At 68.6% G+C, this 57,671-nt stretch carries 22 protein-coding genes and 1 pseudogene; 16 read left to right on the top strand and 7 right to left on the bottom strand.

Annotation, left to right across the window (positions count from 1 at the left end):
* Positions 1–525 precede the first annotated feature (525 nt).
* Positions 526–4,494 carry a type VII secretion protein EccCa gene (eccCa, locus tag AB0M65_RS11060; RefSeq protein ID WP_364024905.1) on the bottom strand — a complete coding sequence of 1,323 codons (3,969 nt, stop codon included), beginning with the start codon at positions 4,492–4,494 and terminating at the stop codon, positions 526–528.
* Between the two features lie 32 nt (positions 4,495–4,526).
* Between eccCa and eccD the strand changes: the two genes are divergently transcribed.
* From eccD to AB0M65_RS10995, 13 genes are all read left to right on the top strand, one after another.
* Entirely contained in the window at positions 4,527–5,990 is a 1,464-nt protein-coding gene (gene eccD / locus AB0M65_RS11055; protein WP_364024902.1) for a type VII secretion integral membrane protein EccD, read from the top strand.
* A gap of 3 nt (positions 5,991–5,993) precedes the next feature.
* Positions 5,994–7,400, top strand: coding sequence for a type VII secretion protein EccB (gene eccB / locus AB0M65_RS11050; protein ID WP_364024899.1), 1,407 nt, complete (start codon positions 5,994–5,996; stop codon positions 7,398–7,400).
* A 133-nt stretch (positions 7,401–7,533) separates the two neighbouring features.
* A complete protein-coding gene (locus AB0M65_RS11045; RefSeq protein WP_364024896.1) occupies positions 7,534–7,872 on the top strand; it encodes a WXG100 family type VII secretion target in 339 nt (112 codons plus the stop codon).
* A 34-nt stretch (positions 7,873–7,906) separates the two neighbouring features.
* A complete protein-coding gene (locus AB0M65_RS11040) occupies positions 7,907–8,206 on the top strand; it encodes a WXG100 family type VII secretion target (protein ID WP_364024893.1) in 300 nt (99 codons plus the stop codon).
* Positions 8,207–8,239: 33 nt separating this feature from the next.
* Entirely contained in the window at positions 8,240–8,677 is a 438-nt protein-coding gene (locus AB0M65_RS11035; protein ID WP_364024890.1) for a hypothetical protein, read from the top strand.
* Positions 8,678–8,682: 5 nt separating this feature from the next.
* Positions 8,683–10,806 (top strand): hypothetical protein, encoded by a 2,124-nt coding sequence (locus tag AB0M65_RS11030; protein ID WP_364024887.1) that lies wholly within the window; start codon positions 8,683–8,685, stop codon positions 10,804–10,806.
* The gene (locus AB0M65_RS11025) at positions 10,745–11,155 is read left to right on the top strand and encodes a YbaB/EbfC family nucleoid-associated protein (RefSeq protein ID WP_364024884.1); all 411 of its coding nucleotides are present in this window, start codon (positions 10,745–10,747) and stop codon (positions 11,153–11,155) included. The genes AB0M65_RS11030 and AB0M65_RS11025 overlap by 62 nt, the downstream gene beginning before the upstream one ends.
* Before the next feature lie 6 nt (positions 11,156–11,161).
* Positions 11,162–13,138: a hypothetical protein gene (locus tag AB0M65_RS11020; protein ID WP_364024881.1), complete on the top strand. Its 1,977-nt coding sequence runs from the start codon at positions 11,162–11,164 to the stop codon at positions 13,136–13,138.
* Positions 13,139–13,148: 10 nt separating this feature from the next.
* Positions 13,149–13,466: a hypothetical protein gene (locus tag AB0M65_RS11015; protein WP_364024878.1), complete on the top strand. Its 318-nt coding sequence runs from the start codon at positions 13,149–13,151 to the stop codon at positions 13,464–13,466.
* A 22-nt stretch (positions 13,467–13,488) separates the two neighbouring features.
* Positions 13,489–14,589, top strand: coding sequence for a hypothetical protein (locus AB0M65_RS11010; RefSeq protein ID WP_364024875.1), 1,101 nt, complete (start codon positions 13,489–13,491; stop codon positions 14,587–14,589).
* A gap of 471 nt (positions 14,590–15,060) precedes the next feature.
* The gene (locus AB0M65_RS11005) at positions 15,061–47,385 is read left to right on the top strand and encodes a hypothetical protein (protein WP_364024872.1); all 32,325 of its coding nucleotides are present in this window, start codon (positions 15,061–15,063) and stop codon (positions 47,383–47,385) included.
* Between the two features lie 305 nt (positions 47,386–47,690).
* Positions 47,691–48,107: a hypothetical protein gene (locus tag AB0M65_RS11000; protein WP_364024869.1), complete on the top strand. Its 417-nt coding sequence runs from the start codon at positions 47,691–47,693 to the stop codon at positions 48,105–48,107.
* A gap of 123 nt (positions 48,108–48,230) precedes the next feature.
* Positions 48,231–48,485, top strand: a complete 255-nt coding sequence (locus AB0M65_RS10995) for a hypothetical protein (protein WP_364024866.1) — start codon at positions 48,231–48,233, stop codon at positions 48,483–48,485.
* A 10-nt stretch (positions 48,486–48,495) separates the two neighbouring features.
* On the opposite strand, the gene AB0M65_RS10990 is transcribed toward AB0M65_RS10995, so the two are convergent.
* Both AB0M65_RS10990 and AB0M65_RS10985 read right to left on the bottom strand, forming a co-directional pair.
* A complete protein-coding gene (locus AB0M65_RS10990) occupies positions 48,496–50,934 on the bottom strand; it encodes an NB-ARC domain-containing protein (protein ID WP_364024863.1) in 2,439 nt (812 codons plus the stop codon).
* A 31-nt stretch (positions 50,935–50,965) separates the two neighbouring features.
* Positions 50,966–51,466, bottom strand: a complete 501-nt coding sequence (locus AB0M65_RS10985; protein WP_364024861.1) for a M15 family metallopeptidase — start codon at positions 51,464–51,466, stop codon at positions 50,966–50,968.
* An 87-nt stretch (positions 51,467–51,553) separates the two neighbouring features.
* On the opposite strand from AB0M65_RS10985, the gene AB0M65_RS10980 reads away from it, so the two are divergent.
* Entirely contained in the window at positions 51,554–52,228 is a 675-nt protein-coding gene (locus AB0M65_RS10980; RefSeq protein ID WP_364024859.1) for a response regulator transcription factor, read from the top strand.
* On the top strand, positions 52,221–53,312 hold the full coding sequence (locus AB0M65_RS10975; protein ID WP_364024856.1) for a HAMP domain-containing sensor histidine kinase: 1,092 nt from the start codon (positions 52,221–52,223) through the stop codon (positions 53,310–53,312). Before AB0M65_RS10980 ends, AB0M65_RS10975 begins: the two co-directional genes overlap by 8 nt.
* Here AB0M65_RS10975 and AB0M65_RS10970 read toward each other — a convergent pair.
* From AB0M65_RS10970 to vanH, 4 genes are read right to left on the bottom strand one after another with little or no spacing between them, the layout of a single operon-like run.
* On the bottom strand, positions 53,245–54,375 hold the full coding sequence (locus tag AB0M65_RS10970; RefSeq protein ID WP_364024853.1) for a UDP-N-acetylglucosamine--N-acetylmuramyl-(pentapeptide) pyrophosphoryl-undecaprenol N-acetylglucosamine transferase: 1,131 nt from the start codon (positions 54,373–54,375) through the stop codon (positions 53,245–53,247). The genes AB0M65_RS10975 and AB0M65_RS10970 overlap by 68 nt on opposite strands.
* The gene (gene vanX, locus AB0M65_RS10965; protein ID WP_364024850.1) at positions 54,372–54,998 is read right to left on the bottom strand and encodes a D-Ala-D-Ala dipeptidase VanX; all 627 of its coding nucleotides are present in this window, start codon (positions 54,996–54,998) and stop codon (positions 54,372–54,374) included. Before vanX ends, AB0M65_RS10970 begins: the two co-directional genes overlap by 4 nt.
* Positions 54,995–56,035: a D-alanine--(R)-lactate ligase gene (gene vanA / locus AB0M65_RS10960; protein WP_364024847.1), complete on the bottom strand. Its 1,041-nt coding sequence runs from the start codon at positions 56,033–56,035 to the stop codon at positions 54,995–54,997. The genes vanX and vanA overlap by 4 nt, the downstream gene beginning before the upstream one ends.
* A complete protein-coding gene (vanH, locus tag AB0M65_RS10955) occupies positions 56,023–56,985 on the bottom strand; it encodes a D-lactate dehydrogenase VanH (RefSeq protein ID WP_364024948.1) in 963 nt (320 codons plus the stop codon). The genes vanA and vanH overlap by 13 nt, the downstream gene beginning before the upstream one ends.
* Positions 56,986–57,571: 586 nt before the next feature.
* Here vanH and AB0M65_RS10950 point away from each other — a divergent pair.
* Positions 57,572–57,671, top strand: a pseudogene (locus tag AB0M65_RS10950) (DNA-binding response regulator); the annotation flags it as partial.

The raw sequence follows: 57,671 nt of genomic DNA, 5'->3' as shown, positions 1-57,671 counted from the left end.
CGAGCAGTTGCAGGTGGGGTGGGTCGTGGGCGGTCGGTGACCGTGTGGGTTTTGGCGCGTTGGATGAGCCGGAATCCACACGGTCCGGTACGGCAGTCCCTGTCACGGGCGGTCGGGTAAGGGCCGCGCCCGGTGTCACGAAGGGACCCTTTGGGACGGTGAACGTCTCAAGGGGTCCCTTCAGGACATCCGCCCGGGCGCGTACGCGCCAGGACACCAGCCCGGGCGTGACCGCAACTAGAGGACTAAACGCGGCGGGTCACTTCGTGAAGCAGTTGCAGGTGGGGTGGGTCGTGGGCGGTCGGTGACCGTGTGGGTTTTGGCGCGTTGGATGAGCCGGAATGCACACGGTCCGGTACGGCAGTCCCTGTCACGGGCGGTCGGGTAGGGGCCTGCCGGTGTCCCAAAGGGACCCTTTGGGACGGTGAACGTCTCAAGGGGTCCCTTCAGGACATCCGCCCGGTTGCGTACGCGCCAGGACACCCGCCCGGGCGCGTACGCAACTAGAGGACTAAACGCGGCGGGTCACTTCGCGACGAGCTCCGCTTCGTGGGCCGAGAGAGCCGTCTGCACCACGGTTGTTCCGCGCCGCGTGGCGTATTGCGCGCGTCCGGGGATGAGGACGCGCGGCCGCACCTCGCCGAATACGATGCCTTCCGACAGCGGGCAGGACAGCAGCATCATCGGGGTGTTGACCTCGACGAGCCGCCGCAGCAGCGGATCGTTCGCGCCGCGCCCGATTCCGTTGGCACCGCGGGCGACGACCAGGTGCAGGCCCAGCGCGTTGCCTTGGGCCAGCGGGTCGAACAGCTGCTGGAAGAGGGCGTTCGACGACGACGCCACCATGTCGTAGTCGTCGATCACCACGAACACCTGCGGGCCGGTCCACCAGTCGCGTAGCCGCAGACGCGCCGGCGTGATGTCGGGGCCGGGGATCCGGGTCTGTACCGCCCGCGCGACACCGTCGATCATGTCGTGCACCGAGTCCCCGGACACCGCGTAGCCCAGCTGGTATTCCTGCGGGACGGCGTCGTACAGGCCACGGCGGTAGTCGACCGTGATGATCCGGGCCTCCTGCGGGGTGTACCGCTTCGTGATGCCGTCGATGACCAGCCGCAGCAGGTTCGTCTTCCCGGATTCGACGTCGCCGACGACCATCAGGTGCGGGTTGTCCTCGAAGTCGTGCCACAACGGTTCGAGGCGCTGGTCGTCGAGGCCCAGTGCCAGCCGCATGTCCGCGTCCGGCGGCGGCAGCTCGGCCCGGTCCAGTACCGGCGGCAGCATCCGGACCGGGGGAGCGGGCGGGCCGTGCCACGCCGAGGTGATCCGCTCCACCAGTGCTTCGACATGCTCGACGACGTCACGGTCCACCCCGTCGATGGACGGCAGCGCGGTGAGGAAGTGCAGCTCCTTGTCGGTGAGGCCGCGGCCGGGGAGTTTCGGCACGGTCGCCGCCGCACGCATGTTGATCACCGAATCGACCGGATCGCCGAGCCGGAGTTCGAGTTGCGTGCCGACGAGGTCGCGGACGGCGCTGATGATCTCGCTCCACCGGCTCGACGCCAGCATCAGGTGGATGCCGTAGTTGAGGCCGCGGGAGGCCAGTTCGATGAACGTCGGCAGCAGGTCCATGAAATCCTGCCGGATCGTGGACCAGCCGTCCACCACGAGGAAGACGTCGCCGTGCCGTTGGTCGGCGAAGTCCCCCGCCGCCCGTTTGCGCCGGTAGGTGGCCATCGAATCGATGTCGTTGTCGGTGAAGAACCGCTCACGCCGGGTCAGCAGTGCGGTCACCTCGCCGATGGTGCGATGGATGCGTTCGACGTCCAGCCGTCCGGTCACACCCCCGACATGCGGGAGTTTCCGGAGGCTGGTCAGGGTTCCGCCGCCGAAGTCGAGGCAGTAGAACTGGACCTCGGCAGGGGTGTGGGTCAGCGCCAGCGCGGTGATGAGGGTGCGCAGGGCTGTGCTCTTGCCGCTCTGCGGCCCGCCGACGACCGCGACATGCCCTTCGCTGCCTGCCAGGTCGACGAGCAGCGGATCCCTGGTTTGGTCGAACGGCCGGTCGATCAGGCCGACCGGGACGGTCAGCCCGCCGCGTCCGTGCCATTCCGGCGCGGTGAGCCCGTATTCGGGGGTTTCGACCAGTGGCGGCAGCAGTTCGTCGAGGGAGCTGGGCTCGTCCAGTGGCGGCAGCCAGACCTGGTGGGCGGGTGGACCGGCGTCGCGGAGCCGGTCGACGGCCAGTTCCAGCAGGCTCGGCACCGAACCTTCGGGTTCGGGTTCGGCCGGTTCGGGTTCGGGCACCGGTTCGGCGCGGGCCGCGAACTTCGACGTGAACGGCACGATTTGTTGCGCCACCACGGCTTGCTCGACGTTGCGGCGCACCACCCGGTGCGGACCGGAGACGTAGGCCGCCTTGAACCGGTCCAGTGCCGCGGTGCCGCTTTTGAGGAAGCCGTTCCCCGGATCCGACGGCAGCTGGTAGGCGTCCGGCACGCCGAGCACACCACGGCTTTCCATCGCCGAGAAGGTGCGCAGGCCGATCCGGTACGACAGATGTGATTCCAGCTGGTGGATCCGGCTTTCGTCGAGCCGTTGCGAAGCGAGCAGCAGGTGGACGCCCAGCGACCGGCCGAGCCTGCCGATCATGATGAACAGGTCCATGAAGTCGCGGTGTGCCGAAAGCAGCTCGCTGAATTCGTCCACCACCAGGAAAAGGGTGGGCAGCGGAGCGAGCGGGGTCCCGTTCGCCCGCGCCCGTTCGTAGTCCAGCGCGGAACTGTAGTTACCCGCCTTGCGCAGGAGTTCCTGGCGCCGCATCAGTTCCCCGTTGAGTGCTTCCCGCATCCGGCCGACGAGCGCGGCCTCGTCGGCGAGGTTCGTGATCACCGCCGAGGTGTGCGGCAGCCCGTCAAGGCCGAGGAAAGTCGCACCACCCTTGAAGTCCACCAGTACGAAGTTCAGGACTTCCGACGAATGCGTGAGTGCGAGCGCCAGCACCAGGGTGCGCAGCAGCTCCGACTTCCCGGAACCGGTCGCGCCGATCAGCATCCCGTGCGGGCCCATCCCCGACTGGGCGGATTCCTTGATGTCCAGATCGACGGACTGGCCGCCGGGGCCGACCCCGAGCGGTACCCGGAGCCTGCCGCCGGGCCGTTTCGCCGCCCAGCCTGCCGCGACGTCGTAGGTCTGGATGTCGGTGATGCCCAGCATGGCCGTCAGGTCGAAGTTGGCGGCCATCGGTTCGGCCGACTTCCGCCGCGCGCCGACCCGGTAGGGTGCCAGCCGCATCGCCAGCGCGGCCGCGGTGTTGAGGCCGATCCCGTCCGGACGGCCGAGGTCGCCCGCGACCTCCTTGTTGTGCTGATCGACGGTGATCAGCTTCAGCATCCGGTCTTCGATTCGGAGCCGCAAGGTCAGTTGATCGTCCTGTGTGGACAATGCGGAGGACAGGTCGACGACCGTGGTGTTGCGGTAGCCGTCACCGGCGAGCCGGGACGTGGGGGGCACGGTGACCCCGTCCACGAACAGCATCACGCAGGGTTCGTGGCTGTCGGGCAGTGCGTCCGGGTCGAAACCGGGCCTGGTGGCGAATTCGTCACCCATCGCGTTCTCCAGCTCGGCGATGGACTCCACCACCAGCCGGGCTTCCCCGGCGCCGTCGGTTTCACTGGGATGGAGGTTGTGCGGCAGCCATTTCGCCCATTCCCAGCCGGCCCGTCGTTCCGGCGCGGCGAGGATGACGATGCGCAGCTCCTCGGGAGAATGGAAGACCGCGAGATGCGCCATCATCGACCGGGCGAGCGCCCGGATCCGGTCGCCTTCGTCACCGGCGGCCTGTACCAGGATCCGGGCGAACGACGGCAGGAATACCGCGACCGGTTGATCCGTCACGGTGCCGTAGGCGTGGATGAACCGGCGGAGCGCGTGCGCCGAAAGCGGCTCCAGGTCGTCGACGGGCTTGGTGGACAACGGGTTCAGCCGCCACGCGAGCCGCTGCGGGCCCCGTGCGACGCGGATCTCCCCGAAGTCGTCGTCCTGCGCGTCCCGTTCCCACATCCGTGACGTGCCGGGCAGTGACCACAGCGACGTCGGATCGGGGTGTCGCCAAGCCAGTGCTTCCCGTTGGCGCGTCACGACTTCCCGGACTTTGCGCCGGGACTGCGCCAGGTAGCGGAGGTAGTCGCGCCTGGCGTCGTTGAGTTTCTGTTTGCGTTCGCCCGCGCTGCGGCCGAGCTGGCCGACCAGCATGGCCATCGACGACACCGTCATCAGCCCGGCGGCGAGGTAGCTGAACGCGCCGTTTTCACCGGGACGGACGAACAGCAGCACCGTCGCCGTCGACGACAGCGCCATCGGCAGATACATCATGACCGCGCCGGCACTGCGCTGGACTTCGGGCAGCGTGGGTGGTTCCTGGATACTCAGCTCGCCCTCGGGCATTTCCGGTCCTGGCCGTCGCGGCCCCTTGCGGAATGTGATTACACTCAAGACCGGATTCCTTCCCTCTCGGACGCGCTGTGGTGGCAGCTCCACAAGAGGTGACGAAATCCGACCACGCGACGGTTCACTTCCGGATCCGCGCGCTGGTCGCCGAAGCGAAGGCGTGTGCCATGGCGACCACTTCAGGACTGTGCAAACTCCGTGTCCGTGCTCCAGCGACCAGTTTCGAGCTGGCCGTCCCGGTGGACATCCCGTTGATCGACCTGATGCCGACGATCCTCGGCCACGCGGGTCAGGACCTGGCGGAAGAGGGGGTGGACCACGACGGCTGGGTACTCCAGCGGCTCGGTGATCCCCCGCTGGACCAGGACTCCACGGTCGACGTACTCGACCTGCGTGACGGCGAGACCCTGCATCTGCGGCCGCGTCGTGAACAGTTGCCGGCTGTTCACTTCGACGACATCATCGACGGACTGTCCACCGAGGCCCGTGCCCGGCCGGACTCCTGGAGCCCGCGGGCGACTCGCTGGACGATGCTCGGCTGTGTGCTGGCCGTCGTGCTGTTCGGGTTCTGGCTGCTGGTGTCCGCATCCGACGGCTGGCCGACGCTGGTGGCCGCCGGGGTCGCGGCTTTCTTCTTGCTGGTGTGCTCCGCCACCGCCGCCCGCGCGCTGGGCGACAGTCCCGCCGCGCTGGCACTGGCGCTGGCCGCGGTCCCGTTCATCGGACTGGCCGGGTCACTCATCCCGCATGGACCCGACGGCCCGGTGCTGACCGGCGCACGGCTGCTGGCCGCCTGCGTCGCCGGTGCCGGTGCGGCAGCGCTCGGGATGGCCGCGGTGGCGGATTTCGCGCCGGTGTTCATCTCGGTCGCCACGTTCGGGCTGCTGTGCGCCGCCGGGGGACTGGTGATGATGCTCGGCGCGGATTCCGCACCGGCGTCGGCGACGATCATCGCGGTGATCGCCGTGCTGCTCGGCGCTTTCGTCCCGAGGATCGCCTTCCGGTTGTCCGGGCTGCGGCTCCCCGGCCTGCCCACCAGCGCGCGGGAACTGCAGGAGGAACTCGATCCGCATCCCGGCGGCGAGGTCGTCGGCAAAGGCCGGGTCGCGGACGCCTTCGTGACCGCGTTGTTCGCCGCGATCGGCATGGCCTGTCTTGTCGCGCTCGAGTTCGTCGTCCGTGACCGGTCATGGCAGGCCGTCACGTTCGCCGCCGTGCTCAGCACGCTGCTACTGGTGCACGGCCGCGCGCTGGGCAGTGTGTGGCAGCGGCTCTCGGTGATTGTGCCCGGGGTGTACGGCGTGCTGCGGCTGCTGCTGGCCTCGCAAGAGGACACGTCGAATCCGGTGCCGATGGTGGCGGGGATGTTCGTGCTGGCCGCGGTGGTGCTGGTGGCGCGCTGGACCGTACCCGGACGGCGGCTGCTGCCGCAGTGGGGCAGGCTCGCGGATCTCGCGGAGACCTTCGCCGCGGTGTCGTTGCTGCCGCTGGCGTTGTGGCTGCTCGGCGTGTTCGCGTTCGTACGCGGGCTCGGGGGCTGAGGGATGAACTCCAAAACCGATCAAGTACAAGCGCACAAGTTCATGCTGGGCCGGTTGACCTCCGCGATGTTGCGGGTGGATCCCGACGCGGCCGAAAGCCCCTTGCAGCGGACCTACCGCGGCAGCGTCATCGGCATGCTGGTCGCCGTTCTCGCCTGCGTCGGCCTGCTGGTTTTCGGGCTCGTGTCCCCTGGCGGGAACAAGTCGTGGCGGGTGGACGGCGCGCTGGTCATCGCCGACGCCTCGGGAGCGCGGTTCCTCTACGCGGGCGGAAAACTGTTGCCGGTGCTGAACTTCGCTTCGGCCAAACTGGTCGCCGGGAACCAGCTCGTGGTGAAGCACGTCTCCGAGGACTCGCTAAAAGAGGTTCCGCGCGGCGAACCGCTGGGGATCATCGGCGCGCCGGACGCGCTCCCCGTCCTCGCCGACGATCCGTGGGAGGTGTGCACCGCCGTCGATCGTGATCAGGCCGGGCCGACCGCCCTGCGTGTCGGCGGTACGTCCGCGAACCCGCTCGATGACGACGCCGCGGTCGTCGCCGTCACCCCGGACGGAGTGACCTTCCTGCTGTGGAAGGGGAAGCGGCATCGGGTGGCGGCCGATCGGGGTGCGCTCGACGCGGTGGACGGCGTGCTCCAGCCCGCCAAGGTGCCGACGGCGTTGCTGGACGCGCTGCCCGCCGGACCCGACTTCGGGCCGCCGGGGATCGACGACCTCGGCGAGGCCGGACCGGCCCTCGGCGGGACGGAAGCCAAGATCGGCAGGCTGTATACCGTCGCGGGCGAACCCACGCAGCGTTACGTGCTCACGAAGGCCGGGTTGACCCCGTTGTCCGAATTGGACGCCCGATTGCTGGCCGCCGACCCCGAGGTCCGCCGGGCGGCGTACGGCGGCGGCGAAGTCGCGGTGGCCCAGTTGCCGGGACGAGTGGTCAGCGAGCACCTGGCCTCGGTCGAGCAGCCGCCGCCGATGAGCCCGCCAAAGGCGCTGACACTCCACAGTGGACAGGGGCTTTGCGCGCTCGTCACCCCGGACGGCGACGCGCCGCGTACCCAGGTGGCGGTGACCGACCGGTTCACCCAGGCAGGACAGGTACCGGCGAGCAGGCCGGGGGTCACGGCGCCTTGTTCCCGGGTCGACCGGATCGCGGTGCGGCCCGGCGGAGGCGCACTGGTCCGCGTTTCGGCCGCGTCGGGACGGGCCGGTGACGCCCTCTTCCTGGTGACCGACACGGGAGTGAAGTACCCGATTCCCCCGGAGGGAGCGAAGGCACTCGGCTTCGAGCCCGCCGTCTCGAACGGGTTGCCCACGCCTCTGCTGAACCTGCTGCCGACCGGGGCCGCACTGGATCCGGCGACGCTGCGTGACGGGGGATCGGTGCTGCCCGCGGCCGGGACTTGCGGTCCCTGACCGGAGGAATCGGCCGCGGGCGACTTCTGCCGGTCGTTCCGCATGGTCCGCGGGGCCGGGACTTGGTGTCCTTGCTGTGGACCGTCATGGCGGATGTGAAGTCCGCGACACCGCGAGGAAGGACGAGCGACCGATGAGCACGAATTTCCAGAAGTCCGACAGTGGGATGAAGGGTGGCCTCGCGGCCATCGAAGAGTGTGAAACGGCGTGCAAGGCCATCCACTCGGGAGTGACCGGGGTCCGGAGCGACCTGCGGGCCGGCTGGCAGGGCGCCGCCTCGCAGACCTTCCTCAACCAGCTGGAGCTGTGGGAGGCGGACTACGTCCAGGTGCTCAAGATGCTCACGGAGATCAAGGAACTGGTCAACGAAAGCGACCAGACCATGAACGTCAACGAGGAAAACGTCAACCTGAGCGCGCTGACGGCGTTCGGTGGCAACGAGGGCAACCGCATCTTCCACGCGCTGTCCTGAACAACCCCTTCGGCGATTGGGAAAGGAAACGATCATGACTACTCCCTACGACGGTTTCGCGGTCAGCGGCAACGTTCCGCATCTTGCCGAGCGGATGGTCGCGCTGAGCAAGCAGATCGACACCGCGCTGGTCGACCTGGAGCAGTCCATCAAGCCGATGACCGACTCCTGGGTCGGTCAGGGCGCCACGGCCTACACGGATCTGCAGCGCCGGTGGCATGCCACCACACAGGCCATGGAGGGCCGGTTCGCCAAGGGGCACCAGACACTGTCCCTGTCCTTCGAGAACTACCAGCGCACCGACACGAACATCGGGGCGAAGTTCCAGATCTGATCCAGGTTCGCTCGAAGGAAAGGGAGCAGGGGCGTGGCGGACAGCGGCGACATCAAGATCACGGTCAGTTTTCTGCAGGACTTCCAGTCCAACGTCCTGCAGAAGATGGTCACCGACCTGGAAGCGAACAAGGACGTCCAGGAGCTGGCACTGGCGGCGAACAACCCCACCGGGAAACGGCGGCTGCTCGCGGGCGCGGAGATCTGGGAACCGGCCAAGCTGCTGATGGAGAAGTACGAGGGGAAGGGCACCGGTACGGCGCCCTCCTTGTGGACGCAGGTCGACCTGATCCAGAAGCGGCTCGTCCAGCTGAACGCCAACATCACCGAGGTGGTGCGGATCGCGAACAGTGGCGAGGACGAGAACATCAAGCTGTCCACCGAACTCAACATGAGTCAGGTCGGCGAGATCCTCGGAGCCAATCCCGCTCCTTCACCGCCTCCTCCCGGTAACAGCACTACGGGAAACTGAGCGCGATGGCCTCCCCGATCCAAGGACAAATCGGCAAGAACAGTTCGCTGACGCCCTGGGAAGAAGTCCTCAACTACTTCGACAGTACGAGGGACGCGGCAAGTTCCAAAAAGGTTCCCAGCCGGGAAACCATCCTCGGTGTCCCGTGGCTCAAATGGGACGTGTGGTCCGCGCTGCAAGGTTGGAAGGATCCTCACGGCTGGGATTTCACCGCGTGCAGTGAGACCAACTGGATGAAGTACTGGGCGGTCGCCAGCGTCAACTATGCGGCGATCGACCCCTTGAACGCCACGTTCTACGGCAACATCAACGAAACCCTCGCTTCCCTGCGAGACGACCCCAACTACAACCCGCTGGGGCAGCCGTGGACGTTCGGGAGGGCTTACGACGCGCTGAACGGGACCAAGACCCAGCTCGCCGCGGTGGCCGCCGATCTGAAGCCCTGGCGGGACAAGACCGGGAAGAAGGGTGACGACTTCCAGGGTTCCGGTGCCGGTGCGTTCCGGGACTATCTGGACGACCTCATTTTCCGGAGCAATGATCTGGTGGCGCAGCTGGGAACGCGGTCCGGCGGACTGAACAGTGCCCGCTCCTTGGACGATCCCGCGACCACGGGCATCAACGAAGCCGAGAACGGCCTGCGGTGGGCCTTCAACAAGCTTCAGCAGGGTTTCGACAATTGGAAGAACGGTGCGAATCCGGGGTATGAGACGGCGCTTTTCGGCAAGGTGACGGCGCCGAGTTCCGAGATCTGCTGGCCGGGTGGCGCGATGAACGCGATCTGGAATTGCCCGGGGTTCAAGGAGGATCTGCAGGCCAACGCGAGTACCACGTCGAATTGGAGTGGGGCCGAGCACTTCCCGAAAAGCGCGAAAATGAACGCGGATGCCAGAAGTGCCGAGTTCTGGGAAGGGCTCATGACCGCCGCGCGGGACCTGTGGACGGATCATCTCGAAGCCACTCTCGATGTCGCGGCCAAAGCCGTCCTCGAGACGCTCCCGACGAGCTACAACGCCGCCAGGCTGCTCCTGCCGACGATCCGGGAGCCGCATCGCCTCAATCTCCACAAGGCACCGACGCCTCCTCCGGGCTCGCAGGGGCCTCCGCCGCCTGGCCCGCCACCCCCGCCTCCGCCTCCGCCTCCGCCGACGGGCCCGCCCAAACCGCCGCCCGGTTCCGGGAAAGGGCCGCCGAAGGTCCCGGATCCCACGAAGAACGACAAGAACGACAAGAACGACAAGGACAAGAAGGGTCCTCCCGGTGGGCCGCCTCCGCCGACCCCGCCGCCGGTTCCGCCGAAGAACGGGGGCAAACCGCCCCCCGCCCCGCCGAAACCGGACGATCCGCTGAAGGTGCCGTCCGGTTCGACCATCGGTCCGGACGGCGTGGTGCTCGGACCCGACAAGAAGCCCTTGCTCGACCCGCTCGGGCGGCAGATCGTCGTGCCACCCGGGTCGAGGGTGGGTCCCGACGGGAACATCATCGGGCCGACGGGCGACAAGCTCGCCGAGAAGGACCGCATGGCCCGGCCGGAGCCGGTCAAGAAGGACCCGTCGCAGCAGACGGAGCTGGACAAGTACCTGAAGTCCTTGCGTGGCGACAACGCCCCGTCGGTGCCGACCTTGCTCACCGGATCGCATGCGCCGTCGTTGTCGCTCTCGTCCGGTAGCCCGCCGAGTCTCCACAATGGACCTTCGAGTGTGAAGTCGCCGGGGTCGATCGGCGCACCAGGGCCGCTCGGTTCGACGAGCGGGCACGAGCCGCCCGTGCCGCCGGGGAAACCGGTGACGACCGAGGGCGGTCCCTCGCTGATCAAAAACCAGCAGGGGAACGGGAATCAGCAGAACGGGATGGGCGGTGTCCCCTTCTACCCGCCGACCGCGGGTGGTGGCGGCGCCGGCGCGGGCGGAGACCAGAACAAGGGCGAACGCGACCGGACCACTTGGCTGACCGAGGACGAGGAGACCTGGGGTACCGACCCGAAACTCCCGCCTTCGGTACTGGGCGGCCGCAGGCGTCGCGGCCGGCCTGCCGGCGGTCAACGCAACTATGGACAGGGAGGAAACGATGGCCGACTGGCTGGAGGAGCACCTTCACCAAACCATGGTCATGCTGAAGGATCAGCGTGACCGGATCGAGTCGGCGAAGGCCGATCTCGCTTCACGGACGTCTTCCGCGACTTCGGCGGATCGCATGGTCACGGTGACCATGGACGCGCAGAACTCCGTGGTGGGTATCAAGTTCAACACCACGAAGTACCGTTCCATGCCGCCGGAGCAGCTGGCCAGGACGTTGCTGGACGTCCTCGAACGGGCCAGGCAGGACATGACGGACACCGTGGTCGAGGTCTTCGGTCCGTTGATGGACCAGCGTGAGGACCTCCGCGCGGCCATGACGGGCAGCACCGACGTCGACAAGATGTTCTCGGACCTGTGGAAAGAGGCGCCTTCGGACGCCTTCGGCAGGGGAAGGGACTGATCCTCCGTGGCGCTGGGCGGGCCGGACCCGAAGACCTGGGTGTGGGAAGAGGCTCTCAACATCTTCACCGTCGACCCCACCTTTCCCGTGGTGCCACAGCGTGCGACCGTCGTCGGCGTGCCATGGCTGACGTGGCGCGTCTACACCCATCTTCGCGGTCCCAGCAACAAGGTGCCGTCGAATATGATCCACGCGGAAGGCATGACGTTCTTCACGTCCTGGTACGCCGTCGCCGACGCGAGCAAGGAAGTGGAGAGTGCGGCGGCGCCGTTCTTCGCCAACGGGGACAAGGTCGTCGACTCCCTGCGTGAGGATCTGAACGACGTCGCCAAGTACTCCACCTTCGAACTGGCGTCGACCACCTTGGGCGGGGTGGCGGCCTGGCTGACCGAGCAGGCCACCCCGCTGGAAACCTGGCGGGACAAGACCGGCCACCGCGGCGACGCCTTCCAGGGCACCGGCGCGGGGGCGTTCTGGAACGTACTGGACGAGCTCGCGCACAAATGCCATGACCTGGTCGCCCAGATGACCAAGGACCTCACGTCATGGAAGATGCTCGAGCTGGCGGGCGGCTTGCTGAAGCGGGCAGGGGAAATGCTCGACGAGGGACGCGCGAAATGGCGGGGTGGCGAAAGCTTCACGTATGACACCAGCCTGGGTTTCTCGGTCACCGCGACGGGATCGGAGCTGTCCACCCCGAGTGGCGTGGTGCGCGCGATCTGGCAGGCTCCCGAACTGGTCGCGGATTTCGCGAGTCATCCTCCCCCCAAGTACGACCGGGAGACGGACGGCTGGCCGAAAAGCACCTACCTCGGTGGAGTGCTGGACGAAGGAAACGTCGCCCCGCGCGAGAAGCTGGAACAAGCGGCGAAAAAGGTCTGGCAGGAACACCTGAAGGTCGCGGACGCCAACGGGTCGGCGGTGGCCTGGTTGCTCGACCTGACCTACCGGCAGTCCCTCCCGTACCTGCCGACGATCCGGACTCCGGTTCGTCTCGACCTTTCCGGCGGCGGCGCCGATGACCCCGGCGCCGGCCCTGGAGGCGACGGCTCCGGTCCCGGCGGAGGAGACGGCTCGACCGGGGACAACGGTCCGGGCACCACCTCCACGTCCTCGGGGCCGCCGCCACCACCGCCGCCGCCGTTCACCAGTATCGGTGGTGACGGCTGGAAAGGCGGGCAGTTCCCGCCGCCACCCGGGGGGCCGAACACGTTTTTGAAGGTGCCCACCGGCTCGTATGTCGGCCGGGACGGCGTCGTCATCGGTCCCGACGGGAAACCCGTGCTGGGGGCCGACGGCAGGCCGATCATCGTCCCGCCGGGCTCCAGGGTGAATGGGAACGGCGAGATCATCGGACCGAGGAACACCGGAAACCTCGAACAGAAAGACCGGCTGCGCAAGGCCTATCCGCCGCCGGGCACCACGGTTTCCGGCCATGCCGGGGAATCGGCCATGGAACGGTATCTCAAGTCGTTGCGGCGTACCCCGCCGCCACTTCCGCCATTGCGCCCGCCCGACACGCTGCCCATCACCATGTCGAAATTCGACCCGCAGTCGAACTTCCACAGTGGACCGGGTGCTCTCGGCGGGAGCCGGATCGGGGTGTCGTCGGATCTGACGTCGTCGGTCGCCCCGCCGTCGGGTGGGAAACCAGCGACGACGTCCACCGCCGGCCCGCCGCTCGGCGGCCCGAAAGGCGCGGCCGGCAGCGGGAACGGGGTGCCGTTCTATCCGCCATCGGCCGGCGGCGCCGGTGGTGCCGGTGGCGCCGGACAGGGGAAGGGCGAACGCGACCGGACGACCTGGCTCGCCGAGGACGAGGAAACCTGGGGCACCGATCCGACGGTCGCGCCGGGTGTGCTCGGCAGACGTAAGAGCCGGACTCGCGGGCCCGGCAGTACCCGGCTGAGCTCGAATATGCAACGCGACTACACCGCCGGACTCGGTGACGGGACTTCCGCCACCGGCAGCAGCGCGGGATGAGGAGCAGACGATGAACGATTTCCGGGCGGATCCCAGGGCCATGCAGATCCTTTCCGAGGCGTATCAGGACATCGGGGCCAAGATGCGGAAGATCAGCGCACTCGGCACGGACCGGCGGGATCTGGTCTTCGAAGCCGCCGGTGACGACGAAATGGGAACGGAGATCAAAGAGAATCTCGGTGACCCGGTGACGAAGATCGAGGGTGCCTTCGTCGCGATCGGCGAGGTCGTCGACAACCAGACCACTGTGACCAAGGGGATGGCGGCGAAGCTCACCATCGCGGAGAACGAAAACATCGTGAACGTCCACAACGGACTCAAGCGTTAGCGATCCAGGAAGCGGGAGAAGCATGCCCTCGGAGGCAGAACAGTCCACCGGCGTCGCGGTCGCCGAGGCGACGACGGCGCCTGCCGTCACCGAAGCGAAGGCGGACAAGGAAACCACGCCCTCTTCGGAGGCCGGGACCGTCGCGGCCGGTGCCGTACCACCGGTCGTGGACGCGGCCACCGGCGTCGCGTCCCCGCCGCCGTCCGGCCGGATGTCCAAACCGGTGATCGTGGCGGCGGCCGTCGCCGGTGTCGTCCTGGTCGCCCTCCCCTTGGCGCTCAGCGGACTGCTGACGGGCGACCAGTCCGGTGAGGAGCCCAACGCGGCGGGCTACGCGAAGGATCTCCCGCCGGACGGCGGTTTCGTGCCGGGGCTGGCCGCCCCGCCCACCGATCTCGGCGGTATGCCCGTCGGCCCGCCCGGTGCCCAGCTGCCGGGCCAGGCGCCCGGCGGCGTTCCGGCGGGCCAGCCGGGTGCGGCGGCCGATCCCGGAACCGCCGGTCTCCCCGGCGTCCCGCCCGCGCCCGCGGGAGGAGGCCCGGCTCCGGCGCCGCAGCACCAGGCCCCGCCACCCCAGCAGCAGCCGCAGGGTCCGCCCGCCCCGGCCGCCAAGACGGTCTCCTACGAAGGCATGGCGGGCAAGGGATGCGGTGGCGGTACCGGCTTCACCGGCGTCGGGGCCTACAGCGACGGCAAAGCGGGCTGGGTGAATCACGGTGGTGGCGGCTGCGGCGCGGCGTTCGTCTCCATCCCCATGTCCGGCGACGCGAACAAGGACGACCCCAGCGCGTACGGCCTGTGGACGTTCAACACCGGCCCGGTGACCACCGGCTCGTGCGCGGTCTCGGTGTTCGTCCCGAACGGCGACGCGACCGTGGCAGGCGGGAGCCCGTCGGTGTACCGCGTATTCGACCGGTTCGCGGTGGACAAGGGCACACCGGTCGGCTCGTTCCAGGTCGACCAGAACGCCAACCACGGCCGGTGGGTCAGCGTCGGCACGTTCCGGATCAACGGCGCGAAACTGGCCGTCCAGCTGCTCAACCGGGGCCGCGACTGGTCAGGTTCCAACAAGACCTACGCGCACCACGGCGCGGCGATGGTCAAGGCCAAATGCCAGGCCTGAGGGTTCTTTGGACCTCGTGTGCTGCGCCCAATGTGGCATTGGGGACGTTGAGCGTCCCCAATGCCACATTGGGAGCCCTCGAGCGGCCTCGCAAGCGGCTCGGGGACAGTGACGTGGAAGTGGCTCGGGTGCGGTCGCGGGCATGTCTTGAAGGCCCCCTTTGAGACGATCAACGTCTCAAAGGGGGCCTTGAGGACATCGCAATCCGGCGGGCAGGTGGGTCGTGAGTGGCGATTCGGGTTCTCTGGAGGGGCAAGGCAAAGGGGACGCCTTCGGGCGAGATGGTGCCCTGGGGTCAGTGCGGCACCGCACTCGCGTGCTTGAAGGGGGGTCTCGCGTGCTTGAAGGGGGGTCTTGCGTGCTTGAAGGGGGAACAACGAGTTACGGGTTCGGGAATCTGGGGGCCCGCGCGGGGTGAACCGTTCGGGTGCCGGACCGCGTTGTCTTCGGTGAACCGGTCAGGAGGTAGGCGTGCCCATCAAGGTCGATCGCGGCGACTTCGGCGATGTGCCGGAGTGGGCACGCACGCTTCTGGAGGTACTCGGCGTCTCCTGGCCCGCCGCGAATCAGCACAAGTTCCGGCGGGCGGGGCAGGAGTACGACACCGTCACGGATTTGCTGAACGAGCTTCCGAACGACATCGCCAGGGTCAAGCGGGCGATCGACGACAAGCTGTCGATGCCCGAGGCGGGTGACGCCTTCGACAAAAGTATGGCCCCGCTCACCAACGGTTCGCCGAACGTGCTGGAGGAACTGGCCGACGGGACGAAGGGGATCGCCGACGGCTGCCGCAAGGTCGCCTTGGACGTCGAGTACGCGAAGTATTCCGCGGTCGGGCAGCTTTTCCTGCTGGCGTACGAGATCGCGATGGAGTACGCCCTCGCCTCCGTCACCGCGGGCGCGTCGCTCGCGAACATCACCTGGCATTACGCCCTCACCCGCGGTTACCTGCTCGCCCTGTTCAAAATGCTCGTGCGGGCGATCGTGTTCGAGGTGTTCATCGGCGTCACGGGCGGGCTGCTCATCGACGTCGCCGTGCAACGGCTTCAGCACGAGCGGACCGAATGGGACAGCGATGCCACCAAGCAGACGGCGATCTCGGGTGCGATCGGTGGTGTGCTCGGCGGCGCCGTCGGCGAACTCGGGGAGAAGCTGGGCCGCAAGATCGGCAGCCTGCTTGGCAAGGACTTCGGCAAGATCGCCACCGACGACCTGCTCAAGCTGGTCAAGGATCTCAAGCTGCCGGGTGGCGAAGCACTCGCCGACAACTGGGTGCGCGACATGGGCCGCACGCTCACCGACCGGGCGGGCAAACAACTCTCCAACCCGGCGACCGCGTTCACCAAACGGGCTGTCGAGGGCTTCAGTGACGAGGTGGCCGACCGGTTCGGCACCGCCTTCGGCAAGACTCTCGGCGACGACGCGGCCCGCCAGCTCGGCAGGGACTACGCGCGCACGTTCGCGGACAACTGGGGCAAACACGGTCTGGACGGCAGCGGGGCGTTCAACGACAGCCTGCGGAACGTGCTCGCGCCACACAGCGACAAACTGGGCAAGGACGCCGTCGACCTGCTCACCGACAAGGTGCCGGACGTCCTGACTCGCAACGTATCCGACAAGCTTGGCGGAAATCTCGTCGCCAGGGCCGCCGAATTCAGCACGACGTTCCTCTTCGAGGGCGTTTCCGGGGTGATGAGCCAGGCCACGATGGCCGCTCTCAACGGCGAAACGGTGTCCGCGCACGAGTATGGAATGGGTTTCGTCGGCGGTGTGGTCGGTGGCGCCGTCAGTCACAAACTCGAGGGGATCGGGGAGCGGGCCCTCGACTCGGCGATCACCTCGATCAAGGAGAAGTTCGGCAGCGGCGGCGGTCTTCCGACGGATCTGTCGCTCGGCACCAAGAGCGGGTCGGAGGTGACGGGTGCGGGGCCGGTGACCACGCCGACCACCACGAGCAGCGGCACCCCCACGCCGAGTACGACCTCCACGTCCGACAGCAAGTCCACTTCGGAAACCAAGACGACCTCGGAAACCAAGCCGACGTCGGACACCAAGGGGACTTCGGACACCAAACCGACGTCGGATGCCAAGACCAAGCCCGCATCGGAGACGAAGACCGTAGCGGACGGCAAGTCCACGCCTGCGGCAAAGTCCACTTCGGACACCAAGACCGCGTCCGCCGCCGTCCGGACCTCGTCCGAAGGCGGGACGGTCGAAGAACAATCCGAGGTGCACGAAGAGCGACCGCAGACCCGGCCCTCGCCGTTGCGCACCACTTCGGAAGAGCAGGCGAGTACTTCGGCCGCGGCGAACGAGATCGTCGCCGCTGAAGAAACCGAAGCCGCCCAAGAGACCCCCGAAAGGGAAGAACCGGCGCCCGCGCTCGAACTGGATCTCGGCAAACCGTTCGCGGAAGACCTCTTCGACGACCTGGGGCTGGACATCACGCCCGCGCCGCAGCCGGAGCACGGTCCCGCCGTCGAAACGACCGAAACGGCCGAGAACACCGAAACGGCCGAGAACACCGAAACGGCCGAGAACACCGAAACGGCCGAGAACACCGAAACGGCCGAGAACACCGAGCAGACCGAGAACACCGTCAAGGACGAGCAGGAGCTCAAGCTCGCGGATCTGCCGCCGTTCCTCGCCGCCGGTCAGGCCCTCGGCTCGGCGCCGGTGCTCACCGTCGAGGGGACCGGCGAACTCCGCGACGAGCTGGCCCGGTTGCTGCCCGATGCCGACCCGGAGCGGCTCGACGCGATCGGTGCCGCCGTCCGCGACGATTTCGAATCGGCGCTCAGCGGCCTGTATTTCCCGCTCCGCACCGGCCAGGGCTGGCGGGAGGTCCGGATCCAGGCCACCCTCGGCGGCGACGTCGTGAGCGAGCCCCGGGAGAAGACCAAGGCGGATCTCACGGTTCAGGGCGGTGTCGCGAACGCGGAGAACCTCGCCGTCCTCCACGCCGGTGACGTCGGGACGGCCGTCACCGTGCAGGCGCCGGTCGCCGGTCCGTATGTCACCGTCGGCGGCAAGGCCGCGCTGGCGGCACCCGGTGCGACGCAGACCGTCGCGATGTCCACTTCGGACCAGCGGGCGATCCGCTCCGGCGAGGGATCCCGGCGGGTGGGCCTGAATGTCGAGTTCACCGTCAGCGTCCACGACCACACCGGTGACGCGGTCGCGCGGGGTGAGGCGGTGCCCGGACAGGTCACCGTGCGCGTGCCCGACGATTTGCTGCGGCTCACCGCGCCTGCCGGGCCTGCCGCGAAGGAGCTGACCGCCGACGTCGGGCGCAAGCTGCGGAATCCGGTGCCCGAGGCGGTCACCGATCTCGACGACGTGTTCACCGGGACCGCCGGATTGCTGCACCGGTCGGTCACCGCGTTCGGCGCACCCGGCCGGGACGCGTTGCGCGCGTTCCTCGGCAACGCCGGTGTCCGCGAGAACTTCGGCGCCATGCTGGAAGGCTGGGTCAGCTCACCGGCCCTGCTCAGCGCGGACGGCGGCAAGGTCGGGGCGGTGCGGATGAAGGCCGTGCTGACCAAGGCCGAACTCGTCGGCCCGACGAAAGAGACGCAGCTGCGGCTGCACGAGTCCGCGACCACCAGTTCCACCGTTTCGGCCTTCACCAAGCGCGGTTTCGACGCCTCCCTCGCGTTCGGCGGCGGAGGCGGCGTCAAGGGGGTGCGTGTCGCGGCCGGAGTCGGCCTCGGCTACTCCGCGCGGACGGTGGACACCGCCGCGTCCGGCCGGACGTCGACGGCGAAATCGGGTGTCCAGCTCAAGGGTGACGTCGGCCTTTACCGGTTCGAGGCCACGATTCTGGTGCAGGCGTTGGACGGCCGGGAAACCACCGCGAGGGCGACGGTGTTCGCGAGGGTGGGGATGGCCGAAGCCGCGGCGCAGGGACTGCCGGTCCCGGACGGCACCGGCGACGGCCTGACACCGCCGTCGACGAAGAAGTTCCCGCCCGCGCATCTGGCGGCGGGCCTCGCGGCGGGCAATGTGCGGGTCGGGGAGTTCGACGGCGCCGAGGCCGTGCTGACGGAGATCCGGGGCAAGTTCCAGGAGAACGACCGGTACGCGGATCTGCTGCCCGGCTGGGACCGGAAGAAAGGTGCCCCGGCGAAAGGCGCGGCGCGGACGCTGGAGATGCTCGCCAACGAGCACCGGCTGCAGACGGCGCTTTCGCCGCTGGCACTGCGCAACCGCATGGACGCGTTGCTGGGTGCCGGGGTGTCGGTGACCCTCAAACGCCAGGGCGCCTTCCGGCAGGACCACGTCACCATCACGGTCCGGCTGGAGTCGAAACGCGTCGAGCATGTCGGGCGCGCGACAGCACGGGTGGTCCGCAACGCCACGACCACCGGTCCGGCGCTGGGCACGTCGTCGGCGACGACCAAGGGCTGGACGGCCGGGCCCGAGGGCAAGGTGACCTTCGGGGCGACGGTGACGGCCTCGGCGAAGTACGGCAGCGGCAGCGGTACCCGGACGGGCGCGGGCCCGGTCGCCGAGTCGACGTACCTCACCATCGGCAGCCCCGATTCGGAAGGTTTCGCGCACGAGGGCCGGTTCGTCGTCTCCATCACCGGTTTCTCCCGTTCACAGGCGATGGTCCGGCAGACGCTGCCCGGATTGCCGGGGACGCAGGTGCCCGCCGTCCGGCAGATCTGGTCGACGCCCGAGGAATCGGGTGACGGCCCCTTCCTGCTCCCGGCGAATTTCACGGTCTGGATGTCGGACAGCCTGACGCTGCCCGCCGATCCGGCGAAGTTCGCGCCAGGCGCGCCCCGGGTGCGCGAGCTCGATCCGCCGCGGTCGATCACCGGTCACTTCGAGGCACTCGCGCCACCCACCGTCGGCGAATGGGTTGGCGTGGAGAGCATCGCCCACACCGGGAACGTCGCTTCGGCGGCGATGGACGCGCTGGTGGAGGCCTCGGACGGTGACCGCGCGCTCGCACTGCCCGGCAGTGACGCGTGGACCAGCGTCCAGGCGATGCTGAGCACCGACAACCTCAAGGCGGCACTGCGTTCGTTCACCCACGGTGTGGTGAGCACCGATCTCGTCCACAGCCGTCGCCTCGCCGACCGGGTCGGCCGGGTCGGTGTCGTCGCCCGGCTGGCCAACCCCACCTTCGTCCAGACGGTCGACGACGCGGCCGCGGAACGGTCCACTTCGGGTGGTTACCGGTTCGACGGCGGCAAGAGCAAGAGCAAGGGGCCCGCGGTCACCGTTGGCGTGTCGGCGACCGGTTCGGTGACCGGCGATCCCACCGGTTCCGCCACCGGTGGCCTGTCCGGCAAGCCATGGGCGAAGACGACCACCAAGGCCGACGGTCTCGACATCTCCGCCACCATCGACCGCAACGTCACCACGGCGGCGGGCACGCAGCGGGTGCTGGCACGGTTCGACATCGCCTTCACCGTGCTCGCCGAAGCACGGCAGCAAACCGCTTTGCTGCGTCCGGACGCGAGGGGTGCGGCCCGCTTCGTCGACCTTCCCGGCGCGGCTTTGGTGTGGCTCACCGAAGACCAGGCCCGCGAATACGGCCTCCTGCCTGCCAAACCGGCGGGTCCGCGTGAGCGGGACGAGCGGCTCGCGGCACCCGTGACGCTGCCGCGGGGGAAGCCGGGTGCGCTGGGCCTCGGCGCTGTCGAGCGGCTGCCCGACCTGTCCGACCTCGTCCCGAAACTGTCCGCGAAGCTGGCCACCGCCAAGGTGCCGTTGCTGCCCGGCGTGTCCTTGAACGACGCGATGAACAACTGGGCGAGGCTCACCGACCTCGTCTCGCCGGACGGCGTGCAGGGGCTGGTGGACAGCGCGCTCGACGGCGGCATCCCACTGCACACCCATCTGCCGAAACTGTTCACCGACAGCGGATACCAGGTGCTGCTGACCGCGAAGACGCTGGGAGATCCGGCCTTCCGGAAGGTGGTCAACGACGGCCGGACCGTCGAGCACAGCACCGTCCGCGCGGTACGGAAGATCCGGGCCGAGGGCACGGCCACGTCGTGGTCGGCCGCGCTGCGGGCGGGTGGGCAGGAGAAGCACCAGAACGGTGACACGACGACGTCGGTCGGGGGCGCGGCCACCAAGGGCATCGGCGCCATCAAGACGACCACCACCACCGAGGTCCTCACCGAACAGGAAACGCAGCTGCGGACCGGAACCGGACCGGCCGCGTTGTTCGACGTCCCGGTCGAGTTCACCCTCGAAGTCCGCCGCGACGGCGAGACCGTCGCGTCCGCCGCCACCGGCGAGCGGACACTCGGAATCCGGCTGCTGGCCGACAACCTGAACGCCGGCGACGAAAAACGGCCGGACACCGGCGAGGATGCCGAGCCGGTCGGGTTGGCACCGGAGGACGCCACGCCCGCCGCGCTGGAGCAGTGGCGACGGGGCACGGTCACCACCCTGCCGGAAATGGCGTCGGTCGAATCCGTGCGTGCCGCCGAGCGGCTGCGGACGGTCGTGCGGGACGCGCTGACCAAGGCCGGGGCGGACAGCGGGATCACCGGCTACGGCACGGGTTCGATCAACGCGCTCTGGTCGAGCCTGAGTCCCCAGCTGCTGCAGGCGTTCCTGCCGGCCATGACGACCGGAAGCCTGCCCGTGCCGACCTTGCGTGAGGCGGCGGTCCTGCGGGGCAAGAAGGCGGACGTCGAGGTGCACGCCCGGCTCGCCGCACCGAGGACGGTCGCGCTGAGCGACGGCGTCAACCTGGAGAATCCGACGAACTCGACGGTGGCCCGTTCGGCGGAGCGAAAGATCGTCGAGGTCGGGGAAACCGGCGTCACCGGGCCGACGGTCACGCCGGTCAACGAACCGGGCACTATCGGCGGTCTGCTCACCGGCGTCGACGCGCGCTGGACCAGTGAGCCCGCCGACGCCACTGTCGACGGTACGACGGTGTCCGCCGTCGCGAACCTCAAACCGGTCGGGCGGACCGCGCTGGTGCGGTTCGACGTGGACTACCGGATCGTGGTCAAGGTCGACGGCCGCACGGAGGTCGTGGACGTTTCGCTGCCCGCGTCGGCGGACGTGCGGATGCCGATCGACAAGCTGGCGGACGTCACCGGCCAGAAGGTGCCACGCGTTCTCAAGGCACGACAGGGAAGAGTCGCCCGGACCGCGAAGGCGTGGCGTGACGCCGAGGTCGGGGCTGAGGGCCACCGCCGCAAGGCCGAGCAGCTGGTCGAGAAGCTCGGTGTCGCCCTCGACTGGAGCGCCACGGTCGACGCGGCACGGGTACGCCGTCCCGGCACGCTGGAGGAGCGGCACCACAAGTTCGCCCGCGAGACCGAGAAAGCGTTGCGGGAAGCGGAAACCGTCGCCGGCGCCGCGAAACTCGAATTCGACCGGGTGGCCGCGGCCGCCGACGCCGCCGAGGTGCGGCTGGCCGAGCTGGCGAGCAGGCAGGACGATCTCGACAACCTCACCCGCGGTGCCCGCGAAGCGACGCGAACCTTCCGGAACCTTTCCTCAGAACTGGCCCGCGAGCGGACGCCGGCCGCCGTGCAGCGGCTGACCAGGGAACGAGCGGACGCGAAGCTTCGCCGCGACCTGTTCCGTGAGGTGCTGGACGAACGGCGGGAGGAGCTGGCCGTCGCCGGCGGCGAGGCCGAGGAGGCACGGGAACAGCGTGTCGCCGCGACCGATCAGCTGATCCGCACCCAGGCCGCGCTACAGGCCGCGTGGCTGGATTTCGTGGACACCAAACAAGATTCCTGGTGGCTGGCGAAAGGCGCGCTCGACGCCGAATTCACCAGGCTCACGGAGCAGCCGGGTTCCCCCGCCGACGAGAAGTGGCGGCACAGCCGGGCCACCGACGCACCGTGGTTCTCGGTGGCGAAACCACTCGACCCGGCGGAATGGGAATCACTGCGGGCGACCACGCCGAGGCGCGCGGTCGCCACCGAGACCGCCGACGTGCTCACCACACTGCTGACGGGTAAGGACAAACGGTACGACGGCGTGATCCGGTACGGCGTCAGCCGGTTCGAGGTCGACGGGCGCGGGGTCACCGAGTTCACCGTGCCGATCAATCTCGTACCCGGTCACGGCGTCACCGGCGAACAGCTCGCCCGGCTGCGGGAGCGTGCCGCGGCCGGTATCGAGAAGCTGATCAACAAACGCCACGGCCTTCCGAACGGCGACCAGCTGCACGTCCGCGTCGAGTTCACCGGCGACCGGCTGACCGACCGGGACGGCAACCCCCGGTACCGCGCGTACGACGTCGTCGCCGGTGACGGCGAACGCACCAGCCAGACCAGCTGGCGAACGGACGCCACCCCGGAGGAACTCGCCCACGAGCTGCTCCACTACCTCGGCGCGGCCGACGAGGAGCACGACAAGGACCGGGTGTTCCTCAGCCGCGAGGACGACGGCACGACCGGTGTCGTCACCGGTGACGATGCCATCATGGGCAAGGGTGTGGTCGAACCCGGCGTGACGCCGAAGCTGCTGCCCCGCCACACCTGGATGATCCAGCAGGTCCTGCAGAGCCAGCTGGGACCGGGATACCGCCTTGCCGACCCCGGCCAGGACGCGCTGCCGGGTACCCCGCCCGCCGCGGCCGCCGGTCCGGCGGAGGCGCAGCCGGGGCTCACCGCCGCGCAGCGGACCACCCTGGCCCGCCTTGGCAAGTCGGTGGAGCCGGTCGAGGGGCCGCCGGTGGCCGGGAACCTGGTGGCCGCGCTCGCCGCCGCTGTCGCCCCCGGATCGCCGTCACGGCAGGCGGAACTGCGGAAGCTGGGTGCGACGCTGCGGGACACGACGGCGGCGAAGATCGCCGAAGCCTTCGGTGTCCGGCTGCATGTGGTGACCGAGAACGGGGACGACCTCGGGTACGGCGCCGCCGGGCGGCGGCCGGTCCGGATCGTCCGGACGGCGGACGGGGAGTTCTTGGCGACCCGCGACCTCGACACGAGGACGCCGTCCAGGCCCGCTCCCGTTATTGAAAGCGCGGTCACCCAAGCCATGGTGGGCGCCGGTGGCAGAACCGTCGGAACCGCGTTCCCCACCAAGAATAACGACGGCCTGATCGCCACCGCGTGGGCGACGACGAGTGCCAGGCGGCCGGTCGTCGAATACAATGTCCTGCTTCCTAAAACGGAAGAGCAGTTGGCGTCGGCTCAGCCGACGGCGGCTCCGTCGGTGCGACGGCCCGCCCCTTGGGTTTCCCCGGACGCCGCCAAACAGCCGATCTTCCTGTTCCTCCACGCCGGTCCGAACATGTTCCGGATCAAGGTGGCCGGACGTCTTTTCCCGAAGCGAATCACCGGTGCCGAATTCGCCGCATTGGTCCTCGAACACGAGGGGTTCCGGCAGGCACTCGAATCGCGCCCGGAAGCACCGATCGTGTTGCTGGCCTGCGAATCCGGCAAACTCAACGAGCCGGGTGGCGGCGGCTACGACTTCCGCCGGGAGTTGAAGGCACGCGGTCAAAGCCGGAAAGTCTACGCACCGACCCAAACCATCAACCTCGTCCAGGCGCTCGCGGCGATCAACGTGGACAACGAAGGCGAATTCGTCGAGATCGCCGACCACCCCGAGGAGGTGGCCGAAGCGGTCACGGAGACGGTCGACACGGTGGTCACCTTCGCCAAGGGTTCGCGTGTCCTTGACGACGATTCCCTTGCCACTGTCGGACGTTTCGCCGCGTGGGTACCGGCGTCAGGGGATTCTTCGCAGCCGTCGCCGTGGATCCAGGTCACGGGCTACGGCAACGCGACGATCGGCCGGACGGAAACCGCGCTCGCCAGGGCGAACGCGGTGGCGGCGGCACTGCGGCCACTGCTGCCCGCTCCGCCGGACGGCAAGGCGCCCTTGGCGATCAGGCCGTCGGCCGCGCACCGGAACAGCCTTCCGCCGCTGGCCTCGGCCGATCCGGCGGAGCGTCGGCGCTCGGTGACACTGGCGCTCGTCCGGACCGACGGCGACCTCCGATCGGAACTCGGTCTCCTGCCGGAGGAGACGGTGACGTCCTGGTTGTCCCGCACGGCGACCAGGCTCGGCGAGGATCCGGGACTCTGGGCCTCGTCGCCGCTGGTCGCGTATCTCGACCAGTACCTGCCGCTGGGCACGGCGAACATCAAGACGATCGCGATGCGGTTGTCGGTCGATCCCGGTGGCCCCGCGCCGCGGCTTTCCGCGCTCGTCGGGGCTCGTGGACACACCTGGATCGAGTTCACGCTGCCGAGTGGCGTCAAGGAAACGATCGGGTTCCACCGGCCTGACGGCGCAAGCCCGGCGGTGCGCCTCGGCGATACCGGGCATACCGCGACCGCGAGCTACGAGGTGTGGGTCTCGGCCGAAGACGCGTTGCGTGCCTTGGATCATTCGCTGCGGCACCTGCGGACCCCGCATCAGGCGTTGTCGTTCAACTCCCTGCATTTCGCGAGCGGGTTGTTCGAACGCGTGACCGGTACGCCCGCCCCGTCGGCCGGCTGGCTGACGACCGGACCCGAAGACCTCGGCCGACGGCTGCGGGAGATGGTCGGCGGTGTCGAAGAGCAGGCCGACGCCGACCTGCTCGACCCGAACGCGAACACGTTCTTCCGTCCCGGCTCGGATGTCGTCGATCTGGTCGCCGTCAGCGGACTGTCGGGGTTCGTCCGTTCACTGGCGGAGGAACTGCGGACGCGGCCACCCGCCGGACGGCGGATCGAGATCGTCGTGAAGCGCGGGCAGGACGGCGACCTGGCGGTCCGGCGGGGGGCGAACCTGGAAGCCGCACTGCGCACCGCCCTGGACTCCGCCGCGGGCGACCACGGCCTTACACTCGACCACCTGCCGATCCGGGTCACCTATCAGCAGGACGACATGAAGGCCGAGTCGGCGACGATCGGTTTCGTGCGGACGGCACCCGCCGACGGCGTCCCGCCGGGGCAGTCGGTCCAGAACTGGCTCAACGAGCAGGTCGCGGACACCCAGGTCGCCCAGCAACGGATGGTCACGCAGTACCTGATGCGGTCCGGTCTCCCGGACGCCCTCGACCGGATGCGGGTTTTGAACGCGGACCGGCCGGTGTTCCGGTTCCAGGTGAAGACCCGGCACCGGGACGTGGCCGCCCAGTCCACCGGCCATGCCTGGATCGAGATCCACGACCCCTTCGGCAACGGGACACTCATCGACTTCGCGCCGGAGACCACACCCTCGCCGCGGTGGGCGACCGTGCCGGGCACGGTCTCCGTGCTGACGGCGAGGGAGAAGCCCACCACCTACAGCGCGGAATACCTGGTGAGCGCGAACGACGTCATCCGGGGGCTGGGGCGGGTGCTCGCCCTCTCCGGCAGGCAGTACAAGGTCACGAGCCACAACTGCACGACCTTCGTGCAGGACGTGTATTCGGCGGTCCGCGGGGCACCCGCCCCCGGCGCGGGCCGCTGGGTACAGGGGCCGACCGACCTGGAGCGCGCGCTCCGGCGAGGCGCGTCGCATATCACGGTCCGGCCGTCCGACGCGTCCTTCCCGACGGGTCCCGTCCCGGTCGCCCCGCCGCGGCGCGCCGAACCGGCGCGGGCAGCGGACATCGTGGCGGGCTATCGCGCGATCACCGCGGATCTCCCGCATTTCCGCTTGTCCGACCGGGATTTCGACACCGCTCTCGCCGAGTTCTCCCGGCTGGCCGGCACCGGTGACCTCCGGCAGGGGCCCGATCTCGACCTTCCCCTGGAGCAGCTGGACAACGCGCTCGGAGAGCTGGAAGAGCGGGCGAAGGCCGCGGAAACCCCCGAGGAGCAGTCACGGCTCCGGCTGCTTTCACGGCAGGTGCGGGCGCTGGCGAACGACACCCTGCTGCTGTCCGCCTTGGCGCCGACCCGCGACACGGTCCTGGAACCTCATGCACAGCAGCGTCTGCGGAGCGCGTTGTCCGAAGTCACGACGATCCTCCACAGTGGACAGGACCCGTTCACCGCCGAGGGCTCGCCGTGGCGAGGGCTCGACTACGACCGGAACGCGCCCTTGCCGCGCAGGCTGGCCGAACTCATGCTGATGGACACGCCGCCGGTCGTGGTCCAGACCCTGCGGGAAGACCCGCTGTTCCAAGACCTGATGCGGAATCCGGAGGCGCTGGCCGACGCGTTGTTCGCCGCTTCCGGCGGTCTTCAACAGGCCTTCACGACGGCCGCCCTCGACGAGAACGGGGTCCCGCCGTCGGTGACACTGGACCGGATGCGCCGTGAGCTCGTCCGGCGGCTCGCGCCGTCCGGGCTGGTCGACGACCTGATGGCGCTCAACGGCTCCGAACGCGGCCTGAACGCCGTCGCGTTGCTGTTCGCCGCGCCGGTACCCGCCGATCCGGAGGTACGCCTCGTGGTCGGCGGGACGCCGCGTTCGGTGACCCGTCCGGCAGGCAAGCCGTGGACGCGTGAAGACGCGACGCGCGTGTGGTGGCAGGCGGCGGATCCGGCGGTGGCCGTGGAGCACCGGGTCGCGAATCCGGTGACCCAGCAGGACATCGGCGCGTCCCACCGGGAGACGCCGCCGGTGAGCGTCCGGTCCGAGGACGGCGGGCTGAACCGGTCGGGACGGCCGTGGCTGGCGACGATCGGCTATGACCTGCGCCGGTTCGAGGTCGACCGCGACGGCCGGGAACCCGTGCGGGTGCGGCTGCACACCGTGCGGGTGCGGCTGGAGACCACCGGACAGTCCGAAGTGGACATCCCGGATTTCGAGAACCGGGTCAAGGCCGCGGTGAACGACCAGTACAACCAGGGTTACCGGCTGCCGGGCGGCGAACAGCTGCTGGTCGAGGTCGAGTTCACCGACCGCGAGGACGCACACGGCACGGTCTTCGTGACCGGCCCCGGTACCCCGGCCGACCAGCGGCACTGGCCGTCGGACGGGACCGGGGTCCAGTTCGCGCACGAGGTCGGGCATTTCCTCGGCCTGCACGACGAGTACTTCCTCGACGAACGGGTGGTCGCCGACGTACCGGTCTTCCAGCACCGGGACGGCGCGGGCCGGGTCGCCACCGGACCGGGCCTGATGACCGCGGCCGCGATCACCGGCGACGTCGTCCTCGAACCGCGGAACCTCCAGCTGATCTCGGACCGGGCCCACGCACTCGTCGGAGACGATCCCCAGCCGGTACCGCCACTTCGGCGCGGCGAACGCGAGCCCGGCTTCCTCGCCACCGAGAAGGACGAGCAAGAATTCCTGGCGCAGCCGGAAATGGCCAGGTATCTCAAGCAGGTTTCCCAGGTACTGAAGGAAAACCCATATCTGGCTTCGACGGGCAAGGCGGAGCTGGCCGCCATCCGCGCGTACACGCATACGCGGTCCGGGCAGATCGACAACTACCTGGCGGACAAGGAAAGCCCGGCGTATGCGGCGCCGCTGACCCGGCTGCTGGCGTCGGCGGTGACCCGCTTCCCGGCTCGTCACACCGGGGTGGTGACCCGGGTCATGGGCCTGCCGATCGCGGCGGCCAAGGAACTGTTCGTCGAGGGCGGGCGGTACACCGACCGCGGCTTCTTCCGCGGCATGCGGGGCGAAGATCGGCTGTACCAAGGCAAAAAGGTGATCGTCACCGCACTGGTCCACGACGGTGCCTGCATTGCCCCGGCGTCCAACCGGCCAAGCGAACGTGAGGTGCTGCTTCCGCCGGGGACCGAATTCGACGTGCTCAAGGTCGCCGAGGTCGGCGACGAATTGCACGTGAAGGTGCGGCAGATCGAAGCCACGCCCACCCGGATCGGCGCGCCGTTCACCGGTTTCCCCGGCGACGGCCCGGCCGCGGACGGCATCGAGGACAGGCTCGCGCTGGCCAAGGTGGTCGGCGAGGCGGACGAGCTGGCGCCGGATCTGGCGAGCCGCGACACCAGGGCGCACCGCGACAAGATCGTGCGTGCCAGGAGGCGGGCCCTGCACGAAGCCGGGGAGCCGAGCCGGATCAGGGTGACCACCTGGCGTTCGGCCGCCGAGCTGGACGCGTTCCGGAAGGGCCGGTTCGTCACCGAACCGACCGTGCTGATCGCCGGGGACGGGCCGGGTAACGTCACGTTCGTCATCGACGACGCCCGCGCCGTGCCGCACGAGAACGGCCCGATCCTGCCGCCGGGTTCGGCTTTCGAGGTCGTCGAGGTCGCCAGGGCGGCCGAATGGGACCAGACGACGGTGATCCACCTGTGTCAGGTCGACCCGGCCGAGGCCGTCGAGCAGCCGAGTCCGGTCGCGCGGGTCCGGACCGTGGATGAGCAGGCGGCGAAGGTCGCCGACGTCCTCCGCCGAGGACTGCGTGACCGGGACGGCGACCTCCACCTGACCGCCGTCGAAGCCCTCGTCGAGCAGCATCCGGAGCCCGATCGGGTATGGCACGCGGCTTTGCGGGCCGTCGTCGGCGATCCGGACCTCGCGCGGCGGGTGCGGACGATCACCTATCAGCGGCGGGAAAACGGCGTGGTCCGGTCGGTCACCTTGCCGGATGCGGTGTGGGATCTGCTGGCGGTGCCGGGTGACTCGCTGGAGCTCGCCGGTGACGAGATCACCGAACCCGTCCGCATCGTGCTGCCTCCGACGGCGGGTGCCCTCCTCGCCGAAGCCTGGCAGCGGGACGCCGCGCGCTGGAGCGAGCTTCTCGACGAGGACGCGAACGGCCAGGCCGGACCGGACCCGGTCACGCCCGGGTCCCCGGCCACGAGGAGCGACGCGTGGGCGAACCTGCTGGGCGCGCGCCACGAGCTGAGCCGTGCGGAAGCAGCGCACGCGGAACTGTTGTCCCGTCTCGCGCCGGGTGGCGCGGGTGGTTCCCGGGACGCCGAGCGCGTCGACGGCTCCGAAGCCGTCCTCGAAGCGGCACGGGACAAGGTCGCGCTGGCGACGGCCGATCTCCGTGCCTGGGGCAACGATCCTGGCCGGCTGGACCGGGCCTATCAGGAGTGGCGCGAGGCTTCGATCGAGGAGCGGCCCCGGTTGCTCGGTGGCGCCGCCGGTGTTCCCGAGAACCACGGGCTCGGCGACACGGACGGCGGCGGCCAGGCCGGGACGACCGAGCTGGACAATCTCGACAATCTCGATAGTCAGGACGAGGTGGAGCCGGTCGCGACGTCGTTCCCCGCGGCGGCGGTGTCCGGTGGCGACGGCCGGTACCTGACCGAGACCGATCTGAAGGTGGCCATCACCGACACCGCGGCCGGGTTGGACCGGGTGACGCGGCGGCTGACCGGCCGGGTGTTCTCGATCCCGGACACGCAGATGCCCGCGGCTCGTACTGTTCTCGGCGAGATCACCCAGGTCACCGAGGAGATCAACGATCTCCGGGACTACCTCGACTCCCGTAAAGCCGAGCTGAAACACCTCAAACGGGCCCTTGTCCGGGCCGAGCACTCCGCACTCGCGGCCGCTGTGGCCGAGCGGATCGCCGCGGGCACCCCCGCCCGGTTCCGGGAGAAGAGCGAAAAGGCCCGCGAGAACGCCGCTCAGGCCCACGCCGAGGTGGCCGACGACATCGCGGAGCTGGAGAACGAACTCGACGCCCTCATCCGGCGCAGGATCGAGTCGCGGACGACGTCGGCCGGTCTCGAAGCCGCCTCACGCCGGGCCGTCGCGGCGTCGATGGAACAGCTGTACCGGCCACCGGCCAGTGCCGGGATCGACGACGTGACCCCGGCGACCGGGTCGGCCGATGACCGGGAACTGGCCGCCGAGTTCGTGCGGCTGAGTGGCAGGCTCGACGCCCTGCGTGCCGAACTTTCGGAGGTGCTCGGCCGCTCGCCGGAGGGCTCGGATACCTGGCACGAGCCGCTTTCCCACCCCGGAACGCCGGATCCCCGGGTCCGGGCCGCCGCTCGGGTGGAGACCGTGCATCTCTCCGGCGGCATGGAGTCGGCCAGGGCACGGGCGGCCAAACGCTGGCAGGCCACCTATGACGAACTGACGGCGCGGGGCTACCCGGCCGCCGAAGCTCGCACCCACGCCACGGAAATCCACCGGCGCACGATGGCCGAGGCCTCGGCCGGGCGCGTGGACGTCCTGGGGCCGAAGGTCGAAGTACGGCGGATGCGCGTGCCGCGGTCCGAGCGGGTCACCGAGGTCACCGTCCACATCGGACTGCTGTCACTGCCGTCGGTGTCGGACGCCGACGTCGACGAGCTCCGGGCACGGCTCCGTGAAGCCCAGTTCCTGCTGAACCGCGGCTATCGGCTGCGGAACGGGTCGCAGCTGTCCATCCGGGTCGTCGAGGATCCGGCCCCGGAGTTCACCTTCACCGTGGGCGACGTCGTGACCGAATGGGAGCCGGACCGGCATCTCACCACCGGGACGACGGGTGACGAGCTCGCCGGGCAGCTGCTCGGCCTGCTCGGGGTGACCGCGGGCGACCCGGCCGGGCTCGACGCCGGGGAGGCCGATCAGCTCGACAGCCTGCTGAACGCACCGGTGAAGTCCGTGTCGCCGACGTTCTTCTCCGGGCTGCCGCGGCGTACCCGGCCTCGACCCGAACTCGAGTTCGACCCGATACCGGACACCATCGACCAAGCACGGCGGGAACAGGCCCGCCTCGACGGGCTCCTGACGGAGCTGGCCCATCACGCCCGGTGGCGGCACGCGAAGAACCGGCCGATGCCCGTCGTCACGCTGGTCATGGACGGCGATCGCGACGGCATGGAGGAAATGCTGCTGGCGGCCGTGCGAGGGAAAACCGGCGTCACCGAACCACTGACCTTCGCCGAGCCCGGTACCACGGAAGTCCCGGCGGACAGCCGGATCCACTTCTTCGTCGACTGGGCCCCGGACGCACCGGCGCCCGCCGAACGGATCCCGCCCGGCCGCCCGGACGAGGACTTCGAGGAAGACCCGGCACTGGGCGGCACGCGGGTGCTGGACGACGAGCGGACCTGGTCGCACAGCCCGGCCACGCATGCGGACGCCGTCGCCGAGTGGACGGCGCTGACCACGCCGGTGCCGTCGTGGGAGTGGTCGAAGCTGCGGGACAACGCGCATTCCGTGACGGTGGACCAGGAAATCCGCTATCCGGCCATGCGGATCACCGAAAGCGACGTCACCGACGGTCCGGTCGACTACATCACTGGCCAGCTCTCCTACGACCTTCGCCGGTTCAAGGTGCGGAACCAGTGGGTGCAGGAGTACACGGTCCGGCTGCGCCTCGAAAGCGACTCGGTCGACGACGACACCCTCGCCCGGCTGCGGCAGCGTGCCCGCCTCGGCGTGGCCTCGTTGTTCAACAACCGGTACCGCCTGCCCAGCGGTGACCAGCTGCATCTGCGGCTCGAATTCCCCGGCGCCGCCTCGGCCGTCCACGCCGTCATCGACGTGCTGCCGACGGACCGGGAGAACCAGCTGGAGTGGTCGGCGGACTCCGACCTCCGCAAACTCGCGCACGAGGTCGGGCATTTCCTGGGTATCCCGGATCAGTACCGGATGGTGCAGGACGACGCCGGTTCGTTCTCCCACCAGGATCGCGATCCCGTACTGCGCCCGCATCAGGTGATCCGGCCCGCCGAGCCGGGACAGACCGGACAGCGGGAAACCGAACCCGTGCTCAACCGGGTCGTCGACGACCGGGGTCTCTATACCGAGCAAGCGGACGAGGCCGGCGTCTACGTCACACCACGCGATTTGTGGAAGATCGAGCGGACGGCAAGCGGATACGCCGCGGTCCAGGACGCGGTCGTGTCCGGCGAGCGGTCCGAGCGGCAGAGCGACTTGATCTCGTCGATCCTGGAGGTCGCCGTCCGGCTCCCCGGGAACTCCGGGATCTGGCTCGCCGACCCGGGCACCGACGTGACCACGTTGGAACTACAGGAAAAGATCGTCCAAGGCCTGGCCGCCGACGACCATTTCTTCACCGTGGTCGCGCATGTCGGCCCGTCCGGGATGCCGGAATTCCTCGGCAGGCCCATTACGCCGGAAGTGATGGCCGATCTGCTGAGCAACCTGCACGCCGCCGGGGCGTGGCCGTCGAACCGGACACTGCGTCTCGTTTCCTGCGGTCTCGGCGCCGAGACGAGTGAGTACGTACCCAACGTCTTGCGCGAACTCGAAGTGGACGTGTCCACCGCCTACGCCGCGACCACCAGGGTGTGGGGAGTGCCCAAGCAGGGCGGGGAGGGCGAGCACACCTACGAACTCGTCGTGGCGGGCCAGGTCGGCTTCGACGCCGCGGGCAATCCGGTCTTCACCGGCGACGGGCAATGGGTACAGATCGACCTCGACGACGAGGGCAACGCCGACGTGGTGGAGCTCGGTAGTCATCTGGTGGCAGGGGAAAACGGCAGGCTGCGGACCCCGGACCTCGAGGGGTACGGGATCGTGGACGACAGCGGGGGTGTCGACCGGCTGATGCCCGGCGCCTTGCCGTTCGGCTCGCTCACCCGGATTCCCGGCACGGACGACTTCGCGGACCGGTACGACACCGTCTTCGACAGTTTGCCGAATCTGGCGACCGGCGACCTCGGTGCCCGCCTGGACCAGCTGTCGCGGCTGGCCGAGGGCGGCCGTCTGGAGAACTACACCGACGCGGTCCTCGGCTCGGCCGAGATTTCGGCCGCCTTGGGCAGGATCGACCGGAACCTGGAAAACCTCGCCGACGCGGGCACGCGGGCGAAGGTGCGGTCGCTGGTGAACGACGCGGTGATGGCGGCGTCGCTGGTGCCGTCGCGGGAGCAGGACGTCCCGGACAACTCCCGGTTCCGCCTGGCGACCGTGCGCGACCGCCGGGTGCTGCAACCGCTGTCGATCGACCGGCTCCAGCAGCTGCTCGGCGACCTCGCCGTGAACGTCGAGGCGGGCCGCGATCCGTTCACCACCGATGGGTCGACCGTGCAAGGGATCGGCTACCGGCACGAGCGGGGACTGCCGCAACGGCTGGCATTGCTGGGACTGACGAACCTCAGTCTCGAAGGACGCACCACCCTTCAGGAAGACACCCTGTTCCGGGCTCTGCTGGACAATCCCGTCGCGTTGACGGAAAGCCTGTTCGCGGCCACCGGGCACGATGAACAGCACTTCATGAACACCTGCGCGGCGGCGGCCACGATCACCGACATCCGCGGTTCCGTGCCGACCATCGCGGGTCTGCTGCTCGTCGGACAGGGTGTGCTCGACGCCGTCGACCGAGAGCTGGAGACCGCGCCTGCGCATCAACTGGCCAAAAAGGATCGTCCGCTGGGCAGGACGATCGGTGACCTCGCCCGCAAACGTGTCGCCGAAGCCACGACGCGGTTCGCCGACCTGAAAGCCCGTGCGCTCGCACTCGCGGCCGGGAACCGGTCGGATCCCGCGGCGCGTGCGGAGTGGGCCCGCCTGACCACCGAGTGGGGGCGTGTCACGCAGAAACTCGCCGGGGTGACCTGGCTCAACCCCGGTGCGGACTCGGCGATTCCGGTGCTGACGAAGAAGGTCGTACCCGGTGCCTGGGAACTGAACTATCCCTTCGTGCTCCCGCTGGTGTTCGACCGGCGCGGCCGTCGGAAAACGGGGATCGAGGACCTCCCGTTCCGGATGGCGATGTCGCGGCACCTCGCGCTCCAGCCACGCGAAGAGACGCGAGGCGAGCTGTGGTCCGAACGCGAGGTGACGGTCTCGCCCCGGCTGCGGTCCGCCGCCCAAATCGCGGATTTCTGGGCGCGGCTCCGGTCCGGTTCCGGCGTCCGGGTGTCCACTGTGGATCGCCAGATGTTCCTCAAGGCGGCCGAAGTCGACGGCGAACCGGTCTTCGTGCTGAGTGACCCGAGCAAGGCACGGTTCGACTACTTGTCGCTGGATGCCTTCGCGGGCTGGGCGAAGACGAACGGCGTCACCGCGGAGCAGAGCACGTTCGAGAACCACATCATCGTGGTGCCGTCCGCCGCCGGTCCGGTCGCCTCGACGGTCGACGTCATGACCCGGTTCGGTGACGACGCCGGGATCCGGCTCGACGACCCGCCACTTCTCCGGCAGGCACCCGGCGCTTCCGACGTCGTGCCAACGGCCGGAGGACATCTGGTCGACCTCCCGCTTCCCGATTCGATGCCGCTCGGGCCGGTCCAGGCGAATCTCGACGAGTTCGCCGGGCTGGTCGCCGCGCAGCCGACGCCCCCGCCGGTGGAGGTGCGGGGACAGCGGGGTGATTCGAGGCTCGCGGCGATCGTCTCGAAGCTGCGGTCGTTCTTCTCCCGGCACGGCGTTGGCGAGGACGTCCGGATGCGGGTGATCACCTCCGGCACGCGACCCGGTGTCCTCGTGTCCACGATCATCCCGGTCTCCGAGGGCAGCACGACGTTCGGCGAACCGGTTGAAGTCAACGCCGACGAACTGCTTGAACACGTTGCCGCACCGGGGAACCGCATTCTCCGGATCAGTACCGGCCCGGAGCGGGCCTGGCGGCTGGACCTCGGTGAGCAGGTCACCGTGCGCCGGGGCGAGGGTGAGCCGGTGCGCCTGCCGAGGCCCGAGTTCGTCGAGCGGCTGGCCATCGTGCTGGAACAGCGACGGCGGGGTGAGCCCGATGTCGCGTTGGAGCGTGCACTGTTCGGCGGCCCGGTGAGCGACGGTGAGCCGGGCGAAGTCTCGTTCAGCCTGGAGATCGCCGCCGAACCGGTGCCGACTCCGAGAGAGATCGCGCGGGAGTACGGAGTCGGTGAGGCCGCGCAGCTTCGTTTCCAGGAGGTGGCCGCTGCCACCGGAACCACGTTCGACGTACGGCCGGTGAACCCGGACGCGCTCCGTCACGCGCTCCAGGGCGCCCGGCCCGCGCCCGAGGGGCTGGCCGCGCATACGGTCACCACCTGGGACGTCCTTCTCGGCATGCCGGAAGAGGCCATTGGCCTGGTCGCCAGGTTCGCGCCACAGCGCCCGGACCTGGCCGACCTGCCACCCGACGTCCGGGTGAGAGTCACTCGCCGCTACTACCAGCGCTGGGACGAGTACAACAACCTGGCGGACACCCTCCCGCCCGGCCACCGCGTCTTCGGTGGTCTCGTGCAGAGCGAGACCCCGGACGGCTGGGTGTCGTTGATCGGGACCGACTCGTACCACCTTCGCCGTCCGGACGGCACCGGTTCGGTGCTGACCGACGACATCGAGCAGGACGTGCCGCTGCTCGGCTCCGCCGTCCACACGACGCCGCTGGGCCGCGCCGGTCTGCCCGCTGGCCTCGATGCCGACACCGCCGCTGAACCGCTGATCCGGTTCGCACCCGGAACGACGCCGCGTCCGGTGTCCTTTGAGGACGGTCGTGACGTGGTGTCCCCGGTGGACCCGTTGGACGTGCGGTTCGACGAGTTGCGCGAGCTCGCTGTCGAACAGTCCGCCGACGGCTTCTGGGACGCGCTGGAGGACCTGACGGAGATCGAGAACGAGCAACCGGCCCCGGCGGAACCGGAAACCCTTGAGTACCGGGTCGAGTCGGATGGTTCCGAGCCGCCGTTCACCTGGGTGGCCGGTGCCGGCAGTGTGGAGGAGACCGAAGAGTTCCCGTTCGTGCTGCCGGTGGTCCACTCGACGGCGGTCGCGGACCCTCTCCTGGAGTTCTCCGCGGACAACACCCTCGCGTTGCCGTGGGCGTCGCACCAGGGACGGTTCCAGGAGTTCTACGCGACGAAGGAAAGGGTCGACGCGGCGAACGCGAGGCTGACCGAGGCCGGTAGCAGGGTCACGCTCGAAATGAACCCCGGCAACAAGGTGCTCGTCGACGGACTGACACTGGTGATGGTCAAACCGAAGTTCCAGGAAGCACCTTCGGCGGTGTGCAGTGAGTTCGCGGGAGCGATCATGGGTGGCCCGCCCCGGCAGGTGGCACTGCGGCCCGCCGACGGATCCCCGGTGCTCGGGCCACTGCGTGACGGTGGATCGCTGCGGTTCCACGGTACCCACGAGATCGCGGACGCACTGGCGAAATCCGCCAAGGGTAAGGGAATCCACGCGGCCATCGACCCCAACGAGGTCGTCGCGGCGATGACGGCCGCGGGACTCGACAGTCCGCAGCCGGGCCGGGAGTACGGAAGGGCGCTCCAGACCGGAACGGAATCGCGTGCCCGGCTCGACCAGGCCGCCGACGCACTGGGGGTCAACCAGTACGCCTGGGCGGCGCCGGGCGAGGCCTACATGGCGCAGTCGATCGCGGTGCCCGGCAAGGACGGGCCGAACTACCGCAACGTCTACACGACGCGAGTGCCGACTTCGGTCGACGTGACCTTCGGCTACCACTTCGGCGCTGTCGTCCTCAACTCCGAGAACGACAAGGCGCAGATCACCGTCGAGATCGAACGGGGTGCGAAAGCCAGGGCGAACCTGCTCGACAGGGCGATCCGGGCGAATCTGGATACCCACGGTCCGGAGCTGGACGCCGAGATCGGGCGGCATGAGCCCGGCACTTTGCGACGGCGGCTCTGCGAAGCGCTGCGGACGATGCGTGACATCGAAGCCGTCCACGGACCCCGTCGTGCCGAGGGGAACCGGGAATGGCGGGACGCGCGGGCGGAGGCGCGGCAGGCACTCGCCGGGGTGGCGGGGGACCGGTTGCCCGCGTTGGGGAAGTCCTGGTGGCTCCGCAAGTATGACCGGGCCGAGGGTGGAACCTTCTTCGACAAATGGGGTGGTGTCGACCGGCAGGGTGGACGTCGCTTGCTCGCGAACCCACTGGTCATGGTCACCACGTCAGTGGTCGCCGGATCGGCCTATCAGGCACCCATGGCGGATGTGCGGAACCTCGATCCCGAGAAGGTCGCCAAGGGCGAACAAAAGCTGCCGCCGCTGGCCGCCGGGCGGCTCAAGTCCTTGGCGAAAGACGTCGTCAAAACCGCGTTGTGGCGGCACCGCAACAAGTTGCCGATGCCGGAGGTGACCCTTGAGGGGTACGGCAACTCGCGGCTCCACGGCAGGCGGACCGGGATGCGGCGTTCCCAGCTCGCGGAGGCCTCCTTCCGGAACGAGCTGACCCGGCTGCTCGAAGAGAAGCAGCAGGACCTCCCCGCCAGGGAAACCCCGCTGACCACCGATCGCATCCGGGTCAGGCCGATCTCTCACGGTCGTGCGACGCCGCCCGGCGCACCTGACGTGCGGGCGGCCCGGCGAGACGTCCGCGCGTCGATGACAGCCGGCGACCCACCGCGTCGTACGGGCCCGGTATCGGACGCGGCGCAGCCGGACGCCGAGGACGAGGACGGTTACTGGTACTCCGGCGTGCCGAGTGATCGCGAAGCACATTTGCTGGACCGGTTGGCCGGGATCGGGTACGGCCCGTTGGAGCTCCCGGCCGACTTGTTCGGGCTGGCCTTGGACATCGACTTGCCTGCCACCACGGACATGTCCATGGACAATTTCGAAGCCGAGGCCGGGCTGGCCGCGTGGCAGGTCGCCGGGTTGCTCGCCGAAACCGGTGGCGAGTTCACTTTGCCGAGACTCGTCGCGATGCGGGCACTGGTCGAGGTGTCCCGCGCCGACCTGCGGCTGTCCGCGCAGGCCACGATCACCGTGGCGCATCTCGAACTCGCCGTGGACCGGCTCGGCTGGTCCGGTGGTCTCACGGAAGTACTCGCCCATATCGAGAACGTCGATGGGCCCGTGACGGCCGATCTACTGCGCAAGTCCATTGTGGACGGCTCGGTGACCGAATCCGTGTTCGACGCGCTGGTGCCGGAGACGAGCCCGGCCGCGGCGAGTGACGTCGTCACCGTCCCGCTCGGCGGAAACCGCGGGATCAGGCTGGCCGACCCACGGCTGGACGGCGTCGTCGGCGGCTATCCGACGGACGACCGGTTCTTCACGTTCCTCGCGCATGGTGACGCGAACGGTGCCCCGGTGCGGGGCGGTCCCGGAACCGGGAGCACACCACTGAGCACACCACTGAGCCCGGCCGAGGTGGCCACACTGTTGGTCCGTGCCAAGGACGACGGGATCTGGGACGGCGAGAAGCCACTGATGTTCGCTTCGTGTGCGGCCGGGAGCGGTGGCTCCCGATCGTTCGCGGCCCGGGTGCTGGCCGAGTTGCGGGCACACGGTATCGACGTCGAGGCCGTCGCTCCGGACGGTCCGGTGTACTTCGTACCCGGTGCGGCCGGAGCCGGTCATCTCGTGGTGACCGGGCACGTGGGGATCGACGCGGCAGGTCATCCGGTCGTCGCGCCGCACGGAAACTGGACGCATCTCACCGGATCCCGGGGCGAGGCACTCCCGATCGGCGCGCATATCGTGGTGGAGGAAACGGCGAACTGGCGCACGGAAAAGGTTCCCCCCGGTTACACCTCTGGCACTTCAGAGTCCGACTTGGACGGTGCGGTGCGGCTCGCCGAAGACGGCCCGACGCGCGAGGAGATCGCCTTCGACGAGGGGAGCAAGACGCTCTCCTCGGACGCACTGCGGAAGGTGAGACAGCTCGCGGGAAAGCTGGCGGAGACCGCGGTACGGCAGCACGCGCGCGGGTTGCCGGTTCCCGTGGTGACCGTCGCGGGGGCGGGCAACGGGGCCCTGCTGGGGATCGGGCAAGCCGCCCGGTCGGGGAACGCGCGAGCCGAAGCGACGGTGACAGCTTTGCGTGCCGCCGTCGACCGTGAGCTGCTGAGGCTGCGGGCCGATCCGGAAGTGCTTCCCGCCGGCAATATCCGGGCCGTCCAAGCCGAGGAGGTGAGCGGGCGGCTTGCCGTGATCACCGTCGATCTCGCTCCGGCTTGGGCCGCGCCGGAGACACCGGTGATCGGCTGGGATCCCGTCGGCGAGCACGACTTCGACTTCGACGCCGCGGTTTCCGCACAGAGCACGTCCGCCGGTCAAGACGCGAACACCGCACCACGGCCCGAACCGTTGATCACGACGGACTACGAGGTGACCACTCCGGCGGGAGCCGCCGCGAGGCCGTTCGAGGCATACCAGTCCACGTACAGCGTGGTGGGCGACGAGTTCCCGATCATGGCGAGCGCGTCGAAGGAAACGTTCGAGCACCCGCCACTGCACGTGTCCGGTGACGTCACCCTCGCGATCAACGGCTCGGTCCCGTTCAACTCGCTCACTCCCATGACCGAGTCGAAAGAGTTCTACGCGACCACGGAGATCATCGAGAACGCCCGGGAAGCGCTGCGCAAGGTGGGCAGCAAGGCCAAACTGGAGATCGTGCCGGACACCGGGCTGACCGTCGACCGGAACGGGACCCCGGTGACCCTGCGGAAGGTCACCGCGTCGTTCATCGAGCAACCCGGTGACGTCTGCCGCGATGTCGCCAACGTGGTGCTCGGCGGGAACCCCGACACCGCGATCTTCAAGAGCCCGTTCGGCCAGAGTGCGACGAGTGAGATCTCCGCCGACCACGGCACCGAGGTCACCGGCACGTACGCCCTCGCCGACAGCATCGCGAACCGGGTCACGAGCAACGAGGACGTGGGAGAACTCGGCCCGGGGTGGGCGGCGGAGCAGGTCGACAAGGACACCCGGACGGTAGGCGGTCTCAACCCCGTCATGCCGGGCGCGCGGTACGGCTCGCTGCTCGACCACGCTCCGGAGAACGAGCCGAGGCGCGGCAAAGCCGACGCGATCGCCCGGCGGCTGGGCATCAACGAACACGCGTGGGCCAAGCCGGGCGAAGGCTATACCGGGGTCTCGGTTCCCTCGGAAGGAGCCGATGGAAAGCCGGCCTTCGAAGTCAATTTCGCCGTCGGTGGTGGCCGTGGTGGCGCATGGGGGTACCACTTCGCGGCCGTCGTCGCCGAGAGTGCCGATGGCACGACACAGATCACGCTGGAGAACTACACGCGCCGCCCGGATTTCGGCCCCAAGATCGCGCTGGCGGTCGAACGCAACCTCAGCCAGTACGCCGGCCGGTTCGACGAACTGGTTTCCGGCCTTTCCGCGAGGTTGGAGGACGCGCGGAGCACGAACGACGGCACCGCGACGACCATCGGGTTGCACCTCGACCTCGCCACGAAGTTGCGTGCGGCCGAGCACCTCGCGAACGCCGAAGCGGCGGCACCCGAGGTCGAGGCCGCCAAACAGGCAGCGGGCAGCGCCATGCTCAAACTCGGTGTGCACACCGGGGCCGTCCCGCGCAGCTCCGACAAATGGCACTTCAAGATGTATTCGAAGCGTCCCGGTGAAACGTTCCACGAGCAGCAGGCCCGGTACTACGCGCCGGAGGTCACCTGGTCGATGTCGAATCCCCTGGCTTTCGTCGTCGCTGGTGGGCAGGGCGACGCCGGGCCACAGAGCATCACCTTCCCGGCGGGCTCCAAGGCCTTCCCGGAAGGCGAGCGGTTCAAGCTGAACTCGCTCGCCCGGCGGCTCGCCAAGACGGCCATCTGGCGCTTCGAGAACGGCCTGCCGATGTCCGCCGTCACGATCACCGGCTACGGCAACGGTGCGACACTCGGCATCAAACAGGCGATCAAGACCGGCCAGGCGCGGGCGGACGCCACCAAACAAGCATTGCGCGACGCCATCGCGGACCAGTTACGCAAGCTGCAAGGCGAAAGCCCGGTCATCGACGTGGACTACGTCGAGATCGTGAGCGAGTCGGGTGGCGGTGAAATCGACCCGCTCGACGACGGGACGACCCTGGAGGAAGCCCGCCGTCGTGCCGTCATCACGCTCGACCTCGACCGTCGCGAGCCGCGGACCGAACCAGTCGCGCCGGCGGATTCTGTTGTTCAGGAGGCCGTTCAGGAGGACGTGGTTTCGGGTCCGATGGTGACCGTCACGGCGGACCCGGAGTCCTCTTCGGACGGATCCCTGGTGCTGGACAGCGGTTCGGCGACGGCCGGGGAGCTGGAGTTCATGGCGTCTCCGGCGGTGGTGGCCGCGGCGAACGCGCGGCTGGCGCTGGTCGGCAGCGCCGTCCGGCTGGCCGCCGGCCCGGTGGGGCCGGACGGGCGTCAGCGGGTCCGGGTGGTCCGCACCGACGGGACCCCGCTGTCCCAGGGTGTGGTGGGTCCCTCGGACGTCGCGAAGGCCGTCATCGGGGGCCAGCCGCGGCAAACGGTGCTGCGTGGCGCCGACGGTGGTTTCGCGACGATACCGGCCTTTGTCTCGAAACGGGTGGACGGGAGCCGCGCGCTCGCGAAGGTTCTGGTGACCACGGCGAAGGAGGGCGGCGTCGAGGATCTTTCGCCGTCGGAAGTCGCCGCCCGGATCACCAAGGCCGAGCTGACGAGTGACGAGCCGCTCGCCGAATACGGCGAAGGCCTGGCCGTTCCGGCTGTCGCGGCGGAGATGGACAAGGCGGCGAAACAGCTGGGTGTAAGCAAACACGCCGTCGCGCGGGTCGGTGAGACCTACCTGCTGGCACCGGTCGGGGACAAGGCCTCTCCGGCCGGGATCAAGCTCGACCAGTATTTCGGGCCCGTCGTGGCGGAGAGCGCCGACGGTCGCGGCAGGCTGATCGTGGAGGCAGACCCGGTTCGGCGGGGAGTACTGCGGCTGCGGTTACTCGGGGACGGTGAGGGCGAGAGTTTCCACGAGACCTACACATCCGGTGCCGACGCGCTCTTCGACGACGCACTGACGATGGTGGCGACCGGACACGAGGTGACCGGCCGGTTCGAGATCGAGTTCGATCAGAAGTCGTCGGTACTGGGGGAGCTGACGACCGGGCATGACGTGCTCCGGACGTTCGAGATCGATGGCGAGCCGGTGGATGTGGCGCGGCTGACCGAGCCCGGCTACTACGCGAAGCTGTTGAACAGCCTGGACGAGGACGACGATCGGGCGGACGCGATCGATCGGCTGGGCAATGTGGTCGCAGCCAGGGGACAGCTCGAATCCCTCGTCGACCGTACCGTCGCGCTCGCGCGCTGGCGGGCCGCCGAAGGGTTCGCTCCGCCGGTGCTGCGGGTCTGGGTTCGTGACGGGAACAACCCGTTCAGCCGGGCGGTGGTGATGGGCGGGCGACGGGGTGAGGCGGTGGTCGCGGCGCTGCGTGAACTGATCGCCGACCGGATCGCGGCGCTGCCCGGTTCGCGGCTTTCGGCGGACGATTTCGAGGTCGTGATCGAGCGGGCGGCCGATTCCGGTCGCCGGAGCCTGCTCGACCTCACGGTCGACGACGGTACGGCCCGCAAACGACGCCGGATCACCGTCACCATGGACACCACCACCGTCAAGCCGCTGTCCACAGTGGACGAGATCGAGGAGGAGCCCGAATCGGTTCCGTCCACTGTGGAGGTCGCCGTCGGGGTGGGGCCGAGTTCACTGCTGAGGCCGTCCCCGTTCCTGCGAAACCTGTCGCAGCTGTCTTCGCAGTCGTCGATCAGCGTCAACTCCGTCGAGATCACCTTTCCGTATCCGGGCAAGGTGCTGAACCGCAATGTCGTGTACTCCGCCCAGCGCGACGTGCTGACCGTGCACGGCCTGGAACCGGTTCTGGTGGAAGGGAACACGCCGCACGACGCGTTCCGTGAGGCACTTGTGGCCAGTCTCCCGTACGGGGCGCTGCGAGAGAACGCACGCATCATCCGGCAGCTCGACACCTTCGCGCTGACTCACCCGGACAACACCGACCTCGAACAAATCGCGGAGGCCGCCGGGGTGCGGGTCCATGTGATCAAGCAGGACGGCACCTGGGTCAGTCACGGCCCGGTGACCGGGCGACCGGTGCATATCCTGCGGGCCGACGCCGTCGACGCCGACACCTACCTCGGCACCAGGGAGAACGTCCACATCGGACGGCCGAACGTGCGCTACCCCGGTTCGACGGTGCTGCTGACCGAACACGGCCGCAAGGTGCTGCACCGCGGCGAGTTCGAGATCGAGACGATCAAGGGCGAGCACTACGTCCGGCTCTACACCGCCATTCTCACCCCGGCGGGCCGTACGTCGGAGAACAAGGACGTGCACCAGGACAACAACGCCAACGGCGAGGTCACGCCGTTCAGCGGCCGTCGCAAGGGCGACACCGGGCCGAAGGTGTTCTGGGTCGGCGGCGGGCGGCCCCTGCGGGCCGTGCAATGGACCGCGAAATATGAGACCGACCCGAACCGTAAAGAAGGTATGCAGCCGATGCTGCGGTCGTTCCTCGTGCCGCTCGACACGTTTTCAAAGGTCACGAGCCAGTCCGTGGTCGAGGCAGCGGCCTCGGGCAACGAGCTGTCGATGAACGTCGACCAGAACGGCGACACCAATCAGTTCGGCCTGCGGGGTTCGCATTTCGCCGGGGTACAGCAAGTGGTGCTCCCCGGTTCGCTCGTCACCTACACCATCGGCGGGCAGGTCACCGTCATGCCGGAGGTCGCGGGCCGTCAGGAGGCGATCGCCGACCTCTACGTGCGGCTCGGCCTGCGCCCCGACTTCGACTCCGCGGGGCTGGGCAAGGAGAACGATCCGTGGTTCACCTGGTCCGCCGACGGCCAGACGTCTTTCCGTAACGACCCGAAAGCCTTGCGAAGCCTCGCGAGGACGCTGAGCAACCACTACCACACCTGGATGGGCTCACCCGAGGCCTTCTTCAGCCCGCCCGCCGACGTCATTCCCGAGCCCCTCAAGGGAACCGCCAAGGGTGCGGCGCCGAACACCCCGGCGCGACGGCGTGAGGAGATGAACACCTTCCTCAACACCCACGGTCCCGGCAAGGAGATTGTCACCCAATTCGGCGAGAAGATCTGGACGTTGCTCGACGCCGCTGTCCGCGACCAGATCGGAGAGGGTGTCCGGGTCAGCGCGGAGGACCTCCGTACCACCGTGACGAGTCAGCTCAACCGGTCCTTGAACGTCCCCCATCCGGTCCTCGTCGAGGCGACGAAGGAGACGAGCGAGCAAGAGAAAACGCGCCAGGTCGACACCCCCGAGCACATCAAAGCGGCCATCGAAGCGGATCCGAAGATTCCGGAGCGGGCGGCGGCCGTCGTCGCCGACGCGGTGCTGGACGCGCTGGAAGCGGGATTCGGGCAGGAGGCACGGAGCGGGGAATTCGGACGAGAACTCCGGGACGTCGTCTTCCGTGTCGTCCGGCACCGGTTCCAGGAGCTGGCAGGCCCGTGGACCGCGCAGATCGAGGCGAACGGACTGAGGAAGGAAGAAGAGAAAAGGAAGAAAGACGAAGAGAAGAACGGGCCGAAACAGGACAAGAAGGGGGAGGGCAAAGAGAAGCGTGCGAAGGCTTTCCTCACCGGCTTCCGTGCCGAGGATTTCTCCCAGACCATCGCCTCGGACCTCGTCAAGGACGAGGCCTTCAAGAGACTTCTGCGCGACACGAACGTGACGATCGGTCCCGACTCCTTCGCCACTCAGTTCAAGGCCCGGGTCTTGCCCAAGGCGATCGAACCGGTCGTCAAGAGCGACCTCGCCGGCCTCGGGGACGAGGAACTCAGCGGCCACCTTCGCACCAAGATGACGGAGGTGGCCGACGCGCTGACCAAGGAACTGACGAACAAGAACTCGGCGAGGTTCGGGAGCACGGACTCACGTCGCAAGCTCGCCGAACGGACCGCGACCTTGTTGCGGGACAAGAAACTGCTGGACAAGGTGACCTTCACGCCGGTAAGCCGCGACGCCGCCGACACGTTCATGAAGCAGTTGCCGGAATACGCCACGCAGGCGGAGATCGGATCCGCCATCGCCACCGACGAGCGACGGATCAAACTCGACTTCGACACCCGTAAGAGCATCCTCGTCAACGGTGCGATCGAGGGCGCGCCCTTCGAGAACGAATACGCGAGCTGGCGCGACAACTACATTCTCGGCTACACGCGGAAGCACGATCCGGCCGTTTTCCGCAAGCACCGGCGGATCGGCGCCGCGCTGTCGGAAAAGATCAGCAAGCAGCTCGAGAACCCGGTCGTCGATTCCGGGAAGGTGATCCTCGACGAGCTGCTGAAGGGGCTGGACGAGGGCGTCACCGACGACCACGCCAAACTGGCCCGCAAATTCGCCGAGACGATCAAACCCCAGCCCGCACAGCAGGACCAGCCGGGACGGCCCGATCGCGCGCCGGGGGAGCTGCGGCCGAACACCTTCAGCGAGCACGCCCAGATGGTGCTCAACCGGTACTTGAAACTGACCTCCGGCCATGAGGACGCCGACCGGTTCGTCCGCCGTGAAGCGATCGTCAAGGCGATCCTGTTCCACGACATGGACAAGGTGAATTCCAAGCACCAGTACGGCGATGCCCAGGTCAGTCACGATCTGGAACCCGAGCATCGCGGTGCGATCGAGTACATGAACCGCCACGAAGGTCTGTGGGCGAACCGGCGCGACTTCGAACTGGCGCGTGCCTTCGTCGATTCGGATCCGTTCGGCTACTACTTCCGCGGCATGGGAGGAATGACCGCGCAGGGTGTGTACGACTTCGTGCACAGGCTCGCCGTACGCATGGGACGGCCCGACGGCAAGGCGCCGACGGCGACCGACGTCCAGAACCTGTTCCGTGAATTCCACCAGTACTACCAGGCGGATTTCTCCTCCTACAGCGCGCAGGCGAAGTTCGTCAACGACACCGACGGGCAGGTGCAGGAGGGTTACGACAAGCTGACCGGGGTGGCCGTCGTGAACGGTGAGCACGTGCTGGTGGGCGACGAGCACCGGTTCGCTTATTCCGAGGAGAAGCGTGCCGGCCGGAAGCCGACGTACGAAGAGATGTATCTGGACCTGGCCAAGGTGTTCGAACAGGCCGTCGCCGACGAGCGCGCGCGGTCCGCCGAGGCGGCGGTCGTGGCAACGGGAGCCGATGACGTCCCGTCGGTGACGGCTCGGGTCTTCGACGAAGTGGCGCGTGACCTCGGCGTGAATGCGTTCGAACTCGAAATGCGGACGATGGATCCGTTCGGGGTGTTGTTCTCGGCTTACGAGCAGGATCCGAACACTCCGGTGGCCGGCATCTACCGCTCGTTCGCGGAGGGCGCTCTCACCGGCGTATGCGGTCAGACGGCCAACCTGCTGTTCGAGGTGGCGCACGAGCCCGCCACTCCGGTGGACGCGACCGTGTCCGACCTGGCGGAGGTGATCAACGGCGGCCAAGACGTCGGCGTTTGGGTGACGACCGGGGGGACGCACGCGTTCTACCTGGAGTTACGGGGTGACCGCGCGACCATTCACCAGAGTTATTTCGGGCGGTACAGCCTCACGGACAGTTTCGCCGCCCAGCGGTCCTATCCGCGGACGGTGCTGGCGGACCGGCTGGTCGCGCTGCTCGGCGAGTACCGGAGCGGGGGCGTGCCGGTCGAGTCGGAGGAGGAGTTGTTCGGCGGAAGCCTGCTGGACTCCGCGCGGCGTGACGACTACGAGCGGCGTGACTGGCGGGTGCTCCGGATCAACTCCGCTCCGTTCCTGGACGAGCAGCGGCAAGCGGAGCGGCTGACCGCGATGGTGGCCGGGCGGCATGAGACGTGGAACGAGATCAAGAACTCGTCGCAGACCGTCGGCCAGTACCTGGGGATGGAACCGGAGGAAGCCGAGACGTCGGAGTCCACCAGCATCTTCGAGGCCCTGGTGCCCGCGGCGGCCGCCCAGGAGCCACAGGCGCTCCAGGGCGACAGGCTCGAGGAGTACCTGGACGGACTGGTCACGACGCGCGTCGTGAGCCACGACGATGTCGAGGAGCTCCTGCGGAGGTTCGAGGACGACGCCGGCGGTTTCGTGCCGGGTACCGGACACGCCGGACTTCCCTGGATGAGGCGGGAAGCGGTGGCGAACGTGCTCTGGGCTCGCCGTGACCTGAGCCAGGCGCTGGACGTTCATCGGCCGTTGGCCGATCGTGTCGCGACAGGGGTGGGGAGCTCCCGGGACGGCGAGAACCTGGCACTGGCGGAGGGCACCTTGGCCAAGGCGAGGGCCAGGGTCGAGCAGGCCGAAGCCGATCTTCGTGACTGGGGAAACCTCCCGGAGCGACTGGACCGGGTCCTCACGGAATGGCTCGCCTGGCTGGCCCGTGCTTGAAGCCGGAACTCGCGTGCCTGAACTTCGCACACGCGTGCTTAAAGGCGTAACTCGCGTGCTTGAAGGCGGATCATCGTGTGCGCAGTTCAAGCACGCGAGTTACGTCTTCAAGCACGCGTGTGCGCTGTTCAAGCACGCAAGTTACGTCTTCAGGCACGCGTGATACGGCTCTGAGCACGCGTGTTACGGCTTCGGGTTCGCTGGGGGAACCGCCGGTATTCCTGCCACCACTCCTGCCTGGCGCGTGGCGAGCCCCCGCGGTGTGCTGGGGTGGCCAAACCCTGCCCCGCAACAGGAGGTACCCGGTGCCCACAGCGGAAGAGTTCACCCTGGCCAGGGTGTTCGACGTCGTCGACCCCGAAACCGGGCCGGGGTTCGCACCCGGCCACCCGCGGATCGAAGACCCGGAGGAACTGCGGGCGCTGGTCGGCTACTTGGCGGGCGGTACGCCGATCCTGGTCACCCCGTCCCTGATGGACGACGTCCTCGACCCGGACCGGACCGCGGCCGTGCCGACGAACTTCGTCACCGACGGGGTGTGGATCTGGACCGACACCGTCACCTATTACCTGGAAACCCACGGTCTGGCACCGGAACCGGCGCTGCTCGGCCACATCAGGGGGCGGGTGGCGGGTCCGGTGGCGGCGGACGTCGTCCGGCGCGCGGTGGCCTTCGTACTGGAGCCGCCGTCGGACCGTGCGCCGGTGTGGAGCGCGGGCTGACGCACGCTTCCCGGCGGGACTTTCCTTCCGGTGCTTCTGCTGGTGGTTGTTCATGGTGACCGGGACACGGGTCGCGTTTACTGGAACAAGAGTCGCAGAACCGCTCAACACCAGGGAGTTGACGTGTCGCTACGAATCCAAGGTCTCCACTCCGGCCCCGCCCGGTCCGAAGAGGACATGGTGGCCGTCTACGTTTCCCGCGACGACATCAGGGATCTGGACGCGGGTGAACTCGGCGGCCGGATCGCCGCGGCCGCCGGGATGGCACGGACCGGCAGGCCCGCCGCCATCGCCGAGTTCGAACCCGTGCCGCGCTACACCATCCAGGACGTCCTGCTCGGGCACATCACCTGGGAAGAACTGACCCGCGCCTCCTGAGGCGGTGCGGTCAGGAGGCGTTGAGATGTTCCGTCAGTTTCTCCCGGAGTTTCGTGCCTTCGGACCGGCCGAGCCGGTCGCAAAGGGACAGCGCGCGTTCCCGGTCATCGCGGGCCGCCGCCTGGTCCCCCACCTCTTCGGACAGGGCCGCCCGGTCGCACAGGGTATCGATCTGGGCCTGCGCCAGCCCGATGCGTTCGAACAACTCCATGGCCTCGGTCAGCCGCCGTCGCGCGTTCGGGTGATCGCCTTGGCGGCGCAGGAACCTTCCGGTGGCCTGCAGGGCACGGCCAAGGCCCATGGCCGCACCGTGACGGCGAAACAGTTCGAGCGCCGTTTCGCATTGGGCGAGCGCCAGATCGGCCGAGTCGAGCGCGGCCAGGTTCTGCGCCGAGCGCAGCAGCAGGTACGCGTAGGTGGTGTCGTCGACGGGAGTGCGTGAGCCGTCGTGCCCCTTCTTGAAGTAGCGGACACAGACGTCGAACTCGACGGCGGCGGCGTCGAACCTGCCACTCCGGTACCAGAACGTGGCCCGCATCGCCCGCGCCACATGGAGCCCTGGCGGATAGTCCGCTTCCTCGAACAGGCGCACGGCTTCGTCGAACAGTTCGGACGGCGTCGAGAAATCGCTGTCGCGGAGCTGGGCGCTCGAAAGGTACACCCGTGCCCAGCCCTGTTCGCGGCGGTCGCCTGCCTCCACCGCCGCGTCCCAGGCCCGCAGGGCCATCTCGGCGGCCTCATCCGCCTGGTCGCACAGCGTGGCCTGCACCCAGGCCAGAAAATTCCGCTGGACCGCCTCGTCCCGTTTGCTGCCGATCGCGATGGCCGAGTTCACGGCGAGGCCGAACAGGTCGTACCAGGTGCTCGCGGTCCCGCCGATTTCCGAGTACCAGTGCATGGACTCGGCAAGATCGAGGACCGGCCGGTGTTCGCCGCGGGCTGCGGCGCTCTTGGCCGCGGCGAGCCAGTTCTTCAGCTCCACTTCGAGCCATCGGCCCGCGCTGGAGTGATCGCCGAACGACGACGTCGCCACCGGCGGAGGACTCACCCCGTCGGTCGGCTGGAAGTAACGCCCGGCCGCCGTCGCGGTGCGCACCAGCCAGCCGGCGAGCCGGTTTTCCGCCGCCTGAACGGCTTCCGGGGTTTCCTCCCGGGTGAGCCGTTCCGTCGCGAACACCCGGAGAAGGTCGTGGAACTGGTACCGGCCGTTCTCCTCGGACGTCTGCAGCAGGCTCGCGTCGGCGAGTTCCTCCAGGAAGATCGCGGCGTCGTCCTCTTCGGAAGCCTCGATGAGCGCCATCGCGGCGCCAACGGAGAAATCGGCGGCGGGGACGACGGCGAGCCGCCGGAACACCATGGCGGCGGTCGGGGTGAGCTGCTTGTACGACAACTCGAACACACTGCGGACGTCGAGATCGCCCGCGGTCAGGGTGGTCAGCCGCCTGCTGCGGTCACGGAGCTGATCGACGAGGCGCGCCAGCGGCCACGTGGGACGGCTCGCCAGCCGGTTGCCCGCGATGCGCAGGGCGAGCGGCAACCGCCCGCACAGTTCGACCAGCTCGATCGCCGCCGGTCGCTCCCGCGTGATCCTCCCGGGCCCGATGATGGTCGAAAGCAGGGCGACGGCGTCGTCCGCGCCGAACACGTCGAGGTTGAGCCTGCTGGCCCCTTCGAGCCCCACCAGCATCTGGCGGCTGGAGATCAGGGTGAGACAACGCGGCCCGCCGACCAGGAGCGGCCGGACCTGCGCCTCGTCGGCCGCGTCGTCGAGGACGATCAGGGTGGCGCGGTCCCGCAGAAGCGACCGGCACAGGCTCACCCGGTCTTCCGGATCCGCCGGGATGTGGACCGCGTCGACGCCGAGAGAACGCAGAATCAGGTGCAGCACGTCAGCCGGATCGTTCGGCTCGGACGACATCCCGCGCAGCTTCAGGAAAAGCCTGCCATCGGGGAAGTCGGCCGCGAGGTCGTGGGCCGCCCGCACCGCGAGTGTCGTCTTGCCGGTACCGGGCGGGCCGCTCAGCACCGCGACCCGGCCCGACCGGCGGCGCCCGCCGCTCAGCCCGGCCGCGAGGGTGCGCACCGCGTCGAGATCGCGCTCGCGTCCGGTGAGGTCGTCGACGTCCGGGGGCAGGCTGCCGATCAGGGGTGATTCGTAGATCCCGGCCGTCGCGGGCGCCGGTGCGGCGATCGGCTGGGTACGGCCTTGTTTGGCGACTTTCTGCAGGCTGGTCAGTTCCTCGTCGGTCAACGACAGCGGCGCGGCGAGTGATTCGATCGTCCGGCGCTGCGGGCTTTTGGCGATCCCGCGTTCCATGTCGCTGATGGCCCGGACACTCACCCCCGACCGTTCGGCGAGTTCCTCTTGCGTGAGGTCGGCGCGAACGCGGTAACCCTTCAGCAGCGCCTTGAAAGTTGTGGCCGTCTCGCCCCGGGCGGCGTTCGTCATGGGCAGAATTATCCACGCCGGGGCCGTCGGCTCAATGTGACCTTGGCGCCCGCATCCTCGGATCGTGCGTCGGGTCGGCGTAGAGAGACGGACGGCCGTACTCGACGGCTTCGGGGCGCAGTTCGTAGTGCCAGGGTTCGTTGCGGTAGATCTGGCACAGCCCGTAACCGGCGCCGTGTTCGGACAGCCACGCCCGCGCCGCGGGAGGCCCGATGTCGACCGCGTCGCCCGAAACATGCGCGGACGTGGCGGGGGTGGCCACCCAGCGGGCGGCCTCCTCTTCCGAGCCGTACTTCGAGATCGCCTCGCGGAGCAGGTATTCCTGGTACTCCGGGGACCGCCAGCCACCGTTGACGAGGAATCCGACCCCGTCTCCCGCGGCGTCGGCCGCCGCCCGGCGCAAGGCATCGAGCAGGGCGGGATCGAGGTTGGCCACGGCCGGGGTCTCGTCGTCGAAAACAGTCACCGGGGCGGGGACCGCGCCGTGTGCCGTGCCGAGGGCAGGCCGGAACGCTGCTTCGCTGTAGGGCATGCCTTCAGCCAAGGCGGCGGGGTGTTGCCGTCCTGTACGTGGTTTTCGATATGCGCACGATATGCGCCGGTTCGTAGCATCGGAAGTATGCGTGTGCTGGTCGTCGAGGATGAGCCCTATCTGGCGGAAGCGATCCGCGACGGGTTGCGGCTGGAAGCGATCGCGGCCGACATCGCCGGTGACGGTGACACCGCACTGGAACTCCTGAGCGTCAACACCTATGCCATCGCCGTCCTCGACCGTGACATCCCCGGGCCCTCCGGTGACGAGATCGCCGCCCGCATCGTGGCCTCCGGCCGCGGGATGCCGATCCTCATGCTCACGGCGGCCGACCGGCTCGACGACAAGGCGTCCGGCTTCGAACTCGGCGCCGACGACTACCTCACCAAACCGTTCGCGTTGCAGGAGCTCGTGCTCAGGCTCAGGGCACTCGATCGGAGGCGGGCGCACAACCGGCCGCCGGTACGGGAGATCGCGGGCCTGCGGCTGGATCCGTTCCGCCGCGAGGTCTACCGGGACGGCCGGTACGTCGCGCTGACCAGGAAACAGTTCGCCGTGCTCGAAGTACTCATGGGTGCCGAAGGCGGTGTGATCAGTGCCGAAGACCTCCTGGAACGGGCGTGGGACGAGAACGCGGACCCGTTCACCAACGCCGTGCGCATCACGGTCTCGGCGTTGCGCAAACGGCTCGGGGAGCCATGGCTGATCGCCACGGTGCCCGGCGTCGGGTACCGCGTCGGCACCGGTGGCGAGCATGGATAGGGAGCCCGGGCTGAGCGTCCGCCTCAAACTCACCCTCAGCTACGCCGCTTTCCTCATGGTCGCGGGTGCTTTGCTGGTCACGGCGGTACTGGTCTTCTACCTGTACTTCCTGCCCGACGGCTGGATCCTCACCGGCAGCGGCAACTTCCTGATCAACCGCTCGCTCCTGGTACGGGCCTTCGCCCCGATCATGGTCGTCGTGATGGCGTTCCTGCTGGTGTTCGGGCTCGTCGGCGGCTGGCTCCTCGCCGGCCGGATGCTCTCCCCGCTGACGCGCATCACCCACGCCACCCGGGTCGCCGCGAACGGATCGCTCTCCCACCGCATCCGGTTACCCGGCCGCACGGACGAGTTCCGCGAACTCGCCGACGCCTTCGACATCATGCTGGCGCGGCTCGAAGCACACGACGCCGAACAGCGGAGATTCGCCGCCAACGCCTCCCACGAACTACGCACCCCGCTGGCGATCACGCAGACCCTGCTCGACGTCGCCCGCAAGGACCCGAACCGCGGCAGCGGCGGGATCGACGAACGCCTCCGCGCCGTCAACACCAGGGCGATCGAACTCACCGAAGCGTTGCTGCTGCTCAGCCGGGTCGAGCAGCAGTCGTTCACCCGCGAGGAGGTCGATCTGTCCCTCATCGCGGAAGAAGCCACCGAAACGCTCTTCTCCCTCGCGGAAAGGCACGGCGTCACCATCGAGACCTCCGGAGACGTGAGCCCCACCTTCGGCTCGCACGCGCTCCTGTTGCAGACGACCACGAACCTCGTGCACAACGCGATCGTCCACAACCTGCCGGAACACGGCACCGTGCGGGTCACGACCAGCGCGCACCCCAAAACCGCGGTGCTCGTCGTCGAGAACGACGGCGAGAAACTCTCGCCGGACGTGGTTTCCCGGCTCGTCGAGCCGTTTCAACGCGGCACCGGCCGGATCCGCACCCATCACGCGGGGGTCGGCCTCGGCCTGGCGATCGTCCAGAGCGTCACCCAGGCCCACGGCGGAACCCTCACGCTCACCCCACTCGACGCCGGAGGGCTGCGCGCCTCGGTGCGGCTGCCCGCCGCTCGGCGACCGCGGTGAGGACATGCCGGGCCAGTACGACGTCCGCGTCGGCCGCGCCACCCGCCGACACGCGCGCCGACATCGCCGCGATCCGCGCGGGGTCGGTGAGCACCGGGAGCAGCGTGGACTCGATCCAGGCCGGGCCGAAGTCCGCTTCGCCGACAAGCAGTGCCCCACCCGCCGCCACCACCGGTCCGGCGTTCAGCCGCTGCTCACCGCCGCGCCGCGACAGCGGGACGAAGGCGGACGGCAGGCCGACAGCGGCCAGTTCGGCACACGTCATCGCCCCCGAGCGGCAGACCACGAAGTCGGCCGCGGCGTAGGCGTACCGCATCTCGTCGACGTAGGGGACGACCACGTAGGGCGGGTCGCTGTCCGGCACCTCGACCACATGCCGCGGCCCGGTGATGTGCAGGACCTGCACGCCGGCCGCCCGTAACGCCGCCGCCGCGCCGGACACCCCGGCGTTGATCGCGTCCGCGCCCTGCGAACCACCGGTGACCAGCAGGACCGGCCCTTCGGAGCGCAGGCCGAACCGCCGCCGGGCGGTGTCGCGCAGCGCGGGCCGGTCGAGTCCGGTGATCGACGGCCGCAGCGGGATCCCGATGGCGGTGGCATGGGCCAGCCGGATACCCGGCGCGGCGGTGAACACGCTTGTCGTCATCCGGGCCGCCAGCCGGTTGGCCACGCCGGGCAGGGCGTTCGCCTCGTGGACGACGATCGCCACCCCCTGCCCGCGGGCGGCGAGGTAGGCGGGCGCGGCCACGTAGCCGCCGAAGCCCACCACGACCTCGGCCCGCACGCGATCGAGTACCGCACCGGCCGCCCGCACCGCATCACGCAGCCTGCCCGGTGTCCGCAGCAGGGCGCGGTTCAGCCCGCGGGCCAGCGGCACCGGCGGGATGAGTTCGAGCGGGTAGCCGCGGGCCGGGATGAGGGTGGTGTCCAGGCCGCGGACGGTGCCGAGTGCGGTGATCTCGGCCGTGGGCTCCAGACGGCGCAGCGCGTCGGCGAAGTTCATCGCCGGCTCGATATGCCCGGCCGAATGACCGCCCGCGACGACGACACGCGGCGCCGTCATCCGGAGCTTCCCGTCCGGCCGAGGGGGAAGTCGAAGTAGGTGGCCGGATACGGCTCGTCCTTCAGCGTGTAGTGCCACCACTCGCGCTCGTAGGAGGCGAAACCGCAGGACTCCATGACGGAACGAAGGTGGTGACGGTTTTCCGCTTCGGCGCGCGTGACTTCTTTCGCGTTGTGATGAGAGATCGGATCCATCAGGTCATGACCGCCACCCATGGCGGCGAGTTCGCCGGTGTCCAGGTGAAAAAGCGTCAAGTCGACCGTACTTCCCCGGCTGTGGCCCGATTTCGCGGCCACGTATCCCTTCTCGAACATCTCGGCCCTGTCGATGTTCGGATAGTGCCGGGACTTCGTCCGGCCGTCCTCCGGCTCCTTCGACCAGCGCAGAAAACGGTCAACGGCTCGTTGCGGGCGATAGCCGTCCCAGACGAGCAAGCCGAAGCCGAGGGACGAGGCCTTTTCCTGCGCGCTCTCCAACGCCGCGCACAAAGTCTTCGTGCCGACGATCCGGTTCGCCGTGTAGCCGTCGACGGGTTTGCCGGTGAAGTTGTCCCAGGTGGCGTACTTCGCGTCCCAGCGGATCCCGAACACCAGTTCGTCGACGAAGACGAAGTCGTCCTTCATCGAACCTTCCCGGTCAGTGCCACCGAAACCAGCCGGTCGATCACCTCACCGAGTGGCACTCCCGCGGCCGCCATCATCCTCGGATAGCGGCTGTAGGAGGTCAGACCGGGAAGAGTGTTGACCTCGTTGAGGGCCACCGTTCCGTCTTCCTTCAGGAACATGTCCACTCGCGACAGTCCCTTGCAGCCCAAGGCGCGATAGATGACCTTCGCCGTCTCCTTGACGAGCGACCGGGTCTCCGCCGGAAGGTCCGCCGGAACGGTGATCGTCGAGTTCTCGGAACCGTCTTCGGGGTTGTCCTCCTGATGGATCTTGAAGAACCCGTGTGAGAGCGAAATCTGATCTACCTCGCCGGCGAACAGGTCGAGGTCGTTCCCCAAGACGGCGCAGCCGACCTCGCTGCCGACGACGGCCGTCTCGATCAGCACCTTCGAGTCGTACTGCCTCGCGGCCTCCAGCGCACCCGGCAGTTCTTCCTTGCGGGATACCTTGCTGACGCCGAAAGACGACCCCGAACGGGCCGGTTTGACGAAGACGGGATAGGGGAGCCGGTCGGCGTCGACAGGCTCGTCCGCCGTGACGGTCCAGAAGTCCGGCGTCGAGACGCCCGCGCTCCGGGCGACCAGGTACGCGAGGGACTTGTCCATGCACAGAGCGGAAGCTTGGACATCGCAGCCGACGTACGGGATGCCGGAGAGGTCCAGCAAACCCTGGATCGCACCGTCCTCGCCGAGGGTGCCGTGCAGCACGGGCAACACGACGTCCAGCCGGATCTCTTCGTAGCGTCCCTGCTCCAAGACGAGCAAGCCGTGGACGTTCCTGTCCGGTGACAGCAAGACCGGGCGGCCACCGGCGTCGTCCCAATTCTCTTTCGGGCCATCGCAAAGCTGCCAGGCTCCGCTCTTCGTGATCCCGATCCAGAACGGTTCGTACTTGCCGGTGTCGAGGTTCCTCGCGACCTCTTGCGCGGACTTGACGGAGACGGGATGCTCCTCGGAACCGCCCCCGAAAATAATTCCGATCTTCATATCCAGCACTGCTTTCTGATCTCGAAGTTCAGGCAGTTGGCAATAGAGTTCTCCACGGTGTCGCGCAGGGCGCGGTCCGTGTAATAGGCGGTATGCGGGCTGATGATCACGTTCGGCAGCCGTTGCAGCCGTGACAACAGGTCGCTCTCCAAGAGCTTGTCCCGGTGGTCCGCGTAGAATATCCCGTCTTCGCCTTCGAGGACGTCCAGTGCCGCTCCACCCAGCGCGCCACTTTCCAAGGCCTCGATCAGGGCGTCGGTTTCCAAAAGCGGGCCGCGTCCGGTATTGACGACATACGCGCCATGCTTCATCTTCCCGATACGCCGACGATCGAGAAGATGGTGGGTGTCGGCGTTGAGTGGCGCGTGAAGCGTCACGATATCGCTCTGCTGAAGCAAATCGTCAAGAGGGACGTAGTCGGCGGCCGCACTGGGGCGACTGTCGTGGGCCAGTACGCGGCAGCCGAAGCCTCGCAACCTGTCCATGACCGCCACGCCGATGCGCCCTGTCCCGATGATGCCGACGGTCAAATCGCGTAGCTCTTTCCCGCGCACGTCATGCAATCTGTAATCCTGGACGTCGGCACGTCTGAGTACGGATTTGACATGCCGGACCGCCATCAACATCAGCATCAGCGTATAGTCGGCCACGCTGTCGGGTGAATAGGCGACATTCTCGACGTAAATGCCGACGCTCTTCGCGTATTCCACATCGATATGGTTGTAGCCGATACTTCGCGTGGAAATGTACGTTACGCCTGCTCGGCTGAGCGCGAGAAGAGCGTTATCCGCGATCCGTGTCTTATGCCCCACGCTGACGCAGCGATTCCCGGAGGCCAGCGCGACAGTGGCCTCGGACACCGGCGCCTCGGTGATGGTCGGCATCACGCCGAAGCGAGGCGCCATCTCCCGGAACAACGCGGCCTCGTCCTGCCCGCACCCGTAAATCGTGATCCCCATTCCCGGGACGGCGGGGAACGACCATGGCGACGGCGAGCGGGCGCGGCGGACCGCTGTTCGTGCTGGTTCGCTGTCGGTCATACCCCCAGTCAAGGCAGCGCGGTGTTGCCGCCCCGTATGCGGTTTTCGATACGCCGACAATATGCTACCGGCCGGTAACTTCGAGGCTGGCCTGTGAGCCTCCTTGAGGACAAGACCACTCAGCTCATGTTGATCTTGCGGCGCGCTTCCTGTCGGTGCGGTCGCGACCAGGGCGGCACAGCCGGGCGAGCTTTCCCGGGCGCTCCGAGATGGTGTCGATGTGACAGATGTGGCTGATGTGGCTGATGTGGCTGATGTGGCAGATGTGGCAGATGTGGCAGATACAGCTGAGGTGGCGTCGACCCAGGGTCGTGAGTGTTTCGGATCGTCAGGGCCAAGAGCGTCTTAGGTACCTACCGGATCTGGCTGCGGGGCTGATCGCGGGCCCGGTCCGTGCAGGCCTCCTTACCTACCATGAAGTAGTAAAGGAGTCCTTCGCTGCCTTCAGGACCGCCGCTGTGGTCTCAGGTGCATCAGCAGGCACAGCAGCCGCGCGTGAAGGACCCCTTCCCTCGAAGTCGTCGGCGAGGCGGGCGACGGCGTGGAAGCGGCGGAACTGGCCGAGAAGGAACGCCCCGACGTCGTGCTGATGGACGTCCGCATGC

Source organism: Amycolatopsis sp. NPDC051071, assembly GCF_040682875.1.
In the GTDB taxonomy this organism is placed as follows: Bacteria; Actinomycetota; Actinomycetes; order Mycobacteriales; family Pseudonocardiaceae; genus Amycolatopsis.
The sequence above is the reverse complement of the archived record's forward strand: the minus strand, read 5'-3'. Positions and strand labels throughout refer to the sequence as shown.

Excerpts from the sequence above, each read along its gene's own strand:
- eccB (WP_364024899.1), top strand. The coding sequence starts at position 5,994 with ATGAACTCCAAAACCGATCAAGTACAAGCGCACAAGTTCATGCTGGGC.
- AB0M65_RS11045 (WP_364024896.1), top strand. The coding sequence starts at position 7,534 with ATGAGCACGAATTTCCAGAAGTCCGACAGTGGGATGAAGGGTGGCCTC.
- AB0M65_RS11040 (WP_364024893.1), top strand. The coding sequence starts at position 7,907 with ATGACTACTCCCTACGACGGTTTCGCGGTCAGCGGCAACGTTCCGCAT.
- AB0M65_RS11030 (WP_364024887.1), top strand. The coding sequence starts at position 8,683 with ATGGCCTCCCCGATCCAAGGACAAATCGGCAAGAACAGTTCGCTGACG.
- AB0M65_RS11025 (WP_364024884.1), top strand. The coding sequence starts at position 10,745 with ATGGCCGACTGGCTGGAGGAGCACCTTCACCAAACCATGGTCATGCTG.
- AB0M65_RS11015 (WP_364024878.1), top strand. The coding sequence starts at position 13,149 with ATGAACGATTTCCGGGCGGATCCCAGGGCCATGCAGATCCTTTCCGAG.
- AB0M65_RS11010 (WP_364024875.1), top strand. The coding sequence starts at position 13,489 with ATGCCCTCGGAGGCAGAACAGTCCACCGGCGTCGCGGTCGCCGAGGCG.
- AB0M65_RS10990 (WP_364024863.1), bottom strand. The coding sequence starts at position 50,934 with ATGACGAACGCCGCCCGGGGCGAGACGGCCACAACTTTCAAGGCGCTG.
- AB0M65_RS10985 (WP_364024861.1), bottom strand. The coding sequence starts at position 51,466 with ATGCCCTACAGCGAAGCAGCGTTCCGGCCTGCCCTCGGCACGGCACAC.
- AB0M65_RS10980 (WP_364024859.1), top strand. The coding sequence starts at position 51,554 with ATGCGTGTGCTGGTCGTCGAGGATGAGCCCTATCTGGCGGAAGCGATC.
- AB0M65_RS10975 (WP_364024856.1), top strand. The coding sequence starts at position 52,221 with ATGGATAGGGAGCCCGGGCTGAGCGTCCGCCTCAAACTCACCCTCAGC.
- AB0M65_RS10970 (WP_364024853.1), bottom strand. The coding sequence starts at position 54,375 with ATGACGGCGCCGCGTGTCGTCGTCGCGGGCGGTCATTCGGCCGGGCAT.
- vanX (WP_364024850.1), bottom strand. The coding sequence starts at position 54,998 with ATGAAGGACGACTTCGTCTTCGTCGACGAACTGGTGTTCGGGATCCGC.
- vanH (WP_364024948.1), bottom strand. The coding sequence starts at position 56,985 with ATGGGGATCACGATTTACGGGTGCGGGCAGGACGAGGCCGCGTTGTTC.